Here is a 57671-nt window from a genome sequence, read left to right as displayed (position 1 = left end):
GCGTACCAGCGGATCCAGTGCGACAGTGCGGCGATCGCGCAGTCGCTCGCCCGGCACGGGCATCCCTTCGACGTGCAGCCTGCTCCGTCCCGGTTCGCCCGGTACGACCAGGGGCTGCTGCGGGCCGTCGTCGAGCGGCCCGCGGTGCTCGAGCGCGCCTTCGCGGGGCTGTTCGACCGGTCCTCCGCGGAGCCGATCCTGCGGTTCCTCGACGAGGAGTCGACGTGGCGCGACGAGGCGGCGCTGTTCGCGTCGCTGCCCGCAGCCCCGCTGCTCAGGGCGATGGCCGGCCGCTGACCGTCCCCGGGTGGTACCGCGCGACCGGCCGCGGGCGACCCGGTCGGGCCCGGCTCGTTCGATCGGCGAGGTACCGCGCTTCGCCCTAGGGTTGGGCGCGTGTCGGACTCGGTGGGCGCAGCGCTGCTGGCGATCGCCGCGGCCTTGTGCATCGCGGTGGGTACGGTCGTGCGTCAACGCACGGCAGCCGGTGTGCCGGACGACGCCGTGGGCACGCTGGGCCCGATCACCGCTCTCGTCCGCAACCCCGTGTGGTGGCTGGGCACCGTCGCCGGCGTCGGGGGATACGCCTTCCAGGCCGCGGCGCTCGGCCGGGGCTCTCTGCTGCTCGTGCAGCCGCTGCTGGTGCTGTCACTCCTGTTCGCGCTGCCACTGGGTGCCCGCCTCGCCGATCGCAGCGTCGGCCGGAGTGAGTGGCTGTGGGCGGCGGCGCTCGCGGGGTCGGTCGCCGTGCTCGTGGTGCTGGGGAATCCCCGGCCGGGACTCGCCCGGGCCGAGCCGCTGCACTGGGTGCTCACCTGTCTCGTCGGTGCCCCGCTGGTGGCGGCCGGTCTGATCGCCGCCCGGCGGGTGCGCGGCGCGCGCAAGGCGCTGCTGCTCGGCGCCGTGGGCGGCGCCCTGTTCGGGGTCTCGGCCGTACTGACCAAGGGAGTGGTCGACATCGCGTCCCGCGGTGTGCTGCCGCTCGCCACCGCTCCCGAACTGTGGGCGCTCCTGCTCCTCGCCGCGGGGGCGGTGACGGTTCAGCAGGCGGCGTTCCAGGCCGGTGATCTGCGGGCGTCGTTGCCCGCCACCACCGTCCTGGAACCGGTCGTGGCGTCGCTGCTCGGTTTCGTGGTCCTGGGGGAATACCTCGACGCGGACCGCGCCATGAGTGTGGTTCTGGTCACCGCGGCGGCGGTGATGGTGGCCGCGACGGTCGCCCTCGCGCGGGGCGACGCGGCCGCGTCGTCCCCCGACCAGGCGGTATGTCCTCCGGGGGAATAGCCCGGCCGGCGGCGCCGCCTACGGTCTCGCGAACCTTCGACAAATCTCGCTCTTTGTTGGCATGAATTTCGGTGGCGCGGGGTACTCCCCGGTCCATGAGATCGACGAACCGAGAATCGGCCCTTCGGGGCGGTCCCGGCGCGTGGATCGAAGTGAGCGAAAGGTCGCAGACTTTCGTCCGGTCCGCTCGCACTGCGTGCGAGCCTGCTGTCAAGGAGAGCCCCGTGCCATTGTCACCTCACCCGCTCCGGCCGACCGTCGATGTCTGGAACTGGCAGATGCAGGGCTTGTGCCGCGGCGTCGACTCGTCGGTGTTCTTCTCGCCCGACGGCGAACGGGGCCGCGCGCGGTACCAGCGAGAGTCGAAGGCCAAGGAGATGTGCCATCGGTGCCCGGTCATCGAGCAGTGCCGCGAGCACGCGCTCACCATGGGCGAACCCTACGGAGTGTGGGGCGGGATGTCGGTCTCCGAGCGGGAGAAGTACGTGCAGTCCCGGAGACGGAAGATCGCGAGCTGAGCCGGATTTCGCCCGGCACCGACCCCCGGTCGGTGCCGGGTTCACGTCTCCGGATCCCCTGACGGCTCCGGGATGTCGCCGCCGCCGGGGTCGGCCCGGCCGTGGAGTCCGACCAGGCTGAGCACGTGGTGGGCGGTGCTGCCGGGTGGCGCCACCAACGTGACGGTGGAGTGCTGCTTGGCCGCGCGGTCGCGGGCCGTCGAGAGCAAGGAGACCCCGGCGGAGCCGAGGTTGGTGACCTCGCTCAGATCGACTGTCACCGACAGCGTTCCGCTGTGGGATACGGCGTCGAGGCACCCCTTGAGGATGGGCGCGGTGTCGATGTCGATGTCCCCCCGCACCGCGAGACGACCGGGTTCGGTTTCGGCGACGGCGAATTCGGGCGAGACCTCGGGACGGCCGACGATCGCGCCTTCCGTGAACTCGGTGACGACGCGGGCGCTGCGGGTGAGCCGGAACGTGACCGTCGCGGTCGTGCCCGTGTCGTCGCTGTCGACGACGAGGTCGTCGGCGAAGATCCGGACCATCGTGAGCCCGCGGCCGCGGCTGGTCGGTAACCGATGTGGCTCCGGGGTTTTCGCGGGGGTCTTCCAGCGGCCCCGGTCCCGCACGCGGACCCGGAGGCAGCCGTCGCCGTCGAGCGTCCCGTCGATGTCGACCGGGGCATGCCCGGCGTCGCCGCCGGAATAGGCGTGCTCGACGACGTTGGACACGAGTTCGGAGACCGCGTGCTCGACGGCCACAGTTCCGGCATGGTCGGCACCGATGCGCACGAGCCATCGCCGCAACGACGTCCGTGCCGACCTCGGTGCCTCCCGGTCGGCGTGGAGCCGAAGCTGCAGGGGATCCGGCATGGCCGTGCGCTGAGCGGCCACGATGGTCACGTCGTCGCTGTATCCGGTTTCCCGGAGCAGGAATTCGAGGATCTCCGCGCACACCCGATCCACCGTCCGGGCGCGCGTGTCCGGGATCGGGAACGACCGGCCGGCCACGCTCAGGGCCGCCCGCTCCGCGAGTTCGGCGGTGCTCGCCGGCGGGGGCCGGCCGGGGCGCTCGATCAGTCCGTCGGTGTAGAGCAGCACGACGTCGCCGGCGGCGAGGGCGTCGGTGGCGACGGGGAACGTCGAGCCGGTACCGATCGGCGTTCCGCCCGAGGGTGGGAGGTATCGGACCGCCCCGGCCGGGCTCGCCACCAGCGGCGGGGGATGCCCGCTCGTGCAGTAGCGGACCCGGCCGGTGGCGGTGTCGAGGACGACGACACAGACCGTCGCGGTGCGGGCGCCGGGGACGTGCGCCGAGAAGGCGTCGAGGGTGGACAGGGCGGCGGCGACGTCCGCGCCCGCGAGGATCTGCTGGCGCAGCACCGCGCGGAGCTGCCCCATCACGGCGGCGGCCTCGACGCCGTGCCCGACGACGTCCCCGGTGATGAGCACGAGTTCGCCGTTCGCAAGGGCCAACGCGTCGAACCAGTCGCCGCCGGCGGCCGTGTCCTCGGCGGCGACCAGGTAGGCGGCCGCCACCTCGGCCCCCGGCACGACCGGGACGGACGGCGCCAGCAACGCCTGCTGCATCACCGTCACCGCGTCGCGGGCCTGCTCGTACTTCTCCGACATCAGCTGGGCCCGTGCCTCGGCGCCGCGCCGGGCCAGGACACTGTCGGTCACGTCGGAGGCGAAGAAGAGCAGCCCGGCGACGCCGCGGTCGGGGTCGCGACGGGGGGCGATGGTGAAGTCGAAGTAGCGCTCCCGGACCACGCCGCTACCGTCGGTATCGATCTGCAGGCGCCACTCCTTGGCGGTCTCGGCGACGCCGGTCGCCGCCACCCGGTCGAGCAGCTCGAAGAACTGCTGGCCCTCGAGTTCCGGTACGACCTCGCGCACCGGCCGGCCGAGGAGGTCGTCGCGCCCCAGCAGCGCCCGGTAGGCGGCGTTGGTCGCGACGTACACGTGATCGGGTCCCTGCCACGCGCCGAGGGCGAACGGCAGTGCTTCGAACACGCGGAGAACCGTGTCCGGCTCTCCCGTGGCCGAGAACAGGTCCTCGCCTTCCGGCATGCCGTGTACCTTCTCCGGTTTCCGCGGTGAAGCGTCACCTTCAGTTCTATACCCCTCCGGGGCTTCGGTACAGCGGCGTGCCGGCCGGCCCGGTTCGTCAGCGCATCTCTCCGGCCCCGACGTACGGATTGAGGCTGGCGAGCGGTTTGCCCTCGGCGAAACGGGAGTAGCGGAAGTCGGCGCCGTCGACGGCGGCGTCGCTGCTGATGCCGTCGAGCAGGAGGTCGGCGGCGAGGCGGCCCACGGCCGGGGAGATCTTGTAGCCGTGGCCGCTGAAGCCCACGAGCAGGAACAGCCCCGGGGCGGGGGACGGCCCGATGACCGGGTTGTAGTCGGGGGTGGTGTCGTAGCACCCCGCGTACGACGAGGCGAGCCGCGGATCGGGCATGGCCGGCAGCAGCCGGTCCAGCTTCGCGATGGCGGTTTCCACGAACGGGTCGTCGGCGCGATTGACGTAGTCGTCCGGGTCGGCCCACTCCGGGGTGGAGTGGTCGCTGTTGCCCACCAGCAGGTCCCCGTTGGGCTCGCGCCGGATGTACTGCAGGTTCACCAGGTCGGAGAAGGTGGGGATGTCCGGGGTGGGTTCGCCCTGGTCGACCAGCAGGAGTTGTTCCCGCTGGGCCCGGATCGGGATGTCCACCCCGGCGGTCGCGCCGAGCGCCGGCGACCACACGCCGGTCGCGAGCACGACGGTGCCCGCGTGGATCTCGGAGCCGTCCGCGAGCCGCACACCGTAGACCTCGCCGCCGTCGCGCTGCAGGAGCGAGGTGACGGTGGTGCTCTGACGCACTCGCACGCCGAGGGCACGGGCGCGGGTGCCGTAGGCCATTCCGGTCATGTAGGCGTCGCCGTGGCCGCCGAGTGGTTCGTACGCGAAGGCCGCGAAGGGATCGAGGGCGATTCCGGGCAGCAGTCGGCGGACCTCGTCGGCGTCGATCGTCTCGACGGGCACACCGAGGGAGCGGTGCATCTCGACGTTGGCGGCGAGCGGGGCGGTGTTGTCGGGCCCGACGCCGACGACGTATCCGGTCTGCCGGAAGCCGATGTCGGTGCCGAAGATCTGCTCGGCCTCGGAGAAGACCTGCACGCCGTGCCAGGCCATCGCCGCCAGCGACGGAACGCCGTAGTGGCAGCGGACGATGCCGCTCGACTTGCCGGTCATGCCGGAACACAGAGTTCCGCGTTCCAGGACGAGAACGTCGGTTTCGCCGCGCTCGGCGAGGCACCAGGCCGCAGCCAGGCCCTCGAGTCCGCCGCCGACGATGACGATGTTCGCGGTTTCGGTCATCGTGCTTCCTCACAACTCGCAACAGGGGTGGTTTCGTGCTGAGAAACAGTGTTGCACGAAATGAAACAGTCGTGCCCGCCCCCATGTGACAACGACGTAAAACCTGCTGGGCGGCAACGTTCCATCGTTGACGCCGGTAGCCTCGTCCGCATGACCCCCGCCGTCCGCCCGGTCACCAGACGGGACATACCGGTCTTCGCCCGCACCCTCGCCGATGCGTTCTTCGACGATCCGGTGATGATGTGGATGTGGCCCGACGACGAGCGCCGGCGCCGAGGTCTGCCACGCATGTTCGCCGCGGAGGCGCGCCACCACCTGCTGGCGCACGGCGGACTCGAGATCGCCGAGGGTCCGGACGGTGCCACCGGGGGTGCGACCATGTGGGCGCCACCGGGCCGATGGAAGGTCACCGGCTGGCGGTCGGTCCTGGTCACCGCGGGAATGATTCACGCGCTCGGCGGCCGCGCCCGCGTCGGCGCCGAGGTCAACGGCGCGCTCGAGGATGCGCATCCGGCCGAGCCGCACTGGTACCTCTCCGCCATCGGGACCGGAAACGCCACGCGTGGAGGGGGATTCGGGAAGGCGCTGTTGCGGTCCCGGCTGGACCGCTGTGACGCCGAAGGCGTGCCCGCCTATCTCGAATCGAGCAAGGAGAAGAACATCTCCTACTACGAGCGGTTCGGCTTCCGGGTCACCGGCGAGATCGCCGTCCCGAACGGCGGCCCCACCCTGTGGAAGATGTGGCGCGCGCCCGTGACGCGGTGACTCGGCGCGCGTCCCGCCGAGCTGTTGATATGCAAGCAATCGCTTGCATATACTCGTCGCTCGTGGGAGATCTCTCGACGGTCACCGCCGGGCCCGACGGCGCGCGCAGCGCCCTGGGCCGGTTCGGGACTTCCGGATGAGCACGCCGGCCGAGAGTCCGAACGCCGTGGACGGTCACGGCCGCAAGACCGGCGAGTGGGCGGAGCCCGACCCGCACGGCGGGGTGATGATGGGCAACTACGTCGACGGTGAGCGCCACGGCACGTGGCGGCACTACTTCGCCGGCGGGGCGTTGCGTTCCGAGGGCGGTTACGACCGCGGCGTCCTGCACGGCCCCTGGACCTGGTACCGCGCCACCGGCGGCCTGCTGCAGCGCGGCGGGTTCGCCCGCGGTGAGAAGCACGGCCACTGGGAGCGCTGGACCACGGCGGGAACGCTCGTCGACAGCGGAAACTGGGAGCACGGCAGGAAGACCGGCGAGTGGACCTACTACGACACCGACGGGAGCATCAGGAAAACGACCACCCACCGGCCGAGGCTGCCGCGCGGGTGACCGAACGAGGGGGAGTGCGGTGACATCGACCTTCGACCGGGATCGAGCCCTGCTGATACGGCTGTGGCGCTCGTGGGCCGAACGGGCACGGGAATTGAGCGACGAGCAGTGGACGGCCCCGACCCGGCTGCCGGGCTGGACCGTTCGGGACCTCTACGTCCACGTCACACCGGACGCCCTGATCGCCCTGCTCGCCGACCCCGCGTCCGACGGCACGGCGAAGGTCACCAGCGCCGCGGAGATGCTCCGCGTCTTCAACGCCGACCCGGTCGCCGCCGAACCGATGCACCGACGGATCGCCGAGATGGTTCGCCGCGCCGCCACCGACGTCGGCCGGGGGACGCTCGTCGAGCGATTCGCCGTCGAACTGCCGCAGGCGTTCGATCGCCTGACCGGCCTCGGCCGTGAGACCGTCGTCCCACATCCTCTGCTGGGCTCGGTGACGCTCGGCGCGCTCCTCGACCTGGCCATCCTCGAAACGACCGTTCACCTGCTCGACGTCGTCGACACGGTCGGCGGACCGCCGCCCGAACCGGAGGCACTCGAACGCACCCGCAACGTGCTCGCCGCCGTCCCGGATGCGCGGGCCTTCATCGAGGCGGCATCGGGCCGGTCGGGCGCGCGGATACTGCCGGTGATGCGATGAGGCAACCGCGCATGTGACGCGGCACGGCTCCCGCGATCTCGTCCGCGTGCTCGGACTGCAGAGCAGCAACGTCAGCGCGACGGTGCGCAGCCTGGTCCAGCTGGGACTGGTGGCCCGCACGTCCAACCCCCGCGACGGACGGTCCCACCCCCTGCACCGGACGCCCCCGCCCCTGGCGGAACGCAACGACTACCTGATCCGCCGGATGTGGATCACCGGTGTGGCGCGCCTGCTGTCCGAGATGGAGCCGGACGACGCGGCCGCCCTCGTCGCCGTCGCCCCGCTGCTCGAGCGCCTGGCCGCGCTGTCCGCAGACCACCCGCTGGCGGGTTGACCGCTCGTTCCCGCGCGGCGCGCCGGCGGCGTATCCCGACCGGGCCGTGTCGGCTCCCCGGTGACGCCTCCGGCGAGCACTACCCTCGGGCACCATGACCGCATTCGACGACCTCGACGACTATCTCGCTCTCCCTCGCGTCACCGCGCTCGCGCTGTCGCCGGACGGGACCCGCGTCGTGATCGCCCAGTCCACCCTGGACGAGGAGGGGACCGGGTACGTCGGGGCGCTGTGGGAGGTCGACCCGCAGGGGCATGCGCCCGCCCGGCGGCTCACATGGGGTGCGAAGGGCGAGTCGAATCCCGTCTTCACCGCCGCCGGCGACCTGCTGTTCACCGCCGCCCGGGCCGACGGGACGGACGGCGACGACGCCCCTGCCGCGCTGTGGCGGCTGCCCGCCGCCGGCGGCGAAGCACAGCGCGTGGTCTCCCGCAAGGGTGGGGTGCGCGGCGTGTGGGCGGCCGAGGCGGCGGACCGGATCGTGGTGACGGCGGACGTACTCGGCCGCACCGACGGCGACGACGAGCGGATCCGGGACGCCCGCAAGAAGCGCAAGGTCTCCGCCGTGCTGCACACCGGATACCCGGTGCGCCACTGGGATCACGACCTCGGACCGGCCGAACCGCACCTGCTCGCCCTCGCGGACGGCCCACACGCGCCCCTGTCGGACCTGACCCCCGGGCCCGGAGGCGCCCTGCGTGAGGCGTCCCTCGACCTCGCCGCCGACGGCAGCTTCGTCGTCACCACCTGGTCGGTGCCCGGGCCGCTCGCGTCCCGCCGCACCACCCTGGTGCGCATCGACACCGACACCGGACTGCGCACCGTCCTCGTCGACGACGAGGCCGCCGACGTGTTCGCCCCCGCGATCGCGCCGGACGGCACCCGGGTGGCGTTCCTGCACGAGACGCACTCCGACCCCGAGACGGCGCCGCGAATCACTCTGCGGCTGTTCGACCTTCGATCGGGTGAGACGACGCAGCTGGTGCCCGGGTGGGACCGGTGGCCGACGTCGGTCGTCTGGCGGCCCGACTCCGGGGCCCTGCTCGTGACCGCCGACGAACACGGCCGCGCCCCGATCTTCCAGGTGGCGCTGTGGGCCGACGTCCCCACGCCGTTGACCACCGACGCCGCCGCCTACACCGACCTGCGTGTCGCGCCCGACGGAACGTGCGTCTACGCCCTGCGCGCCGCCTACGACACACCGCCGCACCCGGTGCGGATCGCGCTCGACGCCCCCGGCACCGTCACCGCGCTGCGCGCCCCCGCGGAGCAGCCCGAACTGCCCGGCCGCCTCACGGAGATCACCACCACCGCCGCCGCCGACGGCACCCCGCTGCGGGCCTGGCTGGCCCTGCCGGCCACCGCCGATCCCGACGCGCCCGCGCCACTGCTGCTGTGGATCCACGGCGGCCCGCTCGGCTCCTGGAACACCTGGTCGTGGCGGTGGAACCCGTGGCTGCTCGTCGCCCGCGGCTACGCCGTGCTGCTCCCGGACCCCGCGCTGTCCTCCGGTTACGGGCAGGACTTCGTCCAACGCGGGTGGGGCCGCTGGGGCAAGGAGCCCTACACCGATCTGATGGCCCTGACCGATGCGGCGATCGAACTACCCGAGATCGACGCCGAGCGCACCGCCGCGATGGGGGGATCCTTCGGCGGCTACATGGCCAACTGGATCGCCGGGCACACCGACCGATTCCACGCGATCGTCACCCACGCGAGCCTGTGGGCCCTGGACCAGTTCGGGCCCACCACGGACTCGGCCTGGTACTGGGCCCGGGAGATGACTCCCGAGATGGCGGTGGAGAACTCGCCGCACCTGTACGTCGCCGACATCGTCACCCCCATGCTGGTGATCCACGGCGACAAGGACTATCGCGTGCCGATCGGGGAGGGACTGCGGCTGTGGTACGAGCTGCTGTCCGAGTCGGGGGTACCCGCCGCCGCCGACGGCTCCACCGTGCACCGCTTCCTCTACTTTCCCGACGAGAACCACTGGGTGCTCAGCCCCCAGCACGCGAAGATCTGGTACGAGGTGGTCGAGGCGTTCCTCTCGGAGCACGTGCTCGCGCGCCCCCGGGAACTGCCCGAGGTGCTCGGCTGACGCGGATCGCGCCGGTGCGCGGCTGACGACGCGGATCGCGCCGGTGCGCGGCTGACGACGCGGATCGCACCGGTGCGCGGCTCGGGATTCGAGCAGCATCTCCGCCGGGGGGCGACGCTCACCCGCCCAGCATCCGCACCCGCTCCAGCACCGGGGCGAAGGCCTCGAGATACGGCCCGTGGACGGTGTAGTAGGTGAAGCCGTAGCGGTCGCGGTTGCGCAGGACCTGATCGGCCATCCGTTCCACCGTGCCGATCAGTGCGAACGGCGTGTCCAGCAGCTCCTCGACGCTCATCATCGGACCGTAGCGCTCGAGCAGTGCCCGCGCCGCGCCCTCTCGGTCGTCGGTCACCACGACCGCCTGGACCAGCACCTGCCACTCGAGGCGGTCCGCGCGGGCGCCGGCGCGCTCACGGGCGAACCGCACGCGCTCGTCGGCCTCGGTGGCCGTCGCGATGCGCAGCACCCCGGGCGCCTGCCCCGGCACCTGCACGGCACCGGCCACCCCCACGATGTCGGCGCGCTCGGCCGCCAGCTGCAGCACCCGGTCCCCGGTGCCGCCGATCAGCAGCGGGGGACCGGTGCCGCCGAACCCGCGCCGCTGGACCGGCTGCAGCGGTGCCAGGCCCATGCCGGCGCGCAGCTCGGCGTGTTGCGGGTACCCACCCTCCGCGAAGCGGCGCCCCAGACCGTCGATCAGGGCCTCGAGCCGATCGACGCGGCGGCCGATCGGCTCCCAGCCGATGCCGGCCTCGTCGAATTCCCACTTCATGTGCCCGGCGCCGAGGCCGAGCTCGAGCCGGCCGCCGGTGAGGACGTCGGTGGTCGCGACGTCGCGGGCCAGCAGCTCCGAATTCCAGAACGGGGCGTTGAGGACGAGCGTGCCCACCCGCAGCCGCTCGGTCGCCTGCGCCGCGGCGACGAGCGTGGGAAACGGCGCGGCGACCCCCAGGTGGTCCGCGGCGAACAGCGTGTCGTACCCGAGGGCCTCGATGCGGCGGCACCGGCCGGCGAACGCGCCGGCCGACTCCAGGGCGAAGACGTTCGTGGCGAAGCGGAACTCGTTCACATCTGTCACGGTGCCGTACCCGTGATCCGCAGTCCAGCAGGCCCGCTCCGGGTCCGTGGGGCGTGTGCAGGCGGTTTGCCTCCGCTGACTACGATTGCGGGGTGACCAGTGCGCCAGAGAACCACCAGAACCCCGCCGACGCCCTCCCCAAGAGCTGGGACCCCAGCACCGTAGAGGACGAGCTGTACCAGGGCTGGGTGGACGCCGGTTACTTCGTCGCCGATCCGTCCAGCGACAAGCCCGGCTACTCGATCGTGCTGCCGCCGCCGAACGTCACCGGAAGCCTGCACATGGGCCACGCCCTCGACCACACCCTGATGGACGCGCTGTCGCGCCGCAAACGCATGCAGGGCTACGAGGTGCTCTGGCTGCCCGGCATGGACCACGCCGGCATCGCCACCCAGACCGTCGTCGAGAAGCAGCTCGCGGTGGACGGGAAGGCCAAGGAGGACTTCGGCCGCGAACTGTTCGTCGACAAGGTCTGGGACTGGAAGCGCGAGTCGGGCGGCACCATCCAGGGCCAGATGCGCCGCATCGGCGACGGCGTCGACTGGTCCCGCGACCGGTTCACCATGGACGAGGGCCTTTCGCGGGCCGTGCAGACGATGTTCAAGCGGCTCTACGACGACGGGCTGATCTACCGGGCCGAGCGACTGGTGAACTGGTCGCCCGTGCTGCAGACCGCGATCTCCGACATCGAGGTCAAGTTCGAGGAGGTCGAGGGCGAACTCGTGTCGCTGCGCTACGGCTCCCTCAACGACGACGAGCCGCACGTGATCGTCGCCACCACCCGGGTGGAGACGATGCTGGGCGACACGGCCGTCGCGGTGCACCCGGACGACGAGCGCTACAAGCACCTGGTCGGCACCACCCTCGAGCACCCCCTCACCGGCCGGCGGATCCCCGTGATCGCCGACGAGTACGTCGACCCCGAATTCGGCACCGGCGCCGTGAAGATCACGCCCGCGCACGACCCCAACGACTTCGAGATGGGCCTGCGGCACAACCTGCCGATGCCCACCATCATGGACAAGGCCGGCAAGATCGCCGACACCGGAACGCAATTCGACGGCATGGACCGGTTCGAGGCGCGGGTCAAGGTGCGCGAGGCGCTGGCCGAGCAGGGGCGGGTCGTCGCCGAGAAGCGTCCCTACCTGCACAGCGTCGGTCACTCCGAGCGCAGCGGCGAGACCATCGAGCCCCGGCTGTCGATGCAGTGGTGGGTCAAGGTCGATGCGCTCGCCGAGGCGGCGGGCGACGCGGTCCGCAACGGCCACACCGTGATTCACCCGGCCAGCCAGGAACCGCGCTGGTTCGCCTGGGTCGACAACATGCACGACTGGTGCATCTCGCGGCAGTTGTGGTGGGGGCACCGCATCCCGATCTGGTACGGCCCCGACGGCGAGGTCGAGTGCTTCGGTCCGGACCAGACCGCCCCCGAGGGGTGGGAGCAGGACCCCGACGTGCTCGACACCTGGTTCTCCTCGGGCCTGTGGCCGTTCTCCACGATGGGCTGGCCCGACACGACGCCGGAGCTCGAAAAGTTCTATCCCACAAGCGTGCTCGTCACCGGTTACGACATCCTGTTCTTCTGGGTGGCCCGGATGATGATGTTCGGCCTGTACGTCGCGAACGACGAGGCGATCACCGCCGGCGGGAAGTCCGGCGTCCAGGTGCCGTTCAAGGACCTGTTCCTGCACGGCCTCGTGCGCGACCAGTACGGCAAGAAGATGTCCAAGTCGCGCGGCAACGGCATCGATCCGCTGGACTGGGTGGAGCGGTACGGCGCCGACGCACTGCGCTTCACCCTGGCCCGCGGCGCCAACCCCGGGAGCGACCTCGCCGTGGGCGAGGACCACGCGCAGTCCTCCCGCAACTTCGCCAACAAGCTGTTCAACGCGACCAAGTTCGCCCTGATGAACGGCGCCGTCGTCACCGAGCTGCCGGCGCGCGCTGCGCTCACCGACGCGGACCGGTGGATCCTCGACCGGCTCGAGCAGGTCCGCGCCGAGGTCGACGAGGCGTTCGAACGGTTCGAGTTCTCCAAGGCGTGCGAGGCGCTCTACCACTTCGCGTGGGACGAGGTGTGTGACTGGTACCTCGAGCTCGCCAAGGTGCAGCTCGCCGACGGCAGCGAGTACGCGGAGGGGACCAAGGCGGTCCTCGGCAACGTCCTCGACCAGCTGCTGCGCCTGCTGCACCCGGTGATCCCGTTCGTCACCGAAACCCTCTGGAAGGTGCTCACCGGCGGCGAGTCCGTGGTCGTCGCGTCGTGGCCGGGCACCAGCGGGGTCGCGGCCGACGCCGACTCCGCGCGCCGCGTCGAGGATCTGCAGAAGCTCGTCACCGAGGTCCGCCGCTTCCGCAGCGACCAGGGCCTCAAGCCGTCGCAGAAGGTCGCCGCGCGGCTCACCGAGATCGACGCCGCCGACCTGGCCGCCCAGGTGCCGGCCGTGCGGTCGCTGGCGCGACTGACCGAGCCGGCGGACGGGTTCTCCGCCACCGCCTCCATCGAGGTGCGCCTGTCCCGCGCCACCGTCACCGTCGAGCTGGACACCTCCGGCACCGTCGACGTGGCGGCCGAGCGTGCCCGGCTGGGCAAGGACCTCGCGGTCGCCGAGAAGGAGCTCGCGGGCACGTCCGCCAAGCTCGGCAACGAGGCGTTCCTCGCCAAGGCGCCCGCGGCGGTCGTCGAGAAGATCACCGCCCGCAAGCAGATCGCGGAGGAGGAGATCGCCCGGATCACCTCCCGACTCCAGGAGCTGGGGTCGGCGTGAGCGAGGACCGGTCCGCGGCGACGCCGGCGCAGCCTTCGCCGGTCGACCTGGCCGAGCTGACCCTCGTCGAGGCCGAACTCGACAAGCGCTGGCCCGAAACGAAGATCGAGCCGTCTCTCACCCGGATCGCGGCGCTGATGGATCTGCTCGGATCCCCGCAGCGCAGCTATCCGGCCATCCAGATCGCCGGCACCAACGGCAAGACGTCGGTGAGCCGGATGATCGACGCCCTGCTGACCCGGTTGCACCGGCGGACCGGCCGCACCACGAGCCCGCACCTGCAGCTGGCCACCGAGCGGATCAGCATCGACGGAGCGCCGGTCTCGCCGCGCACCTACGTCGACACCTATCGCGAACTCGAGCCGTACGTCGCGATGATCGACGCCCAGTCGCAGGCTGCGGGCGGCCCGGCGATGAGCAAGTTCGAGGTGACCACGGCGATGGCCTTCGCCGCGTTCGCCGAGGCTCCCGTCGACGTCGCCGTCGTCGAGGTGGGGCTCGGTGGCACCTGGGACGCCACCAACGTCGTGGACGCGCAGGTGGCGGTGATCACCCCGATCGGGCTCGACCACACCGAGTACCTCGGTCCCGACCTCCCCACGATCGCGGGGGAGAAGGCCGGGATCATCAAGAAGGCTGCCGACGACGGGCTGGTTCCCCGCGACACCGTCGCCGTCCTGGCCCAGCAGGAGCCCGAGGTGATGGAGGTGCTGCTGCGACGGGCCGTCGAGGCGGATGCCGCCGTGGCGCGCGAGGGCTCCGAGTTCAAGGTCCTGGCCCGGCGCATCGCCGTGGGGGGTCAGCAGCTCGAGCTGCAGGGCCTGGGCGGGGTGTACACCGACATCTTCCTGCCGCTGCACGGCGAGCACCAGGCCCGCAACGCCTCGCTCGCGCTCGCCGCCGTGGAGGCGTTCTTCGGCGCCGGCGCCGACCGGCAGCTCGACGGCGACGCGGTGCGCGCGGCGTTCGCGTCGGTGCTCAACCCGGGCCGGCTCGAACGGGTGCGCAGCGCCCCGACGGTCTTCCTCGACGCCGCCCACAACCCCCACGGGGCGAAGGCGCTCGCCGCGGCCCTGGCCGACGAGTTCGACTTCCGCAAGCTGGTCGGAGTGGTGTCGGTGATGGCCGACAAGGATGTGCCCGGCCTGCTCGACGCGCTCGAGCCGGTGTTCGACGAGATCGTCGTCACCCACAACGGTTCGCCGCGGGCCATGGACGTCGACGAGCTCGCCGACCTGGCCGTGGCCCGGTTCGGCGACGAACGCGTGGTGGTCGCGCAGACACTGCCCGACGCCCTCGAGACGGCCATCGCCATCGCCGAGGAGGTCGCCGAGCCGGGTGAGGCAGTATCGGGGGCGGGCGTCGTGGTCACCGGTTCGGTGGTGACCGCCGGCGCCGCCCGCACTCTCTTCGGAAAGGACCCCGCGTGAGCGAGGCAGCTGACAACCCCGGCGAATCGCCGGATCGGGACTCCGCCGTCCGGCCCCCGGCGAAGGACCCGTGGAAGGGACTGCGCGGCGTCATGGCCGGCACGCTCGTCCTCGAGGCCATCGTGGTCCTGCTCGTGCTGCCGGTCGTCGCGGTCATCGGTGGGGGGCTGACGTGGTTCTCGGGCGGCTACATCGTGCTCCTCGCCGTCGCGATGATCGCGGGCGCCGGGCTGCAGGGCCGGCCGTGGGCGCTCTGGTACAACCTCGCGCTGCAGGTGCTGACCCTGCTGGGCTTCGTGGTGGACCTGTCGCTCGGCATCGTCGGCGTGCTCTTCAGCGTGGTCTGGGGCTACATCCTGTACCTGCGCAAGGACATGAAGGACCGCGAGGCGCGGGGTCTGCTGCCGGGGCAGCGGGGCTGACCACTACGCTGTGCGCGTGACTGAGCGGACCCTGGTACTGATCAAGCCCGACGGCGTGGCCCGTCGTCATGTCGGAGAGATCCTCTCGCGCATCGAGCGCAAGGGACTCGACATCGTGGCACTCGAGCTGCGCACCGCCACCGAGGAGGTGGCCGCCGCCCACTACGCCGAGCACGAGGGCAAACCCTTCTACCCCGGCCTGATCGAGTTCATCACCTCGCGCCCGCTGGTCGCGGCCGTGCTCGAGGGCCCCCGGGCCATCGCCGCGTTCCGTCAGCTCGCGGGCGGCACCGATCCGGTGGAGAAGGCCGTTCCCGGCTCCATCCGCGGTGATCTCGGGCTCGACGCCGGGGAGAACCTGGTGCACGGCTCCGACTCGGTGGAGTCCGCCGAGCGCGAGATCGCCCTCTGGTTCCCCGCCCTCGCCGGGTCCTGATCCGTATCGACTGCCCCGCCACGGCGCCCTCCGGGGCGCCGTTGGCGTATCCACGGACCTCTGTGTGGGATACTGAGGTAGGTCGCCCCGCTTCGAGTGTTGCGGAACGACCGAACGACATCACGGATCGATGCCCGACATCGCTGTGACCGGGGACGCAGGAGACACCTCGCTCGGTTGCACGCTGGATGCACCGGCGCTCGATCCGCGATCCAGCCAGGCACCGCTCGGCCGTGCAGTGAAAACGGGCACCGGACGACCGCGCGATGCGAGACCGCACATCTCGCGCCTCCCGGTGCGAGCACACACAGACAGCGCCCTCGCGTGGCCGCGTCACATCGCTCGAGACGAGGATGGACGCGCCCGGGGGCCCGAGGAGACCTACGTGGCCGAACAAGCGCCGCCGAACGACAATTCCAACGAAGAGGGCACCGTGGTGCTGCCGCCGAAGATGCGCGTGCACGCCCTTGCCAAACTGCTCGGCCTGACCAGCAAACAGGTCATGGCCAAGGCCGCCGACCTCGGCACCGAGCTGCGCAGTGCCCACTCGAGCCTGCAGCGCGACCTCGCCGAACAGATCCGCGCCGCGCTCGGCGCACCGGCCGAGGCCGAACCGGTGCCCACCGCGGAAGCCGCACCGGAACCGGTGGGTGAGGCGCCCGAGGTGCCCGCCGGAGAGGCCGCCGTCGCGGTGCCCGCCGAGGTCCCCGTGGAGGAGCCGGCGGCCGCGGTCCAGGACACTACCGCTCAGGAACCCGCCGCGGAGTCCGTCGAGGCACCCGCGGCCCCGGCCCTGTTCACCGGCGTGGAGCAGGAGACCCCGGTGTTCGCCGCGCCGGAACCGAGCACCGCCGAGCCCGTCGTCAGCGCACCGCTGTTCCTGCAGCCGGAGGTCACCACTCCCGTCGAGGCCCCGCCCCGTCGACGCCGTTCCCGGCGAGCGGCCGAGGCACCCGAGCCCGCCGTCGCCGAGGAGGTCACCGAGGAGACCGCCGCGGTGGAGGAACCGGCCGAGGAGACCGCCGAGGAGGAGGAGCCGCGTCGGCGCCGTCGTGGCCGCCGTGGCCGTGGCCGTGGCCGCGGCGAACAGCCCGAGACGCAGGACGAGACCACCGCCGAGGAGGGGACAGCTGCGGCGGAGGCCGAGGAAGCGGAGGCCGAGGAGCCGACGGAGGCCGAGGAGCCGACGACGGAGGAAGCCGCGACCGCCGGGCCGGAGGCCGGGGAGGCCGAAGGCGGGGAGGCCGAGCAGGCCGAGGCCGAGCAGGCCGAGGCCGAGCAGGCCGAGGCCGAGGAGGAGTCCGCGGAAGGTCCCTCGCGCCGTCGTCGCCGTCGTCGTCGCCGCAAGGGCAGCGCGGACGGCGCCGAGACCGTCGCCGAGGACGACTCGGTCCCCACCGTCGTCCACGAGCGCGAGCCGCGGCCCAAGGCCCGCGCCGCCAAGGACGAGGTGCAGGGCATCACCGGTTCCACCCGGCTCGAGGCCAAGCGCCAGCGCCGCCGCGACGGCCGGGACGCGGGCCGCCGTCGGCCCCCGATCCTCACCGAGTCGGAGTTCCTCGCCCGTCGCGAGTCCGTCGACCGCGTCATGGTGGTGCGGGAGAAGACCGGTGACGGTGCGCACCCCGGGAACATCACGCAGGTCGCGGTCCTCGAGGACGGCGTCCTGGTCGAGCACTTCGTGACCAGCGCCGGATCCGGTTCGATGGTCGGCAACATCTTCCTCGGCCGTGTCCAGAACGTGCTTCCCTCGATGGAGGCGGCGTTCATCGACATCGGCAGGGGCCGCAACGGCGTCCTCTACGCCGGCGAGGTCAACTGGGAGGCCGCCGGGCTCGGCGGCAACTCCCGCAAGATCGAGCAGGCCCTCAAGCCGGGTGACCGGGTGCTCGTGCAGGTCAGCAAGGACCCGGTCGGGCACAAGGGCGCCCGCCTGACCACGCAGATCAGCCTCGCCGGCCGATTCCTGGTGTACGTGCCGGGCGGCTCGTCCACCGGCATCAGCCGCAAGCTGCCCGACACCGAGCGCAAGCGGCTCAAGGAGATCCTGCGCGAGATCGTCCCGGCCGAGGCCGGCGTGATCATCCGCACCGCGGCGGAGGGCGTGAGCGAAGACGAGCTCGCCCGCGACGTGCAGCGCCTGCAGACGCAGTGGGCTTCCATCGAGGAGCAGGCCGCCAAGCTCGAGTCCGACGGCTCGGGGCAGCCGAAGACCCTCTACGAAGAGCCCGACCTGCTGGTCAAGGTGATTCGCGACCTGTTCAACGAGGACTTCTCCAAACTCGTCATCGAGGGCGAGAACGCCTGGACCACCGTCGAGAGCTACATCCGCACCGTCGCACCGGACATGGTGCCCCGCGTGGAGCGGCACGATCCCGACTCGGGTGGACGCGACGTGTTCGCCGCCCACCGCATCGACGAGCAGCTCGCCAAGGCGCTCGACCGCAAGGTGTGGCTGCCGTCCGGTGGCACGCTCGTCATCGATCGCACCGAGGCGATGACCGTCGTCGACGTCAACACCGGCAAGTTCACCGGGGCCGGCGGCAATCTCGAAGAGACCGTCACCCGCAACAACCTCGAGGCGGCCGAGGAGATCGTGCGGCAGATGCGGCTGCGCGACATCGGCGGCATGATCGTCGTCGACTTCATCGACATGGTGCTCGAGTCGAACCGCGACCTGGTGCTGCGACGCCTCACCGAGGCGCTCGGCCGGGACCGCACCCGCCACCAGGTCTCCGAGGTGACCTCGCTGGGGCTCGTGCAGATGACGCGCAAGCGGCTCGGCACGGGTCTGGTGGAGGCGTTCTCCACCACGTGCGAGCACTGCCACGGCCGCGGCATCGTCGTGCACAGCGAACCCGTCGAGGCCGGCGCGGCCGAGGACGGTGGGCGGCCCGCCCGTGCCGAGAGCGGCTCCCGGCGCCGCCGGGGCCGTGACCGCGGCACCCAGCCGGAGGCGGCGACGACCGAGACGGCCGCGCCCGCGCCGGTACCCGAGGTGGCGACAGTGGACGCGACCGTCAAGCGTGCCCACCCGGTGGCCCTGGCGATGGCTGCGCACCACGGGAACCACGACGAGAACCCGGCGGAATCCGGCGCCGAGCAGGCGCAGGCAGCGCCGGCCCAGCCGGCCGAAACACGCGAGGCTGAGCCGGCCGAAACACGCGAGGCTGGGCCGGTCGAAACACGCGAGGCTGGGCCGGCCGAATCACGCAAGGCTGGGCCCGCTGACACGCGCGAGGCGCGGCCGGCCGAAGCACCGGAGGCCGAAAAGCAGGCAGCGGAGCCGGCGGCCCGTCGCCGTCGCCGGGTCTCACGGGCCGCCGCGGCCCCGACGGGCGACGGCACCGGCGCCGGCACCGTCTTCGTGGTGCCCACACCGGCCCCCGCACCGGAGCCTGCGGCGGTGGCCGCCGCGCCGGTCCCGGACGGGGAGAACGCCGAGCCGGTGGTCGTTCGACGGCCGCGTCGTCGCCGGGCCGCGGGCCGGCCCGCCGGCCCGCCGGTCGAAGCACAGGCATGAGGTCCGACCGGGCCCGACACCGCGCGGGCCCGGTTTGACCCTGGCAGTCACCTTCCCGTAATCTTGGTCAGTCGCTACTCGGCGATACGGCCCTGCTGCGCCCGATGCGGGAAGGTGGCGGGCCCCGAGTCAGCAACCACACCAGACCAGTCGCGTTGCACACCGTGGCGCGAGCACGTTCGAACTAGCAAGGGGTAGCCGTCCGATGGCAACGTACGCGATCGTCAAGACCGGCGGTAAGCAGTACAAGGTCGCTGAGGGCGATCTCGTCAAGGTCGAGAAGATCGAGGGTGAGCCCGGCACTGCTGTCTCGCTTGCTCCGGTCCTCGTCGTCGACGGAGCCGAGCTGACCACCGACGCCGACAAGCTGGCGAAGGTCACGGTCACCGGCGAGATCGTCGAGCACACCAAGGGCCCGAAGATCCGCATCCACAAGTTCAAGAACAAGACCGGCTACCACAAGCGCCAGGGTCACCGTCAGAAGCTGACGGTCCTGAAGGTCACCGGCATCAAGTAATTCGGGCTTCCGCTTCAAACCCCAGGAGGGTTCGTCATGGCACACAAGAAGGGCGCATCCAGCTCCCGTAACGGTCGCGATTCGAACGCCCAGCGTCTCGGCGTCAAGCGCTTCGGCGGCCAGGCCGTCAACGCGGGTGAGATCCTGGTGCGCCAGCGCGGCACCCACTTCCACCCCGGCGTGAACGTCGGCCGTGGCGGCGACGACACGCTGTTCGCCCTCGCTGCCGGTGCCGTCGAGTTCGGCACCAAGCGTGGTCGCAAGACGGTCAACATCGTTCCGGTCGCGGCAGACGCCTGATCTGCCGTCCGAATCGGACACCGCGGAGGTTCCCTTCGCACATACTCCCAGTAGGGGCGGACCAGGGTCGCACACCCGGGTCCGCCCCTACTGTTTTCGGGACGACCGGTAGCGGTCGTTCCGGCACAACTCCGGTAATCCCGGCACAGTGGGGCTACCGGTCGACACAACAGTTCCACCATTCGACGGAGGTCCACCCCATGTCCCGCTTCATCGACCGGGTGGTGCTGCACGTCACCGCCGGCAAGGGTGGTAACGGCTGCGCCTCCGTCCATCGCGAGAAGTTCAAGCCGCTCGGCGGCCCCGACGGCGGGAACGGCGGCAACGGCGGCAACGTCGTGCTCGAGGTGGACGAGGGGGTCCACACCCTCCTCGACTTCCACTTCCACCAGCACGCGAAAGCCACGAACGGCACGCAGGGCGCGGGCAGCAACCGCGACGGCGCCAACGGCGGCGACCTCGTGCTCAAGGTGCCCGACGGCACCGTCGTGCTCGACAAGGACGGCCGGATCTTGGCCGACATGGTCGGCGCCGGCACTCGCTTCGTCGCCGCCCACGGTGGCCGCGGCGGCCTCGGCAACGCGGCCCTGGCGTCGAAGGCCCGCAAGGCCCCCGGCTTCGCCCTGCTCGGCGAGGAGGGGGAGGAGCGCGACCTCGTCCTCGAACTCAAGTCCGTCGCCGACGTCGGGCTGGTCGGGTTCCCGTCCGCCGGCAAGTCCTCGCTGGTGTCGGTGCTCTCCGCGGCCAAGCCGAAGATCGCCGACTACCCGTTCACCACCCTCGTTCCCAACCTCGGGGTCGTGCAGTCGGGCGACACCACGTTCACCGTCGCCGACGTGCCGGGCCTGATCCCCGGCGCCAGCCAGGGCCGCGGTCTCGGCCTGGACTTCCTGCGTCACCTCGAGCGCTGCGCCGTGCTCGCGCACGTCGTCGACTGCGCGACGCTCGAGCCGGGGCGCGATCCCGTCTCCGACATCGACGCACTCGAGGCCGAGCTGGCCGCCTACCAGCCGGCGTTGTCCGGCGACAGCAGCCTGGGCGACCTCGCCGATCGTCCCCGCATCGTCATCCTCAACAAGGTCGACGTGCCGGACGCCGCGGAACTCGCCGATTTCGTCACCCCCGAGCTCGAGGAGCGGGGCTGGCCGGTGTTCCGGATCTCCGCCGTCAGCCGGGAAGGGCTGCGGCCGCTGACCTTCGCGTTGGCGCGGATGGTGGAGGAGTACCGGCAGGCGCATCCGCCGGCCGCGCCGCGGCGGCCGGTCATCCGGCCCGTCGCCGTCGACGAGACCGGCTTCAGCGTCGTCGCCGACCCCGAGACGCCGGGCGGCTTCATCGTGCGCGGCACCCGGCCCGAGCGCTGGGTGCGTCAGACGGCGTTCGACAACGACGAGGCCGTCGGCTACCTCGCGGATCGGCTCGCCCGCCTCGGTGTCGAGGACGAACTCGTCAAGCAGGGCGCCGAACCGGGTGCCTCCGTCACCATCGGCGACGTCTCGTTCGAGTGGGAGCCGCAGACCCAGGCCGGCGTGGACGTCGTGCCCACCGGCCGGGGCACCGACGCCCGCCTCGACCAGGTCGATCGGGTCGGCGCCGCCGAACGCCGCCACGCCAAGCGGGTCCGCCGCGGTCTCGCGACCGACGACGACGAGTTCTGACCACCGCACCTCGAGCCCAGAAGCAGGAGATCGTGAGCGATACCCGGGAGGCCGTCGCCGGCGCGCGCCGCGTCGTGGTGAAGATCGGCTCGTCCGCCATCACCAGCCTGGTCGGCGGCCTCGACCGGGACCGCCTCGACTGCCTGGTCGACGCTCTCGAAGAGCGCATGCGCTCCGGCTCGGACGTCGTGGTGGTGTCCTCCGGCGCGGTCGGCGCCGGCCTCGCCCCGCTGGGCCTGACCATCCGGCCCCGCGACCTGGCCACCAAGCAGGCCGCGGCCAGCGTCGGACAGCTTGCCCTGGCCCACGCGTGGGGCACCTCCTTCGCCCGATACGGCCGCACCGTCGGGCAGGTGCTGCTCACGGCCGACGACATCGCGCGGCGCACCCAGCACCGCAATGCCCAGCGCACCCTCGACCGGCTGCGCGCGCTGCACGCCGTGCCCGTGGTCAACGAGAACGACACCGTCGCGACCGCCGAGCTGCGGTTCGGCGACAACGATCGCCTCGCCGCGCTCGTCGCGCACCTCGTCGGCGCCGACGCGCTGATCCTGCTCTCCGACGTCGACGGCCTCTACGACGGCGATCCCCGTAAGGGCGACGCCCACCTCATCGCGGAGGTGACGAGCCCGGAGGACCTCGACGGCGTCGTCGCCGGGTCCGGGGGCGCCCTCGGCACGGGCGGTATGGCGTCGAAGCTGTCCGCCGCGCGCCTGGCCGCGGATTCGGGTGTGCCGGTGCTGCTCACCGCCGCGTCGCAGGCCGACCGTGCCCTCGGTGCCGCGGACGTGGGCACCGCGTTCGCGGCCCGGGCCGACCGGATGTCGGCGCGGCGTTTCTGGGTGCGGCACGCCGCCGACACCCACGGCACCCTGCACCTGGACGCGGGCGCGGTACGGGCGGTGGTGGAACGGCGCCGCTCGCTGCTCGCGGCGGGCATCACGGGAATGAGCGGGCGCTTCCACGGTGGGGACGTGGTGGCGCTGGTCGGTCCCGACGGCCGCACGGTGGGGCGCGGCGTGGTGGCCTACGATGCCGCCGAGCTGGACTGGATGATCGGGTTCTCCACGCGGCAGCTGCCGGCGGACCTGCAGCGGCCGGTGGTGCACGCGGACGATCTCGTGACGCTGTAGGCGCGGGCGGTCACCGGCCGGAGGTGGCCGCCGGTGCCGCGGTGACCAGGGCCGTGAGCACCTCCGAGCAGCCCGCGTCGACCTTCACGGTGGCGAGGGGATCGCCGCGCGTGACGCCACGGTTGACCACGGCCACCGGCATGCGGCGCTTGGCGGCGTGCCGCACGAACCGCAACCCGGACATCACCGTCAGGGAACTGCCGACCACGAGCAGGGCATCCGCCTCGTCGACGAGCGCGAAGGCGCGCTCCACGCGCTCGCGTGGCACCGATTCACCGAAGTAGACGATGTCCGGCTTGAGCATCCCCCCGCACCGCTCGCAGTCCACCATGCGGAAGCTGCCGGTGTCGTCGACGACCGCGTCGGCGTCCGGCGCCACCTCGAGACCCGTCGTCCCCCGAACCCGTTCGAGGAAGCCCGGATTGGCGGCGGTGAGCCGCTCGGCGAGGGTGAAGCGCGAGATCCGGAGGTCGCACGCCAGGCAGCGCACCTGCGCGTAGCAGCCGTGCAGGTCGATCACCCGCCGGCTCCCGGCCTTGGTGTGCAGCAGGTCCACGTTCTGGGTCAGGACGCCCAGGACGGTGCCGCGGCGTTCGAGCGCGGCGAGGGCGCGGTGCCCGGCGTTCGGCCGTGCGGAGTCCATGTGCCGCCACCCGACATGGTTGCGCGCCCAGTAGCGGCGCCGGAATTCCGGATCCCCGACGAACTGCTGATAGGTCATCGGGTTGCGGGGTGGCGCGCCGGGACTGCGGTAGTCCGGGATGCCGGAGTCGGTCGAGATGCCCGCGCCGGTGAGCACGCACAACCGCCGGCCGTCGAGCAGGTGGTGCAGCGGTTCGATCACCCCGTCCAGGGTAGCGGCGTGTCAGTACCCGGCGCTCGGGTCGACGACCGCGGCGAGATCGAGGCCGGTCGCGAAGCGCGTGACGTTCTCGGTCACGTGCTCGGCGAACGCGGGGATGCGCAGCGCCGGGGGATTGGAGTCGTGCGGGGTGATCATGGCGTTGCGCAGCGACCACAGCGGGTGCCCGTCCGGCAGCGGTTCCGGGTCCGTGACGTCCAGGCCCGCGCCCGCGATGACGCGGCGGCTCAGGGCGTCCACCAGCGCGTCGGTGTCGACGAGGCTGCCGCGGGCAACGTTGATCACCCAGGCGGTCGGCTTCATCGCGGCCAGCTCGTCGGCGCCCACCAGTTGCTCGGTCTCGGCCGTGGCGGGGGCGGCGATCACGAAATGGTCTGCGCGGGGCCATACTTCGTCGATCCGTGCGACGGGGACCGTCTCCACGGCGCCCGGGACGGGGCGGCCGCTGCGGGTGACCGCGAGCGCCTGGGCGCCGAGCGAACCGAGCATGGGGATCAGGGCCCGGCCGATGCCACCCGCGCCGATGATCCCGACGGTGGCGCCGCGCAGGGTGCCCAGCTGGGGGTAGAACACGCTCGGCGTCCACGACGTGGCCGCCAGGTGGTCGGGCAGCGCCCGCACGCCGGCGAGCAGCAGCATGAGCGCGTGTTCGGCGACCGTCGCGGCGAACGCCCCGGCGGCCGACGTCCACGTCACCTGGGGGTGAGCGCGGATGACGCCGGCGTCGAACCAGTCCTCCACGCCGGCGGCGGGCAGCTGAACCCACCGCACCGACGCCGGCAGCACCGCGGGGAACTCGTCCGGTCCGGCGGTCCAGACCACCGCGTCCGGGCGGTCGTCGAACCCGCACACGCGACCGCCGCCGGCCCCGATCGCCCGGTCGAACACGATGTCCGGGGCGGGGCCGACGGCGATGCGCGGCTGTCGCTCGTAGGTCATGGCTCCGACTCTAGGCGCGAACGCCCGGCCGGTCACTCGCTGCGGGCACTCAGACGACCTCGACGAGGGGGTACACGCCGTTCTCGTCGTGGACTTCCCGGCCGGTGACCGGCGGGTTGAACACGCAGAACATGCGCATCCGGGTGTCCGGCTCGACGCGGTGCCGCTCATGGCCGTTGAGCAGGTACATCGTGCCGGGTGCGAGCGGGTACACGGTGCCGGTCTCGAGGTCGGTGAGGGTGCCGGTGCCCTCGATGAGCCACACCGCCTCGATGTGGTTCGCGTAGTGGAACTCGTTGACGGTGCCGGCCTCGATCGTGGTCTCGTGGAACGAGAACCCGACCTTGTCGCCGCCGAGCACGATGCGCTTGCTGCGCCAGTTGCCGTTGTCCGACGTGATGTCGCGCTCGGTGCCGGTGATTTCCTCGGTGGTACGGACGATCATACGTAAGTCCTTCGGAAGCTTGTCTTCTCGTGCATGGGTCGACGGCGGCCGGGGGTCAGGCCCGGACCACCGAGGTGGCCTCGCACAGGATGTTCAGACCGTGCTCGAGCTCGTCGTCGCTGATCGTCAGCGGCGGAAGCAGCTTGACGACCTCGTCGGAGGGGCCGGAGGTCTCCGCGAGCAGGCCCTGCTCGAACGCGAGGGCGCACACCTTCTGTGCGTCGTTCGGCTCGTCGAAGACCAGGCCCTGAACCATGCCGCGACCGCGGGTGGAGACGCCGTCGAACATGTCGGACAGGTTCATGAAGGTCTGCCGGATCCGCTCGCCCTTGCGCAGCGTCTCGCGCTCGAGGTGGTCGTCGGCCCAGTAGTGCTGCAGCGCCCTCGCCGCGGTGACGAACGCCGGGTTGTTGCCGCGGAACGTGCCGTTGTGCTCGCCCGGGCCCCACACATCGAGGTCGCGCTTGAACAGCGTGAGCGCCAGCGGCAGGCCGTACCCGCCGATCGACTTCGACAGGGTCACGATGTCCGGGGTGATCCCGGCGACCTCGAACGAGAAGAACGGGCCGGTGCGGCCGCAGCCCATCTGCACGTCGTCGACGATGAGCAGGATGTCGCGCTCGGCGCACAGATCCGCGAGGGCACGCAGCCACTCGGGGCGGGCGACGTTCACGCCGCCCTCGCCCTGCACGGTCTCCACGATCACCGCCGCCGGGCGGTTCAGACCGCTGCCGGAGTCGTCGAGCACGCGGGAGAACCAGTGGAAGTCCTCGGTGACGCCGTCGAAGTAGTTGTCGAACGGCATCGGGGTGGCGTGCACCAGCGGCACACCGGCCCCGGCCCGCTTCATGGAGTTGCCCGTCACCGACAGCGCACCCAGGGTCATCCCGTGGAATGCGTTGGTGAAGTTGATGATCGACTCGCGGCCGGTGACCTTGCGGGCGAGCTTGAGCGCCGCCTCGACCGAGTTGGTGCCCGTCGGGCCGGGGAACTGGACCTTGTAGTCGAGGCCGCGGGGGGCCAGGATGTGGCTCTCGAACGACTCGAGCAGTTCCCGCTTGGCGACGGTGGACATGTCGAGGCCGTGGGTGATGCCGTCACCCATGATGTAGTCCACGAGCGCGGTCTTCAGGACCGGGTTGTTGTGCCCGTAGTTGAGGGCTCCCGCGCCGGCGAAGAAGTCGAGGTAGTCCTTGCCGTTCTCGTCGCGGAGCCACGATCCGGACGCCGTTTCGAACACGGTCGGCCAGCCGCGGCTGTAGCTGCGCACCTCGGATTCGAGGTAATCGAAAACGCTGTGCTTGGCGGGGGTTTCGGGGTGCTCCAGGATGGTCATTCGTCGTCCTCCTGCGGCGAATTCGCTTTCGCCGGTCGTGTATTCATTCGCCGATCGTGTAGAGATCCTCGGCCATGTGGGAATCGGGAAAATCCGAAGGGGTGAACAATTCGCTCCGGGTGATGCGCAGTCCGCGTCGCCGGGCGAGCGCGGTGAACAGCGCGATGGACGCCTCGTTGTCCGGGCTGACGGTCGTCTCGAGCCGGTTCACGCCGGTGTCGGCGAGCCGGTCCCACAGGCTGTCGAGCATCCGGCCGGCGATGCCGCGGCCGCGTTGGGCCTGGTCGACGGCCACCTGCCAGACGAACAGCGTGTTCGGCGACTCGGGACGGCGGTAGCCGCTGACGAAACCCACCGCCTCGTCGTCCCCGCCGGTGGCGACGACCGAGGTCGCCGCGAAATCGCGGCACCAGAGCACGTATGCATAACTGGAATTGACGTCGAGCACTTTCGAATCACGCGCGATCTGCCACATGCGAATTCCGTCGGAAATACGCGGTGCGCGGAAATTCGGCTCGGTCGGCGCGCTCGCCGTTTCGGCGGGCGTACGGGGCGGGGTACTTCTCTGCGTCACAGGCGTCATAAGCGGTCTCGAACCTAACAACTTCGTGGGCGGGATTCACCCGCCTTGTCGGGATCCGTCGCCGGGTACCCCGGCTCCGCGCAGGTGAGACACCCATGTGAGAAGAGTCACTTCGTGTAGCGCCCGGGCCGAGCGCGGCGATTATTTCGGGCTCGCCAGCGCCAGCGGCAGCACCGCGGAGGCCCCGGCCCGGATCAGGGTCCGCGCCGCCATCGTCATCGTCCAGCCGGTGTCGGTGACCGCGTCGACGAGCAGGATCGGCCCCCGGGTTCCGCTGAGGTCGGGGCTCTCCCACGCGTCCACGAGGCCGGCGATCCGGTACGCCGAGTTCGCTGCCGTCACCGGGGGCCGGCCGGGCCGGGCACGCAGCACGCCGAGATCCTCGAGCCGGCCGAGCTGCGCCAGCCGCGCCGCGAGGGAACCGACCAGGCGAGGATGGGTCGCCGACTCCACGGCCATCACCGCGGTCGGGCGATCCGACCAGTCCCACGCCTTGAGCACCGCCACGGCGGCCTGCACCACCGCGTCGGGCACCGGCGCGTCGGGGCCGTCCAGCAGCGCCCGCAGCCGCGGACCCCATCCGAGGTCCGACAGCCGGCCGAGTACCCGGCCCGGCTCGGGCCCGTCGGTGATCTTCCCGGACAATGCCACGCCGAGTTTGGCCATTCCCGTCGGCCACTGCCGCCGCGGCGGCAGGTCCACCCCCGGCCGGTCCAGCCGGGCCCGCACCCGGCCCAGCTCGGTGTCGTCGACGTCCGCCGGCCACCGCGCCCCGCAGCAGTTGTCGCACCGCCCGCAGCCCGGGGTGTCGGACGTCAGGTCGGGATCGTCGAGCTGGGTGCGCAGGAACACCATCCGGCACCGGGTGGTCCGCTCGTACTCGAGCATCGCCTCCTGCTCGGCCTCGCGGGCCCGCTCGAGCGTCGCGTACCGGGCGGCGTCGTACTCCCAGGGCACGCCGGTGGCGATCCAGCCGCCCTTCACCCGGCGTACCGCACCGTCCACGTCGAGCACCTTGAGCACCATCTCCAGCCGGGACCGGTTGAGGTCGACCAACGGCTCGAGGGCCTGCGTGGACTGCGGCCGCTCCGGCTCGAGCACCTCGATCACCCGCCGCACCACCTCCTCACCCGGGAAGGCCACCGACGCGAACCAGCTCCAGATCTGCCGGTCCTCGGGGCCCGGAAGCAGGATCACCTCCGCCCGCTCGGTCGCACGGCCCGCGCGACCGACCTGCTGGTAGTAGGAGATGGGTGAGGACGGTGCTCCCAGGTGCACCACGAACCCGAGGTCCGGCTTGTCGAAACCCATGCCCAGGGCCGAGGTGGCGATCAGGGCCTTGACCCGGTTGGCGAGGAGGTCCGCCTCCAGCTGCTCCCGCTCGGCCGGATCGGACTGCCCCGTGTATGCCGCGACGGTGTGACCGTGCTCGGAGAGCAGCGCGGCCAGGTCGTGCGCGGCCGACACGGTGAGGGTGTAGACGATCCCGGAACCGGGCAGCTCGTCGAGGTGCTGGGCGAGCCACGCCGCCCGGCGCGCGGGCTCGTCGATCCGCAGCACCGACAGGTGCAGCGACGGCCGGTCGAGACCACCGCGCAGCACCAGGGTCTCGCCCGTGCCCTCCCCGACGCCGAGCTGCGCGGCCACGTCCGCCACGACCCGGTCGTTCGCGGTCGCGGTGGTCGCGAGCACCGGAATGCCCTCGCCGATTTCGGTGACGAGGGTGCGGATGCGCCGGTAGTCCGGCCGGAAGTCGTGTCCCCAGTCCGAGACGCAGTGCGCCTCGTCGACCACCACCAGTCCGGCGTCGCGGGCGAGCGCCGGCAGCACCTGGTCGCGGAAGTCCGGGTTGTTGAGCCGCTCCGGGCTGACGAGCAGGACGTCCACCGCGCCCTCGGCGACCTGCCGGTGGATCTCCTCCCACTCGGTGACGTTGCCGGAATTGATCGTGGCCGCGCGGACGCCCGCGCGCTGCGCCGACTCGACCTGGTTGCGCATCAGGGCCAGGAGCGGGGAGACGATCACGGTCGGCCCGTGCCCGTGGGCGCGGAGCAGCTTGGCGGAGATGAAGTAGACGGCCGACTTGCCCCAGCCCGTGCGCTGCACGACCAGCGCTCGCCGGCGATGCACCACCAGTGCCTCGATGGCGCTCCACTGGTCCTCCCGCAACCGGGCGCCGGGTCCCGCGAGGTCGCGGAGCAGTCGTTCGGCTTCGTCGCGCAGATCCGTGGTGGCGGTGCTCATGGGACCTATCGTGCCGGACGAGGGCGACACCGTCCGTGCCGGACGAGGGCGACACCGTCCGTGCCGGACGAGGGCGACACCGCCGCGCCGCCGCGAGGGGCGTCCGCGCCGGCCGTGGCGTTCGCTTCGGGGACGAACGTGCCGTGTTGCGCGACGAACGGGGTCGTTCCATCGGCGAACGACCCGTCGGTCCCGTCGGGCCGCCGCCGCCCGGCCCGGCGGCGGCGCGGCACGTCGGTCGCGCCGGAGTCGTCGGCGCCACGGTCGCCCCGACCCGGAGCCGCTGCGCTCGTTGCAATCGAACCGACTGCGAGACAGTTGCTTTCGAGGACCGGTGGGACGGCGGTTCGTTCGGCCGGGGGCCGTGGGTGCGGCACGCGGCGGGGTGAGTGGTCCGCGCCCCATCCGGTCCGCCGCTGTGACGGAGGCGTCGTCGGCCGCCGGACGTGCTCGTACCCTGTTCGTTATGCAGACGCAGTTCCTCCGCCCCGCATCCGACTCCTCTCCGAGCCGAATCGACCATCCGGCGTTCCGGCAGAAGGTCGTGTCGGCGGAGGAAGCCGTCCGCTGGATCCAGCCCGGCCACACCGTCGCCATCAGCGGTTTCGCCAGTGCCGGCACGCCGAAGGCGATCACCCCGGCGCTCGCGGAACGCATCGGGGCCGCGCGCGCCGCCGGCACCGACTTCACGGTCAACCTCCTCACGGGCGCGTCGGTCTCCGCCGAGACCGAGCGGATGCTGTCGGAGGTGGCCGGCATCTCCCTGCGGATGCCGTACCAGGCCGAGCCCACCGCCCGCCGCAACATCAACAACGGCCGCATGGACTACGTGGACATCCACCTGTCCCACGTCGCCCAGCAGGTCTGGGAGGGCTACTACGGGCACGTCGATGTCGCGGTCGTCGAGGTCTCCGGCGTCACCGAGACCGGTGAGCTGATCCCGTCCGCGTCGATCGGCAACAACAAGACCTGGCTCGACGTCGCCGAGAAGGTGATCCTCGAGGTCAACTCGTGGATTCCGGCCGCGATGACGGGCATCCACGACGTGTACTACGGCACCGCGCTGCCGCCGCACCGCAAGCCGATCATGCTCACGGACGTCGAGGACCGCATCGGCCAGAGCACGTTCCGCGTCGACCCGGACAAGGTCGTCGCCGTCGTCGAGACCCACGCCCGCGACAGCGCCAGCCCGCTGACCCCGCCGGACGCGGTGAGCCAGGCGATCGCCGCGCACGTGCTCGACTTCTTCGAGCACGAGATCTCCCGCGGCCGGCTGCCCGCGGACACGCTCCTGCCGCTGCAGTCCGGCATCGGCAACGTGGCCAACGCCGTCCTCCAGGGTCTCGATGCCGGTCCCCACAAGGGTCTGACCTGCTACTCCGAGGTCATCCAGGACGGGATGCTGCACCTGATCAAGCACGGCACGGTCCGCTTCGCGTCCGCCACGTCGCTGGCGCTGAGCGAGGCCGGAATCGACGAGCTGGTGTCGAACATCGACTTCTACCGCGAGCACATCGTGCTGCGCCCTCAGGAGATCAGCAACCACCCCGAGATCGTGCGCCGCCTCGGCATCATCGCGATGAACGGCATGCTCGAGGCCGACATCTACGGCAACGTCAACTCCACCCACGTCATGGGCACCAAGATCATGAACGGGATCGGCGGATCCGGCGACTTCGCCCGCAACGGCTACCTGTCGATGTTCCTGAGCCCCTCCACCGCGAAGGGCGGCAGCATCTCGTCGATCGTGCCGATGGTGCCGCACGTGGACCACACCGAGCACGACGTGCAGGTCCTCGTCACCGAGCAGGGACTTGCGGACCTGCGCGGATTGTCGCCGCGGCGCCGCTCCCGGGTCGTCGTCGACAACTGCGCCCATCCGGACTACCGGGACATGCTGCACGACTACGTCGACCGGGCCGAGGCCGTGCCCGACGCCGGGCACACCCCGCACCTGCTCGGCGAGTCCCTGTCCTTCCACCAGCGTTTCTTGGAGTCGGGATCCATGCTGGCACAGTAGGTTCCGAGGGGCCGGCGCCGTCAGCCGCCGGCGACCGGCGCGGGGTCGATCGGCTGTTGCGGGAGCGACTGCGTGACCGCCGCCGATATCGTCTGCAGCGGAGTCGGACCCGAGCCGTTCGGCACTGTCAGCGCCACGTACACCGGGCGGTCCACGACGAACCACGTGCTCGCATCGATGCCCTCCGCGGCGCCGGACACCTCGAACCACTGGACGCCGTCGACCACCTGCAGCGCCGCCGCCTGATCGAACTCCGCCGGTCGCTCGAGCCCGCACCGCAGCACCACCGGCTCGCCCTCGACGGGCTGCCAGGCCGCGGCCCCCACCGGGGCCGGGTCGGCCAGCTCCGCGCGGCGGAGGTCGCCGACCTCCTCGGGCAGCGCCCCCAGCAGCGCCGCGCACTCCGGGGACTTGGCCTGCGGCGCCACCACCGGCCCCAGTGCTACGGGCGCCAGCTCCGGGGTGCGGTTCGCCAGCACCGCCGCCACCACGATGCCGATCAGCAACGCCACCGGCAGCGCGACGGCCGTGGCGATCAGGGCGGGACTGCGGTGGTGTTCGGCGTCGCCGGCGGGGGCGGGGTCGGGGTCGGGGTCGGGGGAGACTGTCGGCTCGGTCATAATCTCTCGAATTTGCGGGGACGGTAGCGTGGTCGAAACTACCGTGACCACCGACGCCCGCACCCCACCGACCCACGAACGGGAGGACCGCATCACCGCGCCCGACCGCACCGGCCCCACCGTCGCCGACCTCGGCGAGTTCCCCGTGATCGACCGTGCGGTCGCCGGGCGTCGCCAGCCCGCCACCACGCTCGTCGGACCGGGCCACGACGCGGCCCTCGTCGCCGCCGCCGACGGGCGCGTCGCCGTCTCCACGGACATGCTCGTCGAGGGTCGGCACTTCCGGCTCGACTGGTCCACCCCCCGCGACGTCGGGCGCAAGGCCGTCGCCCAGAACGGCGCCGACGTCGCCGCGATGGGCGCGCGCCCCACCGCCTTCCTCGTCGGGCTCGGCTGCCCGCCGGACACCCCGGTCGACGTGCTCGACGGTGTCTCCGCCGGGATCGGCGAGGCCGCGGAGGCGCTCGGCGCCGGCGTCGTCGGCGGCGACCTGGTGCAGGCGTCGCAACTGATCGTCGCGGTGACCGTCCTCGGCGACCTCGACGGGCGCGCGCCGCTCCTGCGGTCTGCGGCCCGGCCCGGCGACACCGTCGCGCTGGCCGGATCCACCGGGCGCTCCGCCGCCGGGCTGGCCGTGCTCACCGCCGGCCTCGCCGGCCACCCGGACCTGGTGGCCGCCCACCAGGTGCCGGCGCCCCCGTACGCCGCGGGACCCGCGGCGGCGGCCGGCGGCGCCCACGCCGCGACCGACATCTCCGACGGCCTGCTCGCCGACCTCGGGCACATCGCCGCCGCATCCGGCGTCGCGATCGACGTCTCGCGCGAGCTGCTCGAACCCGGCGCCGAGCTGCGGGCCGCCGCCGCGGAACTCGGGGCCGACGTATGGGAGTGGGTGCTCACCGGCGGCGAGGACCACGCCCTTGCCGCGTGCTTCCCGCCGCACGTGCCGCTGCCGGCGGGCTGGCGGCCCGTCGGCACGGTGCGCGAGGGCGGCGGCGTCACCGTCGACGGCCACGGCCGGCCGGGTCCCGGAGGCTGGCAGAGCTTCTCGAGATAGGTTTCACAGCATGGCTGTGTATGCGCTCGGCGACCGTGTGCCCGATATCCATCCCGACGCCTGGGTCCACCCCGATGCGGTGGTCATCGGCAACGTCACCCTCGGCGCCCGCGCCTCGGTGTGGCCCACCGCGGTCCTGCGCGGTGACTACGGCCGGATCGTCGTCGGCGCCGAGAGCAACATCCAGGACGGGACGATCATCCACTGCACCGCCGTCGACGCCACCGTCATCGGCGCCGGCACCGTGGTCGGCCACAACGCCCACATCGAAGGCTCCACCATCGGCGACGGCTGCCTGATCGGGTCCGGTTCGCTCGTGCTCAACGGCTCCGCCGTCGGCGACGGGGCGATCGTCGCGGCCGGCGCGCTCGTGGCCCCGCGTTTCCAGGTGCCGCCGCGGTCCATGGCGATCGGCGTACCCGCGAAGATCCGGGAGGGTTACGAGGTGCCGGAGGGCCACGTCGACGCCAACGCCAAGATGTACGCGGCGAACGCCGAGTACTACCGCAGCGCGCTGCGCAGGATCGACTGAGGGGCCGGGCACCACCGATGGCTGTACGACCCCTGCCGGAGATCGTCGAGGAAGGCTGGGCGCGGGCGCTGGCTCCCGTTGCCGCCGACATCGCCGCGATGGGCGACTTCCTGCGCGCCGAGAACGCCGCCGGACGCGGCTACCTGCCCTCCGGCGCGAACGTGCTGCGGGCCTTCACCCAGCCGTTCGACCGGGTGAAGGTGCTCATCGTCGGCCAGGATCCGTATCCGACGCCGGGTCATGCCGTCGGACTGAGCTTCTCGGTCGCGCCGGAGGTGCGTCCGGTGCCGCGCAGCCTGGCCAACATCTACCGCGAATACAGCGACGACCTCGGCCTGCCGACACCACCCAACGGCGACCTCACACCGTGGTCGGCACAGGGGGTGCTGCTGCTCAACCGCGTCCTGACGGTGCAACCCGGCCAGCCGGCGTCGCATCGGGGCAAGGGCTGGGAGAGCGTGACCGAGCAGGCGATCCGGGCGCTCGTCGCCCGCACCGCGCCGCTCGTCGCGATCCTGTGGGGCCGCGACGCGGCCACCCTCGAACCGATGCTCGGCGACGTGCCCACCGTGAAGTCGGCGCACCCGTCGCCGCTGTCGGCCTCCCGCGGGTTCTTCGGGTCCCGCCCCTTCAGCCGCGCGAACGCGCTGCTGACCGAGCAAGGCGGGGACCCGGTGGACTGGCGCCTGGCCTGAACGGGCGTGGCTCAGCCGCGGCGAATCGACTCGAAGTCGGGGCGCCGCTTCTCGACGAACGCGTCGACACCCTCGATGCCGGTCGGGCCGTTCGCGGCCGCCGCGATCGCCGCGGCCTCCGCGTCGAGCTGCTCGGACAGCGACCGCCCCGCCGAATCGGCGAGCAGTTGCCGGATCCCGGCGTAGGCGGCGGTGGGGCCGTTCGCGAGGGTGCGGGCCACCCGCATCGCCTCGCCGGGCACCTCGTCGTCGGCGACGAGGCGGCTGAGCACCCCGAGCCGCACGGCCTCGTCGGCGTTCAGGACACAGTCGGTGAGGATGATCTCCCGCGCCCGGGCGACTCCGACGATGCGCGGCAGGGTCCACGACATGCCACCGTCGGGGGTGAACCCGATCGACGGGTAGGCCGGCCGCAGCTTCGTCGAGGGGCCCCCGAGCGCGATGTCGGCGTGCAGCACGATGCTCATGCCCGCGCCCGCCGCCCAGCCCTGGACGGCGGCCACCACGGGCACGCGGGCCGCGTCGAGGGCGCGGACGAAGTCGTGGAACAGGCGTGCGACGTCGCCGACGAACTCGCCGCGGTCGGGCGCGGAGGCGAAGGCGCGGACGTCGCCGCCCGCGCAGAAGTTGGCACCCTCACCGACGAGCAGGACGGCGCCGACCTCGGGGCCGGCGGTGCGCAGGGCCTCGATGCCCTGGGCCATGCCCGCGGGGGAGAGGGACGTGCCGCGCTCGGCGGTCGCCACGGCGATGCGCAGGACGCCGTCCTCGAGGCGGACGTGGGTCAATACTGATTCGGTCACCCGGGGCACCCTACCGGTCGCCCCGCCCGGCGGGTACGGGGTCACGGCGACGATGGCGGAACACGACGAGGCCCCGGCGTCGCAACGCCGGGGCCTCTGTATGCCGAACCGGGGATCAGCCGCGAACGACCTTGCCCGCCTTGAGGCAGGAGGTGCACACGTTGACCTTACGCGTGTTGCCCGGGGCAACCTGAGCGCGCACGCTCTGGATGTTCGGGTTCCAACGACGGTTGGTACGCCGGTGCGAGTGCGAGACCGACTTACCGAAGCCGGGGCCCTTGGCGCATACGTCGCAGACGGCAGCCATAGTCGCGAACTCCTTGGTGAGTAGTGGATATTTTCGTGTCTTCGTCGGCCTGCGAACACGAGGAGGCGTCCGCCATCCGTGCGAGGCAACCCTGCAAGCGTAGCGGGTGGGGGTGGCAATGGCCAAACCGGCCGTCCGACGGGCGCACCGCTACCCTTGCGTCACCGGTTGCGTGGTGGCGAAGGGGGGAAGCAGGTGCTCGAGGTCGGGGAAGCAGTCGACGGGACTGCCCTGCGCCGATGGGTGGATCTCGGGTTGCGGGCGCTCGCCGAGCGCCGCGACGAGATCAACAGCCTCAACGTCTTCCCCGTCCCCGACGGCGACACCGGTACCAACCTGCTCGTCACCCTGCGCTCCGCGGCGGCCGAACTCGACACCTCCGCGGCGGACGCCGAGGACGTCGCCACGATCGTCGGCGCCCTGGCGCGCGGCGCGTTCCACGGCGCCCGCGGCAACTCCGGTGTCCTCCTCGCGCAGATGCTGCGGGGCCTGGCCGACGCCCTCGACGGGGCCGTGGTCGTCGACGGCGCCGCACTCGGGCGCGCCTGGCGGCACGCCGCAGACCTCGTCACCCGCGCGCTGAGCTGCCCCGCCGAGGGCACCATCGTCAGCGTGCTGCACGCGGCCGCCGACGGCGCGCACGCGGCCGGCCGCTCCGGTTCGCTCGTGACGGTGGCGACCGCAGCGGCCGACGCCGCCGCCGAGGCCCTGCAGCGCACCACCGCGCAACTCGACGTGCTGGCCGAGGCCGGCGTCGTCGACGCAGGGGGCCTCGGTCTGCTCCTGCTGCTCGACGCGTTCGTCGAGACGGTGTCGGGCCGGCGTCCGGACCGGGCACCGATCGCGACGTCGAAGCCCGGCGCTCCCGCCCGGCATGGTGGGCACAACGGGCACGAACCCCACCACGGCGGCGATCAGGACTTCGAGGTCATGTACTTCGTCGAGGGCTCCGACACCGCCCGCATGGACACCCTGCGTACCCGCCTCGACGCCCTCGGGGACTCGGTCGCCGTCGTCGGCGACGGCGCCGGCACCTGGTCCGTGCACGTGCACTGCTGCGACGCGGGCGCTGCCGTCGAGGCCGGCCTGGAGGCCGGGCGGCTGCACCAGGTCACCGTCACGTGCTTCGCGCTGGAGGCACAGCAACGGATCGGCGTCGGCCCGGTGGCTTCCGGGGCCGGAAGCCGCTCGGTGCTCGCCGTCGTGGCCGGCGACGGGGCAGCGGAGCTGTTCGAAGCCGAGGGCGCGGCGATCGTGCGGGCGGACGATCCGATCACCCGCCGGCACCTGCTCGACGCGATCCGCCGGCTGGGCAGCCGTGACGTGATGGTCCTGCCCAACGGTGCGCTGCCCGCCCAGGAACTCGTCGCGGTCGGCGCGGCGGCCCGCGACCACCGGCGCGAGGTGATGTTCCTGCCCTGCTCGTCGATGGTGCAGGGACTGGCGTCGCTTGCGGTGCACGACCCGGGCCGCGAGGCCGCCGACGACGCCTTCGCCATGTCCGAAGCGGCCGCCGCGACCCGGTGGGGCTCGCTGCGCATCGCGAACGAGCGGGCCCTGACCTGGGTGGGAACGTGCGAGCCGGGGCACAGCCTGGGCCTGTCGGGTCATGATGTCGTAGTCATCGAGCATGATCTGGTGACGGCGGGAGCGTCGCTGCTCGACAAGGTGCTCGCCGCGGGCGGAGAGCTCGTGACGATGCTCGTCGGCTTCGACGCGCCCGACGGACTCGCCGAGCGACTGACCCGGCACGTCAACGACCGCCACCCCGAGGTGGAGGTGCTGGTGTACCACGGGGGACAGCGCAGCGACCTGCTGCAGCTCGGTGTGGAGTAGCCGGCACAGGAACAGTCGGACGCCGGCCCCCCGGCGTCGATCGGAGCGGAGAGGACGGCAGTGGCGACACTCGCGGACCGACTCGATCATCTTCTCGGCCGCAAGACCGCGGATGCACTCGCCGACTCGTTCGGCATGACCACCGTCGAGGACCTGCTGCGCCACTATCCCCACCGGTACGCCACCCAGGGCGCCGAGCTCGGCGACTCGCAACCGGTCGAGGGCCAGCACGTGACGATCATCGCGCGGGTGGCCAGGGCCGACGAGGTGCGGATGAAGAGCCGGCCCGGCACCCGGCTCGCCGTCGTGCTCGAATCGGACCGGCAGAAGATCGACGTGACCTTCTTCAACCCGCAGAAGGTCAAGTACAACATCAAGCCCGGGGTGCGCGGCATGTTCTCCGGCACCGTCAAGTACTTCCGCGACAAGTGGAGCCTGGCCCACCCGAGCTACATCATCCTGCCCGAGCCTCGCGGCCCCGAGATCGGTGGCGCGGCCCCGCGGCCCACCCGGGTGCGCGGCGCCGGCGCGCTCGCCGGCATGGCCCGCAGTGCCCAGGGCGACGGCGGCATCGACATGTCGATCTTCGATCGGGCCCTCATCCCGATGTACCCCGCAACCCGCGACGTCGAGTCGTGGACCGTGATGCGCTGCGTGCGGCAGATCCTCGATCAGCTCGAGACCGTCGACGACCCGCTGCCCGAGTGGGTGCGTGGCGAGCACGGCCTGATCGGGCTGGACGAGGCGCTGCGCCGCATCCACCTGCCCGACGACCGGGACGACGTCACCGCCGCCCGGGAGCGCCTGCGGTTCGACGAGGCCGCGGCGGTGCAGCTCGTCCTCGCCCGGCGCCGCCACGACGTCGCGGTGCGCACGGCCCCGGCGTGCCCGCGCCGCAGCGGCGGTATCGCCGACGAGTTCGATCGCCGGCTGCCGTTCGAACTGACCGCCGGGCAGCTCGCGGTCGCCGACGAGATCGCGGCGGACCTCGCCGGATCGCACCCGATGAACCGGTTGCTGCAGGGCGAGGTCGGCTCGGGCAAGACGATTGTGGCGCTGCGGGCGATGCTGCAGGTCATCGACGCGGGACACCAGTGCGCACTGCTCGCGCCGACCGAGGTGCTCGCCGCCCAGCATGCGCGCTCGCTGGCGAAGATGCTCGGCGATCTCGCCGCGGCGGGCGAACTCGCCGCCCACGAGCTGGCCACCAAGGTCACCCTCGTGACGGGCTCGATGAGCGCGGTCCGCAAGCGGCAGGCCCTGCTCGACATCGTGAGCGGCGACTCGGGGCTCGTGATCGGCACCCACGCGCTGATCCAGCAGGGCGTCGAGTTCTACGACCTCGGCCTCGTCGTCGTCGACGAACAGCACCGGTTCGGCGTGGAGCAGCGCGACGTGCTGCGCAACCGCGGCCGCGACGGTGCCAGCCCGCACGTGCTGGTCATGACGGCGACACCCATCCCGCGCACCATCGCGATGACCGTCCTCGGCGACCTCGAGGTGTCCACATTGCGGGAACTGCCCCGCGGCCGGTCGCCCATCACCAGCCGGGTCGTGGCGGCGAAGGTGCATCCCAGCTGGGTGGCGCGCGCGTGGGAACGCATCGGCGAAGAGGTCGCGGCGGGCCGGCAGGCGTATGTGGTGTGCTCGCGCATCGGCGACGGCGACAGCGACGAGGACGCCGACCTGGTCGGTTTCGACGAGGCGGAGACGACCGGCGGGCGCGGGGGCAAGGGCAAGCCGCCCGAGACGAAGTCGGTGCTCCAGCAGTTCGAGGAGCTCGCGGGCGGCCCGCTGGCCCACCTGAGGGTCGGGTTGCTGCACGGGCGACTGCCCGCGGACGAGAAGGACGCGGTGATGCGCGACTTCGCCGCCGGGGACATCGACGTGCTGGTGTGCACCACCGTCGTCGAGGTCGGCGTGGATGTGCCCAACGCGACGGTGATGGTGATCGTGGACGCCGACCGGTTCGGGGTCAGCCAGCTGCACCAGCTGCGCGGCCGGGTGGGCCGGGGCGGGCATCCGGGGCTGTGCCTGCTCGTGTCGGATTCGAAGCCCGGCGCGCCCGCCATGGCCCGCCTCGAGGCCGTCGCCGCGACCACCGACGGATTCGCGCTCGCCCAGCTGGACCTGCAGCAGCGCCGCGAGGGCGATGTGCTCGGTGTCGCCCAGTCGGGCACCACCTCGACGCTGCGGATGCTCTCGCTCGTCGACGACGTCGAGGTCATCGCGGCCGCGCAGGCCTTCGCCCGCGCCGTGACCGACCGCGATCCGCGGCTCGAGGAACACCCCGGTCTGGCCCGCATGGTGTCGGCCGCGCTCGACACCGAACGGGTCGCGTATCTCGAGAAGTCGTGAGGTTACGTTCCGCGCACGCCGGGCGCGGCGCTGTTGTGAGGTGACGCCCGCCGCACCCGCGACGTTTCCGGCACGTTAAGGATCCCTCGACCTGCATCGTTTCAGTCGGACAAAGACGTGCATCCGTCCCACGATCTGGGATGCGGACGCCGAACGGAGTGTTACGTCGCGGTACCGTCGTCCAATGTTCTCCAAAGTGCTTGTCGCCAACCGAGGCGAGATCGCGATCCGCGCGTTCCGCGCCGCCTATGAACTGGGTGCCGGGACCGTCGCGGTGTTTCCGTACGAGGACCGCAATTCCCTGCACCGGCTCAAGGCCGACGAGGCCTACCAGATCGGGGAGCAGGGGCATCCGGTCCGTGCGTACCTGTCCGTGGCGGAGATCGTCGCCGCCGCGAAGAAGGCCGGCGCCGACGCGGTCTACCCCGGCTACGGTTTCCTGTCCGAGAACCCGGACCTGGCGGCGGCGTGCGCGGCGGAGGGCATCACCTTCATCGGTCCGTCGGCGCACGTGCTGGAGCTGACCGGAAACAAGGCGCGGGCGATCGCGGCGGCCAAGGCGGCGGGTCTGCCGGTGCTGGCGTCGTCGGAGCCGTCGGCCGATCTCGAGCAGTTGCTCGCGGCTGCCGAGTCCATGGAGTTCCCGATCTTCGTCAAGGCCGTCGCCGGCGGCGGCGGGCGTGGCATGCGGCGCGTGGCCGAGCGTGGCCAGCTGCGGGAGGCGATCGAGGCGGCGTCCCGGGAGGCGGATGCGGCGTTCGGCGATCCCACGGTGTTCCTCGAGCAGGCGGTGGTCGATCCCCGGCACATCGAGGTGCAGATCCTGGCCGACGGACAGGGCAATGTGATGCATCTGTTCGAGCGGGACTGCTCGCTGCAGCGCCGCCACCAGAAGGTCATCGAGCTGGCCCCGGCACCGAACCTCGCCCCCGAGCTGCGCGAGCGGATCTGCGCGGACGCCGTCGCGTTCGCGAAGCAGATCGGTTACAGCTGCGCCGGCACCGTCGAGTTCCTCCTCGATTCCCGCGGCAACCACGTCTTCATCGAGATGAACCCGCGCATCCAGGTCGAGCACACGGTCACCGAGGAGATCACCGACGTCGACCTCGTGCAGGCGCAGATGCGCATCGCCTCCGGTGAGTCGCTGACCGACCTGGGCCTGTCGCAGGACAAGGTCGCGATCCGCGGGGCGGCGCTGCAGTGCCGCATCACCACCGAGGATCCGGCCAACGGCTTCCGGCCCGACACCGGGCGCATCAGCGCGTACCGCACGCCCGGCGGCGCCGGGATCCGTCTCGACGGCGGCACCTCCGTCGGCGCCGAGGTCTCCGCCCACTTCGATTCGATGCTGGTCAAGCTCACGGCCCGCGGCCGCGACCTGCCCACGGCCGTCGCCCGCGCCCGCCGCGCGGTCACCGAGTTCCGCATCCGCGGCGTGTCGACGAACATCCCCTTCCTGCAGGCCGTGCTCGACGACCCGGACTTCCGGGCCGGGAACGTCACCACGTCGTTCATCGACGAGCGGCCGCAGCTGCTGACCGCCAAGACCTCCGCCGACCGCGGCACGAAGATCGTCGAGTACCTCGCCGACGTGACGGTGAACAAGCCGCACGGCGAGCGCCCGACGACGGTGTACCCGCACGACAAGCTGCCGAAGATCGACCTCGACGTCGCCCCGCCGGAGGGTTCGCGGCAGCGGCTGCTCGCCCTCGGCCCGGACGGCTTCGCGAAGGCGCTGCGCGAGCAGAAGGCCCTCGCCGTCACCGACACCACCTTCCGCGACGCGCACCAGTCGCTGCTCGCGACGCGCGTGCGCAGCAAGGATCTGCTCACCGTCGCCGGGCACGTCGCGCGGATGACCCCGCAGCTGCTGTCGATCGAGGCGTGGGGCGGCGCCACCTACGACGTCGCGCTGCGGTTCCTGCACGAGGACCCGTGGGAGCGTCTGGCGGCGCTGCGGGAGGCGATCCCGAACATCAACCTGCAGATGCTGCTGCGCGGCCGCAACACGGTCGGCTACACCCCGTACCCGGAGATGGTCACCCGCGCGTTCGTGCGGGAGGCCACCGACACCGGCATCGACATCTTCCGCATCTTCGACGCGCTGAACAACGTCGACCAGATGCGGCCGGCGATCGACGCGGTCCGCGAGACCGGCACCGCCCTGGCCGAGGTCGCGATGTCCTACACCGGGGACCTCTCCGATCCCGGCGAGACGCTCTACACCCTCGACTACTACCTGCGCCTGGCGGAGCAGATCGTCGAGGCCGGGGCCCACGTGCTGGCGATCAAGGACATGGCCGGGCTGCTGCGCGCACCCGCGGCCGCCACCCTGGTCTCGGCGCTGCGCAGCAACTTCGACCTGCCGGTGCACGTGCACACGCACGACACCCCCGGTGGTCAGCTCGCGACGTACCTCGCGGCGTGGCAGGCCGGCGCCGACGCCGTCGACGGCGCCTCCGCCGCGCTGGCCGGCACCACCAGCCAGCCCGCGCTGTCGGCGATCGTCGCCGCGGCCGCGCACTCGGAGTACGACACCGGTCTGGACCTGCAGGCCGTGTGCGACCTCGAGCCGTACTGGGAGGCGCTGCGCAAGGTGTACGCGCCGTTCGAATCGGGCCTGCCCGCCCCGACGGGCCGGGTGTACACCCACGAGATCCCCGGCGGGCAGCTGTCGAACCTGCGGCAGCAGGCCATCGCGCTGGGTCTGGGCGACCGGTTCGAGGAGGTCGAGGCCAAGTACGCCGCGGCCGACCGGATGCTCGGCCGGCTGGTCAAGGTCACTCCGTCGTCGAAGGTGGTCGGTGACCTCGCCCTGCACCTGGTGGGTTCCGGCGTCGCCAGCGACGAGTTCGCGGCCGACCCGGCCCGCTACGACATCCCGGACTCGGTGGTCGGATTCCTGCGCGGCGAGCTCGGCACCCCGCCCGGCGGGTGGCCCGAGCCGTTCCGCTCCAAGGCCCTCGAGGGCCGCGGCGCCCCCAAGCCCGAGGTGCCGCTGACCTCCGAGGAGGAGAAGGCGCTCGACGACACCTCCAGCGAGCGGCGCGCCACCTTGAACCGGCTGCTGTTCCCCGGCCCGACCCAGGCGTTCCTCGAGCACCGGGACCGCTACGGCGACACCTCGGAGCTGTCGGCCAACCAGTTCTTCTACGGTCTGCGCCGCGGTGAGGAACACCGGGTGCGCCTGGACAAGGGTGTCGAGCTGCTGATCGGGCTGGAGGCGATCTCCGAGCCGGACGAGCGCGGCTTCCGGACCGTGATGTGCATCCTCAACGGGCAGCTGCGCCCGGTCTCGGTGCGCGACAAGTCCGTCGCCAGCGAGGTTCCGGCCGCGGAGAAGGCCGACCGCAACAACCCCGGGCACGTCGCCGCGCCGTTCGCCGGCGCCGTGACCCTCCTCGTCGCCGAGGGCGACCGCGTCGCGGCCGGTGACACCGTCGCCACCATCGAGGCGATGAAGATGGAGGCCGCGATCACCGCGCCGCGTGGCGGCACCGTCACCCGCGTCGCCCTCGCCGGCGTGTCCCAGGTGGAGGGCGGCGACCTGCTGGTCGTCGTGTCCACCGAGGAGAGCGCGGAGTGATCGGACGGTTCTCCGGGACGGTGCGATGACCCGGATCGTGGCCGGCCGGGCCGGGGGGCGGCGCCTGAAGGTGCCGCCCCGCGGGACCCGGCCCACCTCGGAGCGGGTCCGCGAGGCGCTGTTCAGTTCGCTCACGGCCCGGATGGAGCTCGACGGCGCGTCGGTGCTGGACCTGTACGCCGGCTCCGGCGCGCTCGGGCTCGAGGCGCTGTCCCGGGGCGCCGTCCACGCCTTGCTCGTCGAGTCCGACGCGCAGGCCGCCGCCGTGATCCGCCGCAACATCACCGAACTCGGTCTGCCGGCGGTGCTGCGGGCTGCGCCGGTCGCCGCCGTGCTCGGCGGTGCCCCGGACCGGGTCTACGACCTCGTACTCGCCGATCCGCCGTACGCGGTGACCGAGCAGGCGGTGTCCACGATGCTCACCGCCCTCGTCGACGGGGGCTGGGTGGGGGAGGGGTCGGTGGTGGTGCTCGAACGCTCCTCCCGCTCGCCGGAGACGGTGTGGCCGCAGGCCCTCGAACCGGACCGCGTTCGCAAGTACGGCGAGACCCGGATCGAGATCGCTACCTGCTACGGTTCGGACTCATGAGCAGTGCGGTCTGCCCCGGTTCGTTCGACCCCGTGACCAACGGCCACCTCGACGTCATCTCTCGGACTGCCGTGCAGTTCGACGAAGTGACGGTGACCGTCGTGATCAACCCCAACAAGCAGGGAATGTTCTCGGTTCCCGAGCGCATCGAGATGCTCACCGAAGCCACTGCCCACCTGGGCAACGTGCGCGTCGACTCCTGGCAGGGCCTGCTGGTGGACTATGCACGCGCCCACGGCATCACGGCCATCGTCAAGGGCCTGCGCGGCGCCAACGACTTCGACTACGAGCTGCAGATGGCGCAGATGAACCACAAGCTCACCGGCGTCGACACCCTGTTCGTCGCGACCAACCCGGCCTACAGCTACCTGTCGAGCTCTCTCGTCAAGGAGGTCGCCACCTACGGCGGCGACGTCGCCGACATGCTCCCGGCGACGGTGCACAAGCGGCTGCTCGCGCGGATCGCGGAGCGCACAGCGGCGAAGCGCTGATCCGGCACGGCGGCGAAGCGCTGATCCGGCACAGCGGCGAAGCGCTCATCCGGCACAGCGGCCGAGGCTGACCCTGCCCGTTCGATCGCCGACACACCGGGTCCGCGATGCGCGACTCCGGCGGCACCTGCGGCAGACTTGCATCCGGCGGCGGTCGCACCGGCCGCGCCGGGACGACGATTGGGGTGGGGCGTGTACCGGGTATTCGAGGCACTCGACGAGCTGGTCGCGATCGTCGAGGAAGCACGCAGTGTCCCGATGACCGCGAGCTGCGTGGTCCCACGCGGCGACGTACTGGACCTGCTCGACGACGTCCGCGACGCGTTGCCGGCCGAACTGGACGACGCGCAGGACGTCCTGGATCATCGGGACAAGCTCATCGGCGACGCGCGGGCCCAGGCCGACAAGACCGTCGCGGACGCCGACGCGGAGGCCCGCGAGACCCTCGACAACGCCCGCGCCGACGCGGACCGCATGCTCGCCGACGCGAAGGCACAGGCGGACCGGATGGTGCAGGAGGCCCGCGCCCACGCCGACGATCTGCTGCGCGACGCCCAGGCCGAGGCCGACGACACGATCGCCGACGCCAAGGAGCAGTACGAGTCCGTGACGGCCCGCGCGCAGGCGGAGGCCGACCGCATGATCGAGGCGGGCAAGGCCTCGTACGAGCGGTCGGTCGCCGACGGCGAGGCCGAGCAGGCCCGTCTGGTGTCGCAGACGGAGGTCGTGCAGGCCGCCCACGCCGAATCCGCGCGGGTCATCGATGCCGCCCACGCCGAGTCGGATCGGCTGCGGTCGGAATGCGACGAGTACGTCGATTCCAAGCTCGCCGAGTTCGAAGACGTGCTCGGCACGACGTTGCGGTCGGTGGGCCGCGGCCGGCAGCAGCTGCGGACGGGCGCCGGTGTGCCCGACTACACGGAGGCCGAACGCCGGTCCGAGCGGCGCCGCTGACGCATCCGGCTCCCGCGCCGGGCGATTTCGTCGCGCCCGGGTCCGTCGCGTATCGTGGAGTGGTTGCCCGGTCGCCCCGTGGGGGCGGCGTCCGTCACCTGGAAAGAGGAAGAAGCATTCCCGTGTCTGCCCGCCGTCACAGCCCCCAGCATCCCGACCGGGATTCGGGTCTCGTGCTGGACGTACGCTCGCTCGGACGCCGTCCGGGCTCCATGCGCACGGTCCACACGGTGGTACCTGCGCCGTTGCGGATCGGACTCGACTCGATCGCGATCGAGGAAGGCACGGATGTGGAACTCGATCTCCGGCTGGAAGCGGTGTCCGAGGGGGTCCTCGTCACCGGGACCGTCCGTGCCGATACAGTCGGCGAGTGCTCGCGCTGCCTCGAGCCCTTCGAGGACTCGGTGGAGCTGTACCTGACGGAGCTGTTCGCCTACCCGAACAGCGTCACGGAGCAGACCACCGACGAGGACGAGGTCTACCGCCTGGTGGACGACACGATCGACCTCGAGCCGGTCATCGTCGACACCGTCGGACTGGAGCTTCCGCTGCGGCCGTTGTGTAGTGACGACTGTGCGGGACTGTGCCCCGAATGCGGCATTCGCCTGGCGATTGCGGAATCCGGGCACGGGCATGAGAGAATGGATCCTCGCTGGGCTGGGTTGGCAGCCGCTTTCGGCGCAGGCTCCGAAGAACCCAGCAGTGCATCCGACAGCAAGAACAACGAGGAGAAGTAGACGTGGCCGTCCCCAAGCGCAGAATGTCGCGTTCGAACACCCGGTCGCGGCGGAGCCAGTGGAACACCACTGCGCCGACGCTCGTCACCTGCCCGAACCGCGGCTGCGGCGAGAAGAAGCTGCCGCACGTGGCGTGCCCGTCCTGCGGCACCTACAACGGCCGTCAGGTGACCGCTGCCGTCTAGTTCTCGAATTCTGAGACATCGTGACGAGCGATTCGACCACCGCATCCGAGGGCGGCGAAGGGGAACACGCGTCCCTTCTCGCCGCCCTCGGTGTCGATGTGGATCCGGAGCTGCTGACGCTTGCGCTCACGCACCGCTCCTACGCGTACGAGAACGGTGGCCTGCCGACCAACGAGCGTCTCGAGTTCCTCGGCGACGCCGTCCTCGGCCTCACCGTGACCGAGAAGCTGTACCTGTCGCATCCGGACAAGTCCGAGGGTGAACTCGCGAAGATCCGGGCGTCGGTGGTGAACATGCACGCCCTCGCCGAGGTCGCGCGGTCTCTCGGTGACGGCGGCCTCGGGCCGCACCTGCTGCTCGGCAAAGGTGAGGAACTCACCGGTGGCCGCGACAAGCCCAGCATTCTCGCGGACGGCATGGAGTCGCTGCTCGGCGCCGTCCACCTGCAGCACGGTATCGACGTCGCACGCACCGTCGTGCTGCGCCTGTTCGCCGAACTCCTCGAGCGGGGTCCGCGGCTCGGCGCCGGTCTCGACTGGAAGACGAGCCTGCAGGAGCTGACCGCGGAACGAGGCGTCGGCGTGCCGGCGTACGAGATCACCGCCACCGGCCCGGACCACGACAAGGAATTCACCGCGACGGTGATCGTCGCGGGCGACGCCCGCGGTGTCGGCGTGGGTCGGACGAAGAAGGAAGCCGAGCAGAAGGCCGCCGCCGCGGCCTGGCAGAGCCTGTCCGACAGCGACGCCACCCCCACCGGCGCCGCCGCCGACCAGAACTGACCCGACGTGCCCGAACTGCCCGAGGTCGAGGTCGTCCGCCGCGGCCTCGACGCGCACGTCCGCGGCGCCACCATCGAGTCCGTCCAGGTGCTGCACCCGCGTGCGGTACGCCGTCACGAACCCGGCCCGCGGGATCTCGCGCTGCGGCTGACCGGGCAGACCGTGGCTGCCGTCCAGCGTCGCGGCAAATACCTGTGGCTCGTCTTGGGACCCGCCGACGTCGCACTGGTCGTCCATCTCGGGATGAGCGGGCAGATGCTGGTCCAGCCGCCGGCGGTGCCGGACGAGAAACACCTGCGCATCCGCGCCGTTCTCGACAACGGCGCCGACCTGCGGTTCGTGGACCAGCGCACCTTCGGAGGCTGGGCCCTCGCCCCGCTCGTCGAGGTCGACGGTGCCGTCCTGCCGGAGCCCGTCGCGCACATCGCCCGCGACCCCCTGGATCCGGCGTTCGACGCGGCCGCCGTGGTGAAGGTGCTGCGCGGCAAGCACACCGAGATCAAGCGCGTCCTCCTCGACCAGACCGTCGTGTCCGGCATCGGCAACATCTACGCCGACGAATCGCTGTGGCGGGCCGGCGTGCACGGCAACCGCGCGGCCGACCGGCTCGGGGGGCCGACCCTGCGGCGGCTGCTCGACGCGGCCCGCGACGTGATGGGCGAGGCGCTCGCCCAGGGCGGTACCTCGTTCGATGCCCTCTATGTCAACGTCAACGGCGAGTCCGGATACTTCGACCGGTCGCTGAACGTCTACGGCCAGGAGAACCTGCCGTGCCCACGGTGCGGGACGCCGGTGCGGCGGGAGAAATTCATGAACCGCTCGTCGTTCAGCTGCCCCCGGTGCCAGCCGCCGCCACGGGGCGCACGGCGAGCCTGACTTCGGCCGTCTTCCGCGGCCGTCGAAGCGGTGAATCCGTCCCGCGATCCCTGCCGACCGTGCACAGTGGGAACGGCGGAGGAGGACGCACATGCGAACATCGAGGAGAGTCGTACCGGCTGCCGCGGCGGCGCTGGTAGTGGCACTCGCGGTCGTCGGATGCGGCACCGACGACTCGTACCCGAGCGAGTCGGCGCAGACGACCACCGAGGCAGCCCGGGAAACGGCCCCGCCGACCGGCACGGCCGAGTCCGAGCCCGGGCCGGCGGGTACCGAGACGCAGGGCACCGAGGCACAGGGCACCGAGGCACAGGGCACCGAGGCGACGGATGGAATCCCGGCCTATCAGCCGTCGACGCTCGTCAGCCGGGCGATCGGCTCGGCCGTCCTGACGACGTCCGACCCGATCGAGCAGGTCAGCACCTTCTACCTCGACTTCGTGGACCGGGAGGGCTGGCAGACGGTCTCCGAGAGCGTCACTCCCTACAGCACGAGTCTCACGATCAGGAAGCCGGGGAAGGGCGCCTCCATCTCGGTGTCCTCGGGCGGGGACGGGACGCTGGTCTCGATCAGCACCTATCCGTCACCCTGATCCGTCGCCCTGACGGGGCCGCCCGGCTGCCTCGGCTCGGATCCGCGCTCCGGGTGGGATACGGTGGAACCGGTGCGCCGGGAAGTCTGGTCGGCAGACGACGACTGCTGCCCGACATCCGAGGACATTCGATGACGACACCCTTCGCCCGCCTGCCGTTGCTCTCCCGTGGATCGTGGGAGGAATCCAAGCGGGTGGCCGAGATTCTCCGCAAGGAGACCGTCGGTGGTGTCCTGCTGCTCATCGGCGCGCTCGCGGCCCTGGTCTGGGCCAACACCCCGTGGTCCGACGCCTACCACAGCCTCCGCGACACCACGGTGGGGCCGTCCGCGCTGCACCTGGACCTGTCACTCGGGACGTGGGCGGCCGACGGTCTGCTGGCCATCTTCTTCTTCGTCGTCGGCCTGGAACTCAAGCGTGAGTTCGTCGCCGGCGACCTGCGGGACCTGCGGCGCGCCGCCGTGCCGATCACCGCAGCGGTGGGAGGGATGGCGGTACCCGCGGCGGTGTTCGTCGCGGTGAACCTGCGCGGCGGAGCGGACGCGCTGACCGGATGGGCGGTGCCCACCGCCACCGACATCGCCTTCGCCGTGGCCATCCTGGCCGTCATCGGGACGCATCTCCCGGCGGCCCTGCGCACCTTCCTGCTCACGCTCGCCGTCGTCGACGACCTGCTCGCCGTCACCGTGATCGCGGTGTTCTACACCGATGAGCTCGACCTGGCATATCTCGGGCTCGCGATGCTCCCGCTGCTCGCGTTCGCCGTGGCGGTGCAGCGCGGCATCCGGGCCTGGTGGCTCCTGGTGCCGCTGGCGGTGCTCACGTGGTTCCTGGTCCACGAATCCGGTGTCCACGCCACCGTGGCCGGCGTTCTGCTCGGTTTCACCGTGCCCGTCGCCCGCAGGACGCGCACCGGCACGGAGGCCATGGCCGAGCAGTTCGAGCATCGGCTCCGGCCGCTGTCGGCCGGGGTCGCCGTCCCGATCTTTGCGTTCTTCGCCGCCGGCGTGACGATCGGTGGCCTCGACGGCCTGGGTGAGGCGCTCCGCGATCCGATCTCGGTCGGTGTCGTCGCGGGCCTCGTGCTCGGCAAGGTCGTCGGGATCTTCGGCGTCACCTACCTGATGGCCCGGTTCACCCGCGCCCACCTGGACGAGGGACTGAGCTGGCTGGACGTGCTCGGCGTCGCGCTGCTCGGCGGCATCGGCTTCACCGTCTCCCTGCTGATCGGAGACCTCGCCTACGGCGCCGGCACCGTCGCGGCCGACCACGTGAAGGTTGCGGTCCTCGTCGGCTCCCTCACCGCGGCGCTCGCCGCGTCGGTGGTGCTCCGCTCCCGGAACCGCGCCTACCGCAGGATCGCGGAGCTCGAGTCTCTCGACGAGGACCAGGACGGGATCCCGGACGTCTACCAGCACTGAACCCGGCGGGGCCTGCACGACCCAGTTCTGTGCGGGAGGAATCGGCGCCGGTCGGCGATTCCCTGGGCGGAGTGATGTCCCCCACCTAGAATGGGTGGACGGACATCGCGGCCGCATCGTGTGGACCCGGCCCCGTCCACCGGCCGCCGCGGTGCATGCGGGCGATCGGAGGTGGACGTGCATCCCTCCGAACCAGGGCGGTTGCTGCCGCGCCGGGCGCATCGGGCGATCGTCGCCCTTCTGGTCCTCTTCGCTCTGCTGATCGCCGGACCCCGGCTGATCGCGGTGTACACCGATTGGCTCTGGTTCGGAGAGGTCGGCTACCGGGAAGTGTGGGGCACCATCATCGTGACCCGGTTGGTGCTGTTCGCCGCGGTCACGCTGGTGGTGACCGGTCTGCTCTTCGGGGTGACGGCGTGGGCGTACCGAGCGCGACCGTTGTTCGCCGTCGGCCCGGACGATCCGATCGAGCGGTACCGAATCGTGGTGCTGAGGCGCCCGAAACTGTTCGCGATCGGTATCCCGTTGCTGCTGGGACTGTTCTTCGGCCTGAGCGCACAGAGTCAGTGGGCCAGAGTGCAGCTGTTCCTCCACGGCGGATCATTCGGTAGCGTCGACGCGCAGTTCGGGTACGACGTCGGGTTCTACGTCTTCGACCTGCCGTTCTACCGGCTCGTGCTGACGTGGGCGTTCCTCGCGCTGTTCCTGGCACTCGTGCTCTGCACGGCCACCCACTACCTTTTCGGGGGACTACGGCTGCCGTTCGCAACCGGCGCCGGGGACCGTCGTGGTGCCACCGGCGCGGCGGGTGCGACGACGCGCGCCGCCCGAATCCAGATCGCCGTGCTCGCCGGGAGTTTCGTCGCGCTCAAGGCGGTCGCGTACTGGTTCGACCGCTACCAGCTGCTGTGGAGCGGCCGGAAGGAACCGACGTTCACCGGGGCCGGATTCACCGACATCAACGCGGTGCTGCCGGCTCGCCTGATCCTCGTGGCGATCGCCGTGCTGTGCGCGGCAGCGTTCTTCGCTTCGATCCTGCTGGACGACCTGCGGGTGCCGTTGATGGCAACCGCGCTGCTGGTCCTGTCGTCGATCGTCGTCGGCGGGATCTTCCCGGCCCTCACGGAGCAGTTCTCGGTGCGCCCGAACGCGGCCGATCGCGAGAGCCCGTACATCGAGCGCAACATCGCCGCGACCAGGCAGGCGTACGGGATCGAGGCCGATCGCGTCGAGTACCTCGACTATCCCGGGGTCGGAACCCGGCCGCCGCGCGAGATCCCGGCCGACGTCACCACGATCGCCAACGCCCGGCTGCTGGACCCGAACGTGCTCTCGAGGACCTTCACCCAGCAACAGCAGCTGAAGAACTTCTACGGTTTCACTCCGCAACTGGACATCGACCGGTACACCATCGACGGGGAGGTCGGCGACTACATTGTCGCCGCCCGAGAACTGTCCCCGAAGAGCCTGAGCGGCAATCAGACCCAATGGATCAACCGGCACACCGTCTACACCCACGGCAACGGATTCGTGGCGGCGCCGGCGAACCGGGTCAACGCCGCCGTCCGGGACGCAGCCGCGGCCGGAAGCGGCAGCGACAGTGGATACCCCATCTACACGGTCAGTGACATCGCTTCCCAGGCCTCCGGTCGGCAACTGATCCCGGTCGAGCAGCCGCGCATCTACTTCGGCGAGCTGATCGCGGCGTCGGACCCGGACTACGCGATTGTCGGCGGGTCCGCCGGTGCGGCGCCGCGCGAGTACGACACGGATACCTCGCAGTACACTTACACCGGCAGCGGGGGCGTGCCGATCGGAAGCTGGATCAACCGGCTGGCGTTCGCGGTCCGGTACGGCGAGCGCAACATCCTGTTCTCCGGCGCCATCGGAGCGGACTCGAAGATCATCTTCGATCGCGATCCGAAGACCCGCGTGGAACGGGTCGCGCCGTGGCTCCGCACCGACGGCAATCCGTACCCGGCGGTCGTGGACGGACGGATCGTCTGGATCGTCGACGGGTACACCACCCTGGCGCACTACCCGTACGCCCAGGCCGGCGCGTTGCCCGACGCCCACGTCAGCGATACCGGCCGGCTGCTTCCGGGTGAGCCCCTCTCCTACATCAGGAACTCGGTCAAGGCCACCGTGGACGCCTACGACGGCACCGTCACCCTCTACCAGGTGGACACGAACGACCCGGTGCTCGCGGCGTGGATGGGGGCCTTTCCCGGCGCCGTGCAACCGCCGGAATCGATCACCCCGGAATTGCGCTCCCACTTCCGTTACCCCGAGGACCTCTTCGGTCTTCAACGGGACCGGCTCGCCAAGTACCACGTCGACGACCCGCGGGAGTTCTTCACCAACAACGCGTTCTGGTCCGTCCCCAGCGACCCGACCTCCGAGGCCGTGGGGTCGCAGCCGCCGTACTACGTGCTGGTCGGTGACCAGGAGAGCGCGGCACCGTCCTTCCGTCTCGCCAGCGCGATGGTCGGGTTCAACCGCGAGTTCCTCTCCGCCTACATCTCGGTGAACTCCGACCCGGACGGCTACGGCCGGATGGAGGTGCTGCAGCTGCCGACCGACACGCAGACCCAGGGGCCGCAACAGACCCAGAATTCGATGATCTCCGACACCCGGGTGGCCTCCGAACGCACCCTGCTCGAGCGGTCCAATCGGATCCACTACGGCAATCTGCTGACGCTGCCGATCGCGGACGGCGGGGTGCTCTACGTCGAGCCCCTGTACACCGAACGCCTCACCAGCACCGCCGACGGTTCGACCTTCCCGCAACTGTCGCGAGTGCTGGTCAGCTATCGCGAACCCAGCGCCGGCGGCGTCCGCGTCGGATACGCACCCACCCTCGCCGAGGCCCTCGACCAGGTCTTCGGTGCGGGGACGGGCCGGATGGCGACGGCGCCCGGCGGCGACGCCGCGACCCCGCCACCCCCCGATCCTGCGGCGACCGCTCCGCCACCCGAGGAGGGCGCGACGGTGCCGCCACCCACCGCGCCGCCCGCAGAGCCGACCCCGGAGCAGCTCACCGCTGCCGTCCTCGAACTGAACAGCGCCCTGGCTGATCTGCGCGACGCCCAGCGCACCGGCGACTTCACGTCGTACGGCGCCGCACTCGACCGGCTCCAACGTGCCATCGACAACTTCCTGGCCGCCGGGGGCAGCCTCAACTGAGGTGTTGCTGTCCGACGCTTCTAACCTGTCAAGCGGCCGCGGTGCGCCGTGAGTCGGTCCGTGCGGTCTCTTCGTCGTAGGTGGTGTGATGAGCAGGGCAACCGTGGAGAATGCCGACGAGGCGGTTCGTCAAAGCACGATGTGGCGGGTGGCGCCGCCGGCACGGTGCCGGCCGTAGTAGGGGCGGGCGCCCGGCAGAGGCCTTGAGTGCAGCGAAGGCCTGCGGATAGAGCGCATCACCCAACCGTCGGTTCCGGGCGAGCACGACCCGTTTGATGCCGGAGGCTCGGGTCACCGGCGCCATGCCAGAGTAGTTTCCTCCGGGCTCGGACATCGGCCCAGCGTCCCGGATCATCCCCAATTTCTGCGAGCACCCAGGCACCGAGAACCACTCCCAGACCAGGCGGGCTCAGGTAGATCTCGGCGCCCGGGTGTCGACCAGAACCCGCCTTCACCTGTTCCTCCAGTCCGGCGATCTGTCGGGCCATCTCAGTAGTGACGGCGACCAATGCCGAGACGGCGGCGGCGTAGGTGTCGCCCGCACCGGCTCGGGCCGGCAGTTGCTCACTGCGCAAGCAGCGACGATCTCGGTGGCGCGAGTTCGGACGTATCGCTGTCGGCCGACTCTGCGGACCAGGGCCTCGACTCGCGTGACGGTGAATGCGAACCCCTGCTCCGGGCTGGGTGCGACGGACAGCACGGCGTGGGCATCACGTCCGGCCAAGGCGTCGAAAGCAGCCGCCGCGACCGGGTAGTACTCGCGCAGCATCGACCCGGTCATGGACGTGTTGCGCTGCCGGGTCCAAATCGTCGCCCTCCATCCAGCCTCCGAATACCCTGGGAAAGAGGGAGGGATCACCGTGCGATACGACGACTGGGGCGCCCGGTCGCCGCAGTGGGCGGGGTTGCGCAGCGTGTCGACGAGCGTGTGCGGCGTGCCCGTGCACTATGTCCGAGCGGAGCCCGCGTCGACCGCGCCTCCCGACGCGCCGGTTCACCTGCTGGTGCCCCCGATGACCGGTAGCGCGAGCATGTGGCTCGATCTCGTTCCTCCCCTGCGCCGGCTCGGGCCGGTGATTTCCGTCGACCTCCCGGGGACGATTGTCGGCCACACCGGTGATCCGTATCGGCATGGGCCACGCGCGGACCTGGACGCTCGCTTCGTGGCGGCCTTCGCCCGGCAGCTCCGCCTCGAGAGCCAGGTGCTGCTGCACGGCTGGTCGACGGGTGGCCCGGTGGCGGCGCTGGCCGCCACGATGATGCCCGAGAAGACTCGGGGAGTCGTCTTGGTGGCTCCGGCGCTGCCGTGGCGCCGGACGTCACCAGCCGAGGCATTCGGGTGGCAGACGCTGGGACGTCTCGTCGTCGCAGCCGGCCCGCCCACGACACGCCTGGTGCTGCGACTGGCGGGCCGGCGCATACTGGACGCCAAGCGAACCGCGATCGAAGACGCGGGCTCCATCTCCGGTGGCCGGACCGACCTCCTCGGTGGAAACCGGGGCCGTGTCTCACGAGCACAGGTCGACCTGTGGCTCGATGACCTCGAGGCGGCCCGCGAGCACCCGGAACGGCTCGCGGGCACGGCCACGGCGTTCGCGTCGATCGTCAAAGCCATGTTCATCACGCAGAAGCCGACGAACGAGGCTCTCGATTCCGTGCAGATGCCCGTACTCGTGCTGTGGGGAAGCGACGATCACCTTGTCGACCCCACGTCGCTCATGCAGCACGCCCGACGGCCGGGCTGGACACCCCGCCCCATCGAGGACGTCGGCCACCTGCTTCCCGTCGAGGCGCCCGACCTCTACGCGCAGGCAGTCTGCCAGTGGCTCTCCGACAGCCTCGAGATTCCCGGATTCGGGCGTCCTACGTAGATCGGTGTCTTCCCGACCCCAGCAGAACGGCACCGCGGAGACCAGTCCCTCACGGCTCGGGGATCGGCCTACGCGAATCAGGCACTGACACGCCGTTGAGAACCCGCAGCTCGGAAGCACCGATAAGTGACACCGAGCAGTGGAACCTACATGAGGGCCCTGCCGTCGTCCGGCCCGCGGCCCGCCCGTCGTTCGGCCGGAGCCGCGCCCCATAGCCGCCCTCCGGCCTCCGTCAGGCGGCCGCCCGACGCGGTGGTCGCCGGGCACACCCGTTCGGCGAGGTCCGTCTTGCCCCGATGCAGGCGATGCACGTCCTCTAGGGCGCATCCGCCGCGGCGCAGCGGCGCTTCGGGTGGGTCGCCGAACGCGCAAGGTGCCGGTGGGATCCGGCCGCGACGAGCGACCCGTGCTTGTCAACCGTCCGGTTGCTTGTTGTCGGCGATGCCGACGAGCCGGTCCAGTGCGTCGGTCGTGGTGGCCGCCAGTTCGAACGGGTCGAGAACGAGGTCGGCGCCGGCGGTGAGGAGCCGTTCGGAGTCCTGGCTGCCGTGGGCGGTGACGGCGACCTTGCCGTGGAACCCGTGGTGACTGCCGCAGCCGGGTCGCGAGCAAGCCTGCCAGTGCAGCGAGGGCGAGGATCGTGGCGACGAGCGGGAAGGAGTGCAGGTCCATGAGAGGTCACCTACTCACGACTCGTCCGGCGGGGCGAGGGTCCCGGCCACCGGAAGGTCCGCGCTCCCTCGTGCGGCCCGGGCGCGCAGGGACTTGTCGACGGCGACGACGAGCACCGCGAGCGTGGCGAGGCCGACGATGCGCAACCATGCTTGCGCGTCGATCGGAGCGGTCTGGAAGAGGGTGTTCATGGCGGGCACATAGGTGATGGCGAGCTGCGCGACTGTCTGGGCGAGCACCCCGACGAGGATCCACCGGTTGCCGAAGAACCCGATCCGCCATACCGACGCCGTGAGCGAGCGGCAGCTGAAGAGGTAGAACAGCTCCACCGCCACGACGAGGTTGACGGCCGAGGTTCGTGCCTCGGCGAGGTCGGCACCGATGCCGAGCTCCCACTCGAACAGCCACCACGCGCCGCCCACGATGAGGCCGGACACCAGCAGGATCCGGGTGACGAGCGCGCCGGTCAGCAGCGGCCGCGTGGGATCCCGTGGGGGCCGGGTCATCGTGTCGGGTTCCTTCGGCTCGAACGCCAGCATGAGACCCAGTGCGACGGCGGTGGTCATGTTGATCCACAGGATCTGGGTGGGCAGGATCGGCAGGGTCGTCCCGAAGACGATCGCGGCGAGGATGACCAGGCCCTGACCGAGGCTGGTGGGAAGCACCCACACGATGAACTTCGTGAGGTTGTCGAAGACGCCGCGGCCCTCCTCCACGGCGGCCTCGATGGTGGCGAAGTCGTCGTCGGTGAGCACCATGTCGGCGGCCTCCTTGGCCACTTCCGTTCCACCGTGGCCCATGGCCACCCCGATGTCGGCCTGCCGCAGGGCGGGAGCGTCGTTGACGCCGTCGCCCGTCATGGCGACGACGTGGCCACGTTCCTGCAGGGCCCCGACCAACCGGAGCTTCTGTTCGGGGGAGACCCGTGCGAACACCCGGGCCCGGTCGACCGCGTCCGCGAGTTCCTCGGCCGGGATCGCGTCGAGATCCTGTCCGGTGAGCACGAGTCCGTCGTCGGCCTCGCCGATCAACCCGAGCTGCCGGGCGATCGCCGCTGCGGTGGCCGCATGGTCGCCGGTGATCATCTTGACCGCGATGCCGGCGACGTGGCACGCACGTACGGCGTCCACGGCGGCCTGCCGGGGCGGGTCGAGCATCGCGTGCAGGCCGGCGAACACCATCTCGCCGGAGACCACCGACAGGTCGAACTCCGCCTCCGCATCGATCGCGCGGACGGCCGTGGCCAGCACACGCAGCCCTTGCCGCGCCAGGTCCTCGGCGGCCCCCTGGACCGAGTCCCGGTCCAGGGGAAGGAGGCTGCCGTCGGAACCCATGCCGTAGCGGCAACGTTCGAGGATCCGCTCGACGGCCCCCTTGGCGAGCACGACCCGCTCACCCGTGCGGGGCTCGGCGTGCAGCGTCGCCATGAACTGGCGTTCGGAACTGAAGGGGATGGTGCCGATGCGGGGGTGCCCGGCGCGGACGTCCTCGGGTGCCAGGCCGGCCTTGCCCGCGACGACGAGCATCGCGGCCTCGGTGGGATCACCGACGACGGACCACCGCCCGTCCCGCCGGTCGAGGTGTGCGTCGTTGCATCCGGCACCCGCCACGATCGTCCACCGCAGGGCCTCGTCCGAATCGGGTGCGGCCACGGCGCCGGCGGAATCGTGGACCACGCCCTCGGGCGCGTATCCCGAACCGGTCACGGAATACAGGGAGTGCACCGTCCACAGGTGGCGCACCGTCATCTGGTTCGCGGTGAGTGTTCCGGTCTTGTCCGAACAGATGACGGTCGTGCTGCCGAGCGTCTCGACGGCGGGCAGCCGGCGGATCACCGCCCGGCGCCGGGCCATCCGGGCCACACCGATGGCCATCGTGATGGTGACGACCGCGGGAAGCCCTTCCGGGATGGCGCCGACCGCAAGCGCCACCGCGGCGGTGAACGTTTCCGGCGCGTCCTGACCGCGGACGAGACCGATCGCGAAGGTCGCCGCCGCCAGCACGACGATCGCCACGGTCAGAACCCTGCTGAACGAGGCCAGTTTGGCGGTGAGCGGCGTGGCCAGCACGTCCGCGGCCCCGACGAGGCGATGGATCTCCCCGAGTTCGGTCCGGTCGCCGGTCGCAACGGTGACCCCGGCACCCGCCCCGGCCGTCACCAACGTGCCCGAGTGCACCATGTTGCGGCGATCCGCCACCGGCGTGGCAGGCGGCAGTACCACCTCGTCCTTGACGACCGGAACGGACTCCCCGGTCAGTGCGGACTCGTCGATCTGCAATTCGG

48 protein-coding genes (2 of these 48 running past the window's edge) are annotated in these 57671 nt (G+C 71.4%); 35 read left to right on the top strand and 13 right to left on the bottom strand.

Going from position 1 to position 57671, the window contains the following annotated elements:
* The 3 genes from A4U64_RS13680 to A4U64_RS13670 form a co-directional block, all read left to right on the top strand.
* Nucleotides 1-297 carry the 3' portion of a lycopene cyclase family protein gene (locus A4U64_RS13680; protein ID WP_050035070.1) on the top strand. 864 nt of this gene lie to the left of the window's left edge, so the window shows 297 of its 1161 coding nt (coding positions 865-1161); its start codon lies off the left edge, out of view; the stop codon is at nt 295-297.
* A gap of 99 nt (nt 298-396) precedes the next feature.
* Complete coding sequence (locus A4U64_RS13675) at nt 397-1284, top strand: DMT family transporter (RefSeq protein ID WP_065922667.1); 888 nt, start codon at nt 397-399, stop codon at nt 1282-1284.
* 278 nt (nt 1285-1562) lie between these two features.
* On the top strand, nt 1563-1802 hold the full coding sequence (locus tag A4U64_RS13670) for a WhiB family transcriptional regulator (RefSeq protein ID WP_044476011.1): 240 nt from the start codon (nt 1563-1565) through the stop codon (nt 1800-1802).
* Nucleotides 1803-1843: 41 nt separating this feature from the next.
* Here the strand turns inward: A4U64_RS13670 and A4U64_RS13665 are convergent, their stop codons facing one another.
* A complete protein-coding gene (locus A4U64_RS13665) occupies nt 1844-3856 on the bottom strand; it encodes a SpoIIE family protein phosphatase (RefSeq protein ID WP_029543130.1) in 2013 nt (670 codons plus the stop codon).
* Nucleotides 3857-3953: 97 nt separating this feature from the next.
* A complete protein-coding gene (locus tag A4U64_RS13660; RefSeq protein ID WP_006937253.1) occupies nt 3954-5144 on the bottom strand; it encodes an NAD(P)/FAD-dependent oxidoreductase in 1191 nt (396 codons plus the stop codon).
* Between the two features lie 150 nt (nt 5145-5294).
* Between A4U64_RS13660 and A4U64_RS13655 the strand changes: the two genes are divergently transcribed.
* The 5 genes from A4U64_RS13655 (at nt 5295) to A4U64_RS13635 (ending at nt 9543) form a co-directional block, all read left to right on the top strand.
* A complete protein-coding gene (locus A4U64_RS13655) occupies nt 5295-5909 on the top strand; it encodes a GNAT family N-acetyltransferase (RefSeq protein ID WP_044476010.1) in 615 nt (204 codons plus the stop codon).
* Between the two features lie 136 nt (nt 5910-6045).
* Nucleotides 6046-6462 (top strand): toxin-antitoxin system YwqK family antitoxin, encoded by a 417-nt coding sequence (locus A4U64_RS13650; protein WP_050035071.1) that lies wholly within the window; start codon nt 6046-6048, stop codon nt 6460-6462.
* 19 nt (nt 6463-6481) lie between these two features.
* Entirely contained in the window at nt 6482-7108 is a 627-nt protein-coding gene (locus A4U64_RS13645) for a maleylpyruvate isomerase N-terminal domain-containing protein (protein WP_065922666.1), read from the top strand.
* A gap of 13 nt (nt 7109-7121) precedes the next feature.
* On the top strand, nt 7122-7442 hold the full coding sequence (locus A4U64_RS13640) for a MarR family transcriptional regulator (RefSeq protein WP_065922665.1): 321 nt from the start codon (nt 7122-7124) through the stop codon (nt 7440-7442).
* 94 nt (nt 7443-7536) lie between these two features.
* Entirely contained in the window at nt 7537-9543 is a 2007-nt protein-coding gene (locus tag A4U64_RS13635; protein WP_065922664.1) for a S9 family peptidase, read from the top strand.
* A 118-nt stretch (nt 9544-9661) separates the two neighbouring features.
* Here A4U64_RS13635 and A4U64_RS13630 read toward each other — a convergent pair whose 3' ends face one another.
* A complete protein-coding gene (locus A4U64_RS13630; RefSeq protein ID WP_065922663.1) occupies nt 9662-10612 on the bottom strand; it encodes a TIGR03621 family F420-dependent LLM class oxidoreductase in 951 nt (316 codons plus the stop codon).
* A gap of 101 nt (nt 10613-10713) precedes the next feature.
* On the opposite strand from A4U64_RS13630, the gene A4U64_RS13625 reads away from it, so the two are divergent.
* The 9 genes from A4U64_RS13625 to proB all read left to right on the top strand — a co-directional run bounded on the left by A4U64_RS13625 (nt 10714) and on the right by proB (nt 22808).
* Complete coding sequence (locus A4U64_RS13625; protein WP_006937240.1) at nt 10714-13389, top strand: valine--tRNA ligase; 2676 nt, start codon at nt 10714-10716, stop codon at nt 13387-13389.
* The gene (gene folC / locus A4U64_RS13620) at nt 13386-14819 is read left to right on the top strand and encodes a bifunctional tetrahydrofolate synthase/dihydrofolate synthase (RefSeq protein ID WP_006937237.1); all 1434 of its coding nucleotides are present in this window, start codon (nt 13386-13388) and stop codon (nt 14817-14819) included. The genes A4U64_RS13625 and folC overlap by 4 nt, the downstream gene beginning before the upstream one ends.
* On the top strand, nt 14816-15241 hold the full coding sequence (locus tag A4U64_RS13615; RefSeq protein WP_006937236.1) for a DUF4233 domain-containing protein: 426 nt from the start codon (nt 14816-14818) through the stop codon (nt 15239-15241). The genes folC and A4U64_RS13615 overlap by 4 nt, the downstream gene beginning before the upstream one ends.
* Nucleotides 15242-15257: 16 nt before the next feature.
* Entirely contained in the window at nt 15258-15677 is a 420-nt protein-coding gene (gene ndk, locus A4U64_RS13610) for a nucleoside-diphosphate kinase (RefSeq protein ID WP_006937234.1), read from the top strand.
* A 385-nt stretch (nt 15678-16062) separates the two neighbouring features.
* Nucleotides 16063-19200: a translation initiation factor IF-2 N-terminal domain-containing protein gene (locus A4U64_RS13605; RefSeq protein ID WP_065922662.1), complete on the top strand. Its 3138-nt coding sequence runs from the start codon at nt 16063-16065 to the stop codon at nt 19198-19200.
* A 205-nt stretch (nt 19201-19405) separates the two neighbouring features.
* Nucleotides 19406-19717: a 50S ribosomal protein L21 gene (gene rplU, locus A4U64_RS13600; protein WP_006937230.1), complete on the top strand. Its 312-nt coding sequence runs from the start codon at nt 19406-19408 to the stop codon at nt 19715-19717.
* A gap of 36 nt (nt 19718-19753) precedes the next feature.
* Nucleotides 19754-20017 carry a 50S ribosomal protein L27 gene (rpmA, locus tag A4U64_RS13595; protein WP_006937229.1) on the top strand — a complete coding sequence of 88 codons (264 nt, stop codon included), beginning with the start codon at nt 19754-19756 and terminating at the stop codon, nt 20015-20017.
* Between the two features lie 200 nt (nt 20018-20217).
* Nucleotides 20218-21675 (top strand): GTPase ObgE, encoded by a 1458-nt coding sequence (gene obgE, locus A4U64_RS13590; RefSeq protein WP_006937227.1) that lies wholly within the window; start codon nt 20218-20220, stop codon nt 21673-21675.
* A gap of 32 nt (nt 21676-21707) precedes the next feature.
* A complete protein-coding gene (proB, locus tag A4U64_RS13585; protein WP_065922661.1) occupies nt 21708-22808 on the top strand; it encodes a glutamate 5-kinase in 1101 nt (366 codons plus the stop codon).
* 10 nt (nt 22809-22818) lie between these two features.
* On the opposite strand, the gene A4U64_RS13580 is transcribed toward proB, so the two are convergent.
* The 6 genes from A4U64_RS13580 to A4U64_RS13555 form a co-directional block, all read right to left on the bottom strand.
* Nucleotides 22819-23652: an NAD-dependent protein deacetylase gene (locus A4U64_RS13580; RefSeq protein WP_043796594.1), complete on the bottom strand. Its 834-nt coding sequence runs from the start codon at nt 23650-23652 to the stop codon at nt 22819-22821.
* Between the two features lie 21 nt (nt 23653-23673).
* Nucleotides 23674-24609 carry a D-isomer specific 2-hydroxyacid dehydrogenase family protein gene (locus tag A4U64_RS13575; protein ID WP_006937219.1) on the bottom strand — a complete coding sequence of 312 codons (936 nt, stop codon included), beginning with the start codon at nt 24607-24609 and terminating at the stop codon, nt 23674-23676.
* Between the two features lie 49 nt (nt 24610-24658).
* Nucleotides 24659-25054, bottom strand: a complete 396-nt coding sequence (locus A4U64_RS13570) for an ectoine synthase (RefSeq protein WP_006937217.1) — start codon at nt 25052-25054, stop codon at nt 24659-24661.
* A gap of 55 nt (nt 25055-25109) precedes the next feature.
* The gene (ectB, locus tag A4U64_RS13565) at nt 25110-26390 is read right to left on the bottom strand and encodes a diaminobutyrate--2-oxoglutarate transaminase (RefSeq protein ID WP_065922660.1); all 1281 of its coding nucleotides are present in this window, start codon (nt 26388-26390) and stop codon (nt 25110-25112) included.
* 43 nt (nt 26391-26433) lie between these two features.
* Nucleotides 26434-26865 carry a diaminobutyrate acetyltransferase gene (gene ectA, locus A4U64_RS13560; RefSeq protein ID WP_006937213.1) on the bottom strand — a complete coding sequence of 144 codons (432 nt, stop codon included), beginning with the start codon at nt 26863-26865 and terminating at the stop codon, nt 26434-26436.
* A 249-nt stretch (nt 26866-27114) separates the two neighbouring features.
* Nucleotides 27115-29217, bottom strand: a complete 2103-nt coding sequence (locus tag A4U64_RS13555; RefSeq protein ID WP_006937211.1) for a RecQ family ATP-dependent DNA helicase — start codon at nt 29215-29217, stop codon at nt 27115-27117.
* Nucleotides 29218-29683: 466 nt separating this feature from the next.
* On the opposite strand from A4U64_RS13555, the gene A4U64_RS13545 reads away from it, so the two are divergent.
* Nucleotides 29684-31237: an acetyl-CoA hydrolase/transferase family protein gene (locus A4U64_RS13545; protein WP_029543155.1), complete on the top strand. Its 1554-nt coding sequence runs from the start codon at nt 29684-29686 to the stop codon at nt 31235-31237.
* Between the two features lie 20 nt (nt 31238-31257).
* On the opposite strand, the gene A4U64_RS13540 is transcribed toward A4U64_RS13545, so the two are convergent.
* The gene (locus A4U64_RS13540; protein WP_065922658.1) at nt 31258-31857 is read right to left on the bottom strand and encodes a DUF3515 domain-containing protein; all 600 of its coding nucleotides are present in this window, start codon (nt 31855-31857) and stop codon (nt 31258-31260) included.
* A gap of 145 nt (nt 31858-32002) precedes the next feature.
* Here A4U64_RS13540 and A4U64_RS13535 point away from each other — a divergent pair, with 145 nt between their 5' ends.
* Genes A4U64_RS13535 through A4U64_RS13525 form a run of 3 tightly spaced genes read left to right on the top strand, consistent with a single transcriptional unit; the run spans nt 32003 to nt 34141 of the window.
* Entirely contained in the window at nt 32003-32914 is a 912-nt protein-coding gene (locus A4U64_RS13535; protein ID WP_065923491.1) for a thiamine-phosphate kinase, read from the top strand.
* 10 nt (nt 32915-32924) lie between these two features.
* Nucleotides 32925-33446: a gamma carbonic anhydrase family protein gene (locus A4U64_RS13530; RefSeq protein ID WP_006938031.1), complete on the top strand. Its 522-nt coding sequence runs from the start codon at nt 32925-32927 to the stop codon at nt 33444-33446.
* A gap of 17 nt (nt 33447-33463) precedes the next feature.
* A complete protein-coding gene (locus A4U64_RS13525; RefSeq protein WP_006938032.1) occupies nt 33464-34141 on the top strand; it encodes a uracil-DNA glycosylase in 678 nt (225 codons plus the stop codon).
* An 11-nt stretch (nt 34142-34152) separates the two neighbouring features.
* Here the strand turns inward: A4U64_RS13525 and A4U64_RS13520 are convergent, their stop codons facing one another.
* Together A4U64_RS13520 and rpmB are read right to left on the bottom strand one after the other, a co-directional pair.
* The gene (locus A4U64_RS13520; protein ID WP_065922657.1) at nt 34153-34944 is read right to left on the bottom strand and encodes an enoyl-CoA hydratase-related protein; all 792 of its coding nucleotides are present in this window, start codon (nt 34942-34944) and stop codon (nt 34153-34155) included.
* 115 nt (nt 34945-35059) lie between these two features.
* Nucleotides 35060-35251, bottom strand: coding sequence for a 50S ribosomal protein L28 (rpmB, locus tag A4U64_RS27745; RefSeq protein ID WP_003939060.1), 192 nt, complete (start codon nt 35249-35251; stop codon nt 35060-35062).
* Between the two features lie 195 nt (nt 35252-35446).
* Here rpmB and A4U64_RS13515 point away from each other — a divergent pair, with 195 nt between their 5' ends.
* From A4U64_RS13515 to A4U64_RS13450, 14 genes are all read left to right on the top strand, one after another.
* Entirely contained in the window at nt 35447-37087 is a 1641-nt protein-coding gene (locus A4U64_RS13515; RefSeq protein WP_050035076.1) for a DAK2 domain-containing protein, read from the top strand.
* A gap of 60 nt (nt 37088-37147) precedes the next feature.
* Nucleotides 37148-39445, top strand: coding sequence for an ATP-dependent DNA helicase RecG (recG, locus tag A4U64_RS13510; protein ID WP_065922656.1), 2298 nt, complete (start codon nt 37148-37150; stop codon nt 39443-39445).
* A gap of 184 nt (nt 39446-39629) precedes the next feature.
* Complete coding sequence (locus A4U64_RS13505; RefSeq protein WP_006938037.1) at nt 39630-43031, top strand: pyruvate carboxylase; 3402 nt, start codon at nt 39630-39632, stop codon at nt 43029-43031.
* A 25-nt stretch (nt 43032-43056) separates the two neighbouring features.
* Nucleotides 43057-43620, top strand: a complete 564-nt coding sequence (gene rsmD / locus A4U64_RS13500) for a 16S rRNA (guanine(966)-N(2))-methyltransferase RsmD (protein ID WP_050035077.1) — start codon at nt 43057-43059, stop codon at nt 43618-43620.
* Nucleotides 43617-44111: a pantetheine-phosphate adenylyltransferase gene (gene coaD, locus A4U64_RS13495; protein ID WP_006938042.1), complete on the top strand. Its 495-nt coding sequence runs from the start codon at nt 43617-43619 to the stop codon at nt 44109-44111. Before rsmD ends, coaD begins: the two co-directional genes overlap by 4 nt.
* A 192-nt stretch (nt 44112-44303) precedes the next feature.
* Nucleotides 44304-45065: a DivIVA domain-containing protein gene (locus A4U64_RS13490; protein ID WP_006933622.1), complete on the top strand. Its 762-nt coding sequence runs from the start codon at nt 44304-44306 to the stop codon at nt 45063-45065.
* A gap of 122 nt (nt 45066-45187) precedes the next feature.
* Complete coding sequence (locus A4U64_RS13485; RefSeq protein WP_006933624.1) at nt 45188-45802, top strand: YceD family protein; 615 nt, start codon at nt 45188-45190, stop codon at nt 45800-45802.
* Between the two features lie 2 nt (nt 45803-45804).
* Nucleotides 45805-45987, top strand: coding sequence for a 50S ribosomal protein L32 (rpmF, locus tag A4U64_RS13480; protein WP_003939052.1), 183 nt, complete (start codon nt 45805-45807; stop codon nt 45985-45987).
* A gap of 20 nt (nt 45988-46007) precedes the next feature.
* Complete coding sequence (gene rnc, locus A4U64_RS13475) at nt 46008-46769, top strand: ribonuclease III (protein WP_029543170.1); 762 nt, start codon at nt 46008-46010, stop codon at nt 46767-46769.
* 6 nt (nt 46770-46775) lie between these two features.
* Entirely contained in the window at nt 46776-47645 is an 870-nt protein-coding gene (gene mutM, locus A4U64_RS13470; protein WP_006933632.1) for a bifunctional DNA-formamidopyrimidine glycosylase/DNA-(apurinic or apyrimidinic site) lyase, read from the top strand.
* Between the two features lie 91 nt (nt 47646-47736).
* Nucleotides 47737-48237 (top strand): hypothetical protein, encoded by a 501-nt coding sequence (locus A4U64_RS13465; protein ID WP_050035078.1) that lies wholly within the window; start codon nt 47737-47739, stop codon nt 48235-48237.
* Between the two features lie 194 nt (nt 48238-48431).
* A complete protein-coding gene (gene nhaA, locus A4U64_RS13460; protein ID WP_037201635.1) occupies nt 48432-49658 on the top strand; it encodes a Na+/H+ antiporter NhaA in 1227 nt (408 codons plus the stop codon).
* A gap of 171 nt (nt 49659-49829) precedes the next feature.
* The gene (locus A4U64_RS13455) at nt 49830-52844 is read left to right on the top strand and encodes a UPF0182 family protein (protein WP_065923490.1); all 3015 of its coding nucleotides are present in this window, start codon (nt 49830-49832) and stop codon (nt 52842-52844) included.
* 860 nt (nt 52845-53704) lie between these two features.
* A complete protein-coding gene (locus A4U64_RS13450; RefSeq protein ID WP_065922655.1) occupies nt 53705-54715 on the top strand; it encodes an alpha/beta fold hydrolase in 1011 nt (336 codons plus the stop codon).
* A gap of 686 nt (nt 54716-55401) precedes the next feature.
* On the opposite strand, the gene A4U64_RS13445 is transcribed toward A4U64_RS13450, so the two are convergent.
* Nucleotides 55402-57671: the 3' portion of a cation-transporting P-type ATPase gene (locus A4U64_RS13445; protein WP_029543184.1), read on the bottom strand. Its footprint extends 496 nt past the window's final position; only the last 2270 of its 2766 coding nucleotides appear in the window; its start codon lies off the right edge, out of view; it ends in the stop codon at nt 55402-55404.

Source organism: Rhodococcus sp. WB1 (genome assembly GCF_001700945.1).
GTDB lineage: Bacteria > Actinomycetota > Actinomycetes > Mycobacteriales > Mycobacteriaceae > Rhodococcus > Rhodococcus aetherivorans.
Note: the sequence above shows the minus strand (reverse complement) of the source record. Positions and strands in the feature narration are given on the sequence as shown.

Coding starts and splice junctions, on each gene's coding strand:
- A4U64_RS13650 (WP_050035071.1), top strand. CDS start 6,046: ATGAGCACGCCGGCCGAGAGTCCGAACGCCGTGGACGGTCACGGCCGC.
- ectA (WP_006937213.1), bottom strand. CDS start 26,865: ATGTGGCAGATCGCGCGTGATTCGAAAGTGCTCGACGTCAATTCCAGT.
- A4U64_RS13635 (WP_065922664.1), top strand. CDS start 7,537: ATGACCGCATTCGACGACCTCGACGACTATCTCGCTCTCCCTCGCGTC.
- A4U64_RS13570 (WP_006937217.1), bottom strand. CDS start 25,054: ATGATCGTCCGTACCACCGAGGAAATCACCGGCACCGAGCGCGACATC.
- A4U64_RS13465 (WP_050035078.1), top strand. CDS start 47,737: ATGCGAACATCGAGGAGAGTCGTACCGGCTGCCGCGGCGGCGCTGGTA.
- ectB (WP_065922660.1), bottom strand. CDS start 26,390: ATGACCATCCTGGAGCACCCCGAAACCCCCGCCAAGCACAGCGTTTTC.
- A4U64_RS13665 (WP_029543130.1), bottom strand. CDS start 3,856: ATGCCGGAAGGCGAGGACCTGTTCTCGGCCACGGGAGAGCCGGACACG.
- A4U64_RS13530 (WP_006938031.1), top strand. CDS start 32,925: ATGGCTGTGTATGCGCTCGGCGACCGTGTGCCCGATATCCATCCCGAC.
- A4U64_RS13545 (WP_029543155.1), top strand. CDS start 29,684: ATGCAGACGCAGTTCCTCCGCCCCGCATCCGACTCCTCTCCGAGCCGA.
- obgE (WP_006937227.1), top strand. CDS start 20,218: ATGTCCCGCTTCATCGACCGGGTGGTGCTGCACGTCACCGCCGGCAAG.
- A4U64_RS13575 (WP_006937219.1), bottom strand. CDS start 24,609: ATGACCTACGAGCGACAGCCGCGCATCGCCGTCGGCCCCGCCCCGGAC.
- A4U64_RS13525 (WP_006938032.1), top strand. CDS start 33,464: ATGGCTGTACGACCCCTGCCGGAGATCGTCGAGGAAGGCTGGGCGCGG.
- rplU (WP_006937230.1), top strand. CDS start 19,406: ATGGCAACGTACGCGATCGTCAAGACCGGCGGTAAGCAGTACAAGGTC.
- A4U64_RS13655 (WP_044476010.1), top strand. CDS start 5,295: ATGACCCCCGCCGTCCGCCCGGTCACCAGACGGGACATACCGGTCTTC.
- A4U64_RS13660 (WP_006937253.1), bottom strand. CDS start 5,144: ATGACCGAAACCGCGAACATCGTCATCGTCGGCGGCGGACTCGAGGGC.
- A4U64_RS13670 (WP_044476011.1), top strand. CDS start 1,563: ATGCAGGGCTTGTGCCGCGGCGTCGACTCGTCGGTGTTCTTCTCGCCC.
- rpmA (WP_006937229.1), top strand. CDS start 19,754: ATGGCACACAAGAAGGGCGCATCCAGCTCCCGTAACGGTCGCGATTCG.
- coaD (WP_006938042.1), top strand. CDS start 43,617: ATGAGCAGTGCGGTCTGCCCCGGTTCGTTCGACCCCGTGACCAACGGC.
- rsmD (WP_050035077.1), top strand. CDS start 43,057: ATGACCCGGATCGTGGCCGGCCGGGCCGGGGGGCGGCGCCTGAAGGTG.
- rpmB (WP_003939060.1), bottom strand. CDS start 35,251: ATGGCTGCCGTCTGCGACGTATGCGCCAAGGGCCCCGGCTTCGGTAAG.
- A4U64_RS13540 (WP_065922658.1), bottom strand. CDS start 31,857: ATGACCGAGCCGACAGTCTCCCCCGACCCCGACCCCGACCCCGCCCCC.
- A4U64_RS13555 (WP_006937211.1), bottom strand. CDS start 29,217: ATGAGCACCGCCACCACGGATCTGCGCGACGAAGCCGAACGACTGCTC.
- A4U64_RS13505 (WP_006938037.1), top strand. CDS start 39,630: ATGTTCTCCAAAGTGCTTGTCGCCAACCGAGGCGAGATCGCGATCCGC.